This window comes from Streptomyces sp. NPDC052052 (assembly GCF_040680455.1).
In the GTDB taxonomy this organism is placed as follows: Bacteria; Actinomycetota; Actinomycetes; order Streptomycetales; family Streptomycetaceae; genus Streptomyces.
Window position 1 is genome coordinate 1 of record NZ_JBFAWU010000031.1, and the last position, 57,671, is coordinate 57,671.

At 69.7% G+C, this 57,671-nt stretch carries 45 protein-coding genes, 1 tRNA gene and 1 pseudogene; 16 read left to right on the forward strand and 31 right to left on the reverse strand.

Going from position 1 to position 57,671, the window contains the following annotated elements; translation table 11 throughout:
* Positions 1-139: 139 nt before the first annotated feature.
* On the reverse strand, positions 140-883 hold the full coding sequence (locus AB0L71_RS29415; RefSeq protein WP_365248581.1) for an RDD family protein: 744 nt from the start codon (positions 881-883) through the stop codon (positions 140-142).
* Positions 884-1,019: 136 nt separating this feature from the next.
* Positions 1,020-2,567, reverse strand: coding sequence for an RDD family protein (locus AB0L71_RS29420; RefSeq protein WP_365248583.1), 1,548 nt, complete (start codon positions 2,565-2,567; stop codon positions 1,020-1,022).
* Positions 2,568-2,790: 223 nt separating this feature from the next.
* On the opposite strand from AB0L71_RS29420, the gene AB0L71_RS29425 reads away from it, so the two are divergent.
* Positions 2,791-3,264, forward strand: a complete 474-nt coding sequence (locus AB0L71_RS29425) for an SsgA family sporulation/cell division regulator (RefSeq protein ID WP_365248585.1) — start codon at positions 2,791-2,793, stop codon at positions 3,262-3,264.
* 122 nt (positions 3,265-3,386) lie between these two features.
* Here AB0L71_RS29425 and AB0L71_RS29430 read toward each other — a convergent pair whose 3' ends face one another.
* Entirely contained in the window at positions 3,387-4,769 is a 1,383-nt protein-coding gene (locus tag AB0L71_RS29430) for an FAD-linked oxidase C-terminal domain-containing protein (RefSeq protein ID WP_365248587.1), read from the reverse strand.
* 97 nt (positions 4,770-4,866) lie between these two features.
* On the opposite strand from AB0L71_RS29430, the gene AB0L71_RS29435 reads away from it, so the two are divergent.
* Entirely contained in the window at positions 4,867-6,360 is a 1,494-nt protein-coding gene (locus tag AB0L71_RS29435) for a tetratricopeptide repeat protein (protein WP_365248589.1), read from the forward strand.
* A gap of 213 nt (positions 6,361-6,573) precedes the next feature.
* Here AB0L71_RS29435 and AB0L71_RS29440 read toward each other — a convergent pair whose 3' ends face one another.
* The 3 genes from AB0L71_RS29440 to hppD form a co-directional block, all read right to left on the reverse strand.
* Complete coding sequence (locus AB0L71_RS29440) at positions 6,574-8,781, reverse strand: serine/threonine-protein kinase (protein ID WP_365248591.1); 2,208 nt, start codon at positions 8,779-8,781, stop codon at positions 6,574-6,576.
* A complete protein-coding gene (locus tag AB0L71_RS29445; RefSeq protein ID WP_365248593.1) occupies positions 8,778-11,237 on the reverse strand; it encodes a protein kinase in 2,460 nt (819 codons plus the stop codon). Before AB0L71_RS29445 ends, AB0L71_RS29440 begins: the two co-directional genes overlap by 4 nt.
* Positions 11,238-11,464: 227 nt before the next feature.
* Positions 11,465-12,610: a 4-hydroxyphenylpyruvate dioxygenase gene (hppD, locus tag AB0L71_RS29450; protein WP_365248720.1), complete on the reverse strand. Its 1,146-nt coding sequence runs from the start codon at positions 12,608-12,610 to the stop codon at positions 11,465-11,467.
* 141 nt (positions 12,611-12,751) lie between these two features.
* Between hppD and AB0L71_RS29455 the strand changes: the two genes are divergently transcribed.
* The 8 genes from AB0L71_RS29455 to AB0L71_RS29490 all read left to right on the forward strand — a co-directional run bounded on the left by AB0L71_RS29455 (position 12,752) and on the right by AB0L71_RS29490 (position 19,400).
* Positions 12,752-13,225, forward strand: a complete 474-nt coding sequence (locus AB0L71_RS29455; protein WP_365248595.1) for an Lrp/AsnC family transcriptional regulator — start codon at positions 12,752-12,754, stop codon at positions 13,223-13,225.
* Between the two features lie 15 nt (positions 13,226-13,240).
* On the forward strand, positions 13,241-13,888 hold the full coding sequence (locus AB0L71_RS29460; protein WP_365248597.1) for an ABC transporter permease: 648 nt from the start codon (positions 13,241-13,243) through the stop codon (positions 13,886-13,888).
* A 73-nt stretch (positions 13,889-13,961) separates the two neighbouring features.
* Complete coding sequence (locus tag AB0L71_RS29465) at positions 13,962-15,161, forward strand: betaine/proline/choline family ABC transporter ATP-binding protein (protein WP_365248723.1); 1,200 nt, start codon at positions 13,962-13,964, stop codon at positions 15,159-15,161.
* Positions 15,158-16,033 (forward strand): ABC transporter permease, encoded by an 876-nt coding sequence (locus AB0L71_RS29470; RefSeq protein ID WP_365248599.1) that lies wholly within the window; start codon positions 15,158-15,160, stop codon positions 16,031-16,033. Before AB0L71_RS29465 ends, AB0L71_RS29470 begins: the two co-directional genes overlap by 4 nt.
* Positions 16,034-16,068: 35 nt before the next feature.
* Complete coding sequence (locus tag AB0L71_RS29475) at positions 16,069-17,031, forward strand: glycine betaine ABC transporter substrate-binding protein (protein ID WP_365248726.1); 963 nt, start codon at positions 16,069-16,071, stop codon at positions 17,029-17,031.
* Between the two features lie 89 nt (positions 17,032-17,120).
* On the forward strand, positions 17,121-17,729 hold the full coding sequence (locus AB0L71_RS29480; protein WP_365248601.1) for a helix-turn-helix domain-containing protein: 609 nt from the start codon (positions 17,121-17,123) through the stop codon (positions 17,727-17,729).
* A 19-nt stretch (positions 17,730-17,748) separates the two neighbouring features.
* Positions 17,749-17,946, forward strand: a complete 198-nt coding sequence (locus AB0L71_RS29485; protein WP_365248603.1) for a hypothetical protein — start codon at positions 17,749-17,751, stop codon at positions 17,944-17,946.
* Between the two features lie 116 nt (positions 17,947-18,062).
* A complete protein-coding gene (locus AB0L71_RS29490) occupies positions 18,063-19,400 on the forward strand; it encodes an MFS transporter (RefSeq protein ID WP_365248729.1) in 1,338 nt (445 codons plus the stop codon).
* Here the strand turns inward: AB0L71_RS29490 and AB0L71_RS29495 are convergent.
* The 4 genes from AB0L71_RS29495 to AB0L71_RS29510 all read right to left on the reverse strand — a co-directional run bounded on the left by AB0L71_RS29495 (position 19,330) and on the right by AB0L71_RS29510 (position 24,950).
* Positions 19,330-20,118, reverse strand: a complete 789-nt coding sequence (locus AB0L71_RS29495) for a S16 family serine protease (RefSeq protein WP_365248605.1) — start codon at positions 20,116-20,118, stop codon at positions 19,330-19,332. The genes AB0L71_RS29490 and AB0L71_RS29495 overlap by 71 nt on opposite strands.
* A gap of 89 nt (positions 20,119-20,207) precedes the next feature.
* On the reverse strand, positions 20,208-20,849 hold the full coding sequence (locus AB0L71_RS29500) for a helix-turn-helix domain-containing protein (RefSeq protein WP_365248607.1): 642 nt from the start codon (positions 20,847-20,849) through the stop codon (positions 20,208-20,210).
* Positions 20,850-21,186: 337 nt separating this feature from the next.
* Entirely contained in the window at positions 21,187-23,157 is a 1,971-nt protein-coding gene (locus tag AB0L71_RS29505; protein ID WP_365248609.1) for a hypothetical protein, read from the reverse strand.
* A 245-nt stretch (positions 23,158-23,402) separates the two neighbouring features.
* Positions 23,403-24,950, reverse strand: coding sequence for a hypothetical protein (locus AB0L71_RS29510; protein WP_365248611.1), 1,548 nt, complete (start codon positions 24,948-24,950; stop codon positions 23,403-23,405).
* Between the two features lie 384 nt (positions 24,951-25,334).
* On the opposite strand from AB0L71_RS29510, the gene AB0L71_RS29515 reads away from it, so the two are divergent.
* Both AB0L71_RS29515 and AB0L71_RS29520 read left to right on the forward strand, forming a co-directional pair.
* Complete coding sequence (locus tag AB0L71_RS29515) at positions 25,335-25,895, forward strand: hypothetical protein (RefSeq protein WP_365248613.1); 561 nt, start codon at positions 25,335-25,337, stop codon at positions 25,893-25,895.
* Between the two features lie 709 nt (positions 25,896-26,604).
* Positions 26,605-27,711, forward strand: coding sequence for a glycoside hydrolase family 43 protein (locus AB0L71_RS29520; protein ID WP_365248615.1), 1,107 nt, complete (start codon positions 26,605-26,607; stop codon positions 27,709-27,711).
* Between the two features lie 111 nt (positions 27,712-27,822).
* Here the strand turns inward: AB0L71_RS29520 and AB0L71_RS29525 are convergent, their stop codons facing one another.
* The 3 genes and pseudogenes from AB0L71_RS29525 to AB0L71_RS29535 all read right to left on the reverse strand — a co-directional run bounded on the left by AB0L71_RS29525 (position 27,823) and on the right by AB0L71_RS29535 (position 31,848).
* Positions 27,823-29,604, reverse strand: a complete 1,782-nt coding sequence (locus AB0L71_RS29525; protein WP_365248617.1) for a DEAD/DEAH box helicase — start codon at positions 29,602-29,604, stop codon at positions 27,823-27,825.
* A gap of 164 nt (positions 29,605-29,768) precedes the next feature.
* Positions 29,769-30,139, reverse strand: a pseudogene (locus AB0L71_RS29530) (Fic family protein).
* Between the two features lie 224 nt (positions 30,140-30,363).
* Positions 30,364-31,848 carry an MFS transporter gene (locus AB0L71_RS29535; protein ID WP_365248619.1) on the reverse strand — a complete coding sequence of 495 codons (1,485 nt, stop codon included), beginning with the start codon at positions 31,846-31,848 and terminating at the stop codon, positions 30,364-30,366.
* A 209-nt stretch (positions 31,849-32,057) separates the two neighbouring features.
* Here AB0L71_RS29535 and AB0L71_RS29540 point away from each other — a divergent pair.
* A tRNA-Cys gene (locus tag AB0L71_RS29540) sits at positions 32,058-32,132 on the forward strand.
* Positions 32,133-32,297: 165 nt separating this feature from the next.
* Here AB0L71_RS29540 and AB0L71_RS29545 read toward each other — a convergent pair.
* The 5 genes from AB0L71_RS29545 to AB0L71_RS29565 all read right to left on the reverse strand — a co-directional run bounded on the left by AB0L71_RS29545 (position 32,298) and on the right by AB0L71_RS29565 (position 38,621).
* The gene (locus AB0L71_RS29545) at positions 32,298-32,924 is read right to left on the reverse strand and encodes a hypothetical protein (RefSeq protein WP_365248621.1); all 627 of its coding nucleotides are present in this window, start codon (positions 32,922-32,924) and stop codon (positions 32,298-32,300) included.
* 73 nt (positions 32,925-32,997) lie between these two features.
* Positions 32,998-35,349 (reverse strand): DUF6571 family protein, encoded by a 2,352-nt coding sequence (locus AB0L71_RS29550; protein ID WP_365248623.1) that lies wholly within the window; start codon positions 35,347-35,349, stop codon positions 32,998-33,000.
* 20 nt (positions 35,350-35,369) lie between these two features.
* Entirely contained in the window at positions 35,370-35,804 is a 435-nt protein-coding gene (locus AB0L71_RS29555; RefSeq protein WP_365248625.1) for a hypothetical protein, read from the reverse strand.
* A gap of 247 nt (positions 35,805-36,051) precedes the next feature.
* Positions 36,052-36,687, reverse strand: a complete 636-nt coding sequence (locus tag AB0L71_RS29560) for a hypothetical protein (protein WP_365248628.1) — start codon at positions 36,685-36,687, stop codon at positions 36,052-36,054.
* Between the two features lie 476 nt (positions 36,688-37,163).
* The gene (locus tag AB0L71_RS29565) at positions 37,164-38,621 is read right to left on the reverse strand and encodes an MFS transporter (protein WP_365248631.1); all 1,458 of its coding nucleotides are present in this window, start codon (positions 38,619-38,621) and stop codon (positions 37,164-37,166) included.
* An 84-nt stretch (positions 38,622-38,705) separates the two neighbouring features.
* Between AB0L71_RS29565 and AB0L71_RS29570 the strand changes: the two genes are divergently transcribed.
* On the forward strand, positions 38,706-39,173 hold the full coding sequence (locus AB0L71_RS29570; protein WP_365248634.1) for a MerR family transcriptional regulator: 468 nt from the start codon (positions 38,706-38,708) through the stop codon (positions 39,171-39,173).
* 180 nt (positions 39,174-39,353) lie between these two features.
* Here AB0L71_RS29570 and AB0L71_RS29575 read toward each other — a convergent pair whose 3' ends face one another.
* The gene (locus AB0L71_RS29575; RefSeq protein WP_365248637.1) at positions 39,354-39,602 is read right to left on the reverse strand and encodes a DUF397 domain-containing protein; all 249 of its coding nucleotides are present in this window, start codon (positions 39,600-39,602) and stop codon (positions 39,354-39,356) included.
* Positions 39,599-40,375: a helix-turn-helix transcriptional regulator gene (locus AB0L71_RS29580; RefSeq protein ID WP_365248640.1), complete on the reverse strand. Its 777-nt coding sequence runs from the start codon at positions 40,373-40,375 to the stop codon at positions 39,599-39,601. The genes AB0L71_RS29575 and AB0L71_RS29580 overlap by 4 nt, the downstream gene beginning before the upstream one ends.
* 122 nt (positions 40,376-40,497) lie before the next feature.
* Here AB0L71_RS29580 and AB0L71_RS29585 point away from each other — a divergent pair, with 122 nt between their 5' ends.
* Complete coding sequence (locus tag AB0L71_RS29585; RefSeq protein ID WP_365248643.1) at positions 40,498-40,905, forward strand: hypothetical protein; 408 nt, start codon at positions 40,498-40,500, stop codon at positions 40,903-40,905.
* A gap of 148 nt (positions 40,906-41,053) precedes the next feature.
* Here AB0L71_RS29585 and mycP read toward each other — a convergent pair whose 3' ends face one another.
* The 9 genes from mycP to AB0L71_RS29630 form a co-directional block, all read right to left on the reverse strand.
* Positions 41,054-42,451, reverse strand: coding sequence for a type VII secretion-associated serine protease mycosin (gene mycP, locus AB0L71_RS29590; protein ID WP_365248646.1), 1,398 nt, complete (start codon positions 42,449-42,451; stop codon positions 41,054-41,056).
* A gap of 29 nt (positions 42,452-42,480) precedes the next feature.
* Entirely contained in the window at positions 42,481-43,929 is a 1,449-nt protein-coding gene (locus tag AB0L71_RS29595) for a hypothetical protein (protein ID WP_365248649.1), read from the reverse strand.
* 63 nt (positions 43,930-43,992) lie between these two features.
* On the reverse strand, positions 43,993-44,535 hold the full coding sequence (locus tag AB0L71_RS29600) for a hypothetical protein (protein ID WP_365248652.1): 543 nt from the start codon (positions 44,533-44,535) through the stop codon (positions 43,993-43,995).
* A 133-nt stretch (positions 44,536-44,668) separates the two neighbouring features.
* Complete coding sequence (locus AB0L71_RS29605) at positions 44,669-47,005, reverse strand: molybdopterin cofactor-binding domain-containing protein (RefSeq protein WP_365248655.1); 2,337 nt, start codon at positions 47,003-47,005, stop codon at positions 44,669-44,671.
* Entirely contained in the window at positions 47,002-49,071 is a 2,070-nt protein-coding gene (locus AB0L71_RS29610; RefSeq protein WP_365248658.1) for a 2Fe-2S iron-sulfur cluster-binding protein, read from the reverse strand. Before AB0L71_RS29610 ends, AB0L71_RS29605 begins: the two co-directional genes overlap by 4 nt.
* The gene (locus AB0L71_RS29615) at positions 49,068-49,964 is read right to left on the reverse strand and encodes an FAD binding domain-containing protein (RefSeq protein WP_365248661.1); all 897 of its coding nucleotides are present in this window, start codon (positions 49,962-49,964) and stop codon (positions 49,068-49,070) included. Before AB0L71_RS29615 ends, AB0L71_RS29610 begins: the two co-directional genes overlap by 4 nt.
* A gap of 435 nt (positions 49,965-50,399) precedes the next feature.
* Positions 50,400-52,043: a beta-N-acetylhexosaminidase gene (locus tag AB0L71_RS29620; RefSeq protein ID WP_365248664.1), complete on the reverse strand. Its 1,644-nt coding sequence runs from the start codon at positions 52,041-52,043 to the stop codon at positions 50,400-50,402.
* A gap of 478 nt (positions 52,044-52,521) precedes the next feature.
* The gene (locus tag AB0L71_RS29625) at positions 52,522-52,809 is read right to left on the reverse strand and encodes a DUF3039 domain-containing protein (protein WP_365248666.1); all 288 of its coding nucleotides are present in this window, start codon (positions 52,807-52,809) and stop codon (positions 52,522-52,524) included.
* 30 nt (positions 52,810-52,839) lie between these two features.
* Positions 52,840-53,439, reverse strand: coding sequence for a YqgE/AlgH family protein (locus tag AB0L71_RS29630; protein ID WP_365248669.1), 600 nt, complete (start codon positions 53,437-53,439; stop codon positions 52,840-52,842).
* 276 nt (positions 53,440-53,715) lie between these two features.
* On the opposite strand from AB0L71_RS29630, the gene murA reads away from it, so the two are divergent.
* A complete protein-coding gene (gene murA / locus AB0L71_RS29635) occupies positions 53,716-55,056 on the forward strand; it encodes a UDP-N-acetylglucosamine 1-carboxyvinyltransferase (RefSeq protein ID WP_365248672.1) in 1,341 nt (446 codons plus the stop codon).
* A gap of 205 nt (positions 55,057-55,261) precedes the next feature.
* Here murA and AB0L71_RS29640 read toward each other — a convergent pair whose 3' ends face one another.
* Positions 55,262-55,543, reverse strand: coding sequence for an HU family DNA-binding protein (locus AB0L71_RS29640; protein WP_003968811.1), 282 nt, complete (start codon positions 55,541-55,543; stop codon positions 55,262-55,264).
* Positions 55,544-55,855: 312 nt separating this feature from the next.
* A complete protein-coding gene (locus AB0L71_RS29645) occupies positions 55,856-57,289 on the reverse strand; it encodes an NAD-dependent malic enzyme (protein WP_365248675.1) in 1,434 nt (477 codons plus the stop codon).
* Positions 57,290-57,671: the final 382 nt, after the last annotated feature.

The window sequence follows — 57,671 nt, forward strand, 5'->3', positions numbered from 1 at the left end:
GATCGTGCCCGAGGCGAGGATCGCGACCGCGCACGGCCAGATGTCCGAACAGGCCCTGGAACAGGTGGTGGTGGACTTCTGGGAGAAGAAGTTCGCGGACCGGGGCCGCACGGCGTGGGAGGGGGAACAGCCCCCTGTGTCAGTTCGTCTGGACGACCACCGTCTTCGCCGCCTTGTCCTGGAGGGCCTGTCGGTACGGCTTGTCCGTGAACATGAGCACGATGTTGATCAGCCACCACAGGCAGGGGCAGCACAGCAGGGCCGGCAGCCACAGCACCACGGCCCGCAGGAACGACGTACCCGTGTCCGGCACCCGGCCGTCGTTGAGCATCGCGACCCGAAGCTTCATCAGTCGCTTGCCGAGCGTCCGGCCGTCCTTGTGCGTGAAGTACGTGTCGTATCCGACGTAGAGCACCAGAGCGATCAGCGACCAGAGCAACTGGTGTCCGCTGTAGGTCTGACTGACGACATTGCTGTCGTTGCCGTTCATCTCGACCGCCCCGCCCCAGGGCAACGAGATCAGATACAGCGGAATCGAGATGATCAGGAAGTCGATCAGCCGGGCCAGGATCCGCTTGCCCGGTTCGCCCAGCGGCGGCATGCCGGCCAGGGGATCCGCGCCCCCGTACGGACCTCCGCCACCGTAGGGGCCGGGCTCGTACGGGGGCGGAGGCGGCGCACTGTCGTAGGGCGAACCCGAGGGCTGCCCCTGCGGTGTTTCCTGCCCCCCGGGCCCCTGCGGCTGCTGAGGCCCCTGCGGCTGCTCAGGCCCCTGAGACCCTTGAGCCCCTTGAGCGCCCTGTGTTCCTCCCGGCTCCTGCGGCCTCTTGAGGAACGGGTCGTCCTCGGGCGGCTGACCGGACGTCGGCTGATCGTTACTCATGGGGGCAGTGCACCCCGGTTCGCGGTAACCCGCAACGGCTGAGGTGCGTTCGGGGGAACGGCCTGTGTCTCCGGGCCCCTCCCCCCGATGAGTCGTCAGCCGGTGGAGTGGGTGCCCTCGAGCCCTCGCACGACGGTCAGTCCGCCACGAAGGTGTGCGCCGCCTTGTCGTGCCAGCACTGGCGCCACGGCCGGTCGAACACGCACCAGAGCACATCGACCACCCCGATCAGGAGGATGCCCAGGACGCCGTGGACCAACCAGCGACGGAGCGCGGCACCGAAGGGCGGGAACTCATGGGATTCGATGTCCCGTACGTGGAGTCCGCAGAGCTTCTTGCCGAGCGTGCGGCCCCATGTGACGGTCGGCAGCGTCTCCAGCAGGACCCCGAGCACGAGGAACGCGCCGAGTACCCCGCCGAGGAGCCCGGCCGTGGTGGAGTCGATCAGCCAGACGGTCACCGTCTCGCCGGACAGCTTCGCCGCACTGATCTTCTCGTCGATGTGGTCCACCGCCCGCGAGACGAGCGGAAAACTGATCGCGCCGACGAGCGCGCCCAGCACCACCGTGTCGACCAGCCGCGCCACCAGCCGCTTGCCGAGTCCGGCGGGCCGGGCCGATGCCTGGGCCTGCGCGAGCTGCTGAAAGGGATCGTTGACCGGAGGCTTCCAGGGCACGACGGGCTGGTCCGGCTGTCCGCCCTGCACGCCGAGCTGTGCGTGCTGTGCGTGGGGCTGCTGCTGCCCCTGGAACGGGAGAGAGGGCTGGGGCTGCGGCTGCTGCTGCTGCGCAAGGACCGCCTGATCGGGCTGCGTGAGCGGGTGGGCCTGCTGTGCCCAGGGCGCGGTACCGCTGCCGGGGGTGGGCGGACCGTTGAACGCGGCAGGGGCCGGGGCGGAAGGCCGGCTGCGGTTGTCCCGGCCCACGGCCCGGATCGTGACCGTGCCCTCGGTGGACGGTCCGGCGGCTTCGCCCCCGCGGCCCGGACGGTCCGCCCGGAGCGCGACGGTGTTCTCGGGAACCTGGCCGCCCCGGTCGCCCGCACCCGGCAGCCCACGGCCCGTCAGGTCCGCGGAGGCGGGCCGACGCGGGTCCACGGGCGCACGGTCGGCAGGTTCGCGGACGGCGGGCACACGGTCCACGAGCGCGCGGTCGGCGGGTTCGCGGACGGACGGCACGCGGTCGGCCGGAACCCGGTCGGCCGGAACTCCGGGCTGGGGCCCGTCCGCGGGCGTGCGCGGATCACCGACAGAACCCGTTCCGGTACCGGCCCCCGGTCCGGGTCCCTGTTCCGACGATTGGTCAGGCCCGCCCGGTCCGTCGGCCTCCCCGGTCCCACCCCAGGAGACCCGTCGGTCGAGGTCGCCGCCGAAGCCGGTCTGACGGGAGGCATCGGCCTGCCAGGCGGTGGCCGGTTCGGGGCGGTCGTCCGCGCTCGGCCGCCCGTCGAGGAAGACCGGACCGGTCTCCTCCACCGGATCCGGCACTGACGGCTGCGGCTGCGATTCGGCCGTCGCCCCGGATGGCGTCGCGGGCATCGCATCGTCCTGCTGAGGGGCGGGCCGACTGGTGCCGGGCACCCACGAGGCGCCGTTCCAGTACCGGACGTATCCGGGGATGGACGGGTCGGGGTAGTACCCCTCGCGGGGGCTTTCGTCACCGGGTGCCGGGGTTGGGGCGCTCATCACCGTGGTCCCGTATCTCTTCGAGGCCTCAATACATCGGATACAACGGGTCCACATCTATCAGACACCCACGTATCCCCGGGCCGCTCCAAGGGTTTGGGCCACTTTCCGGGCACGCAGAAATTTTTTTTTCAGAAGTCGCGTCATAGTCGGCGGCCAGTGCGCTCTCTCCCTGTGCAGGCCGGTCGAGGGACCGGTCCACCGGCACCGAAAGGACGCACTCATGGACACCGTCGTGGAACGCGAGCTGGAGCTCAAGCTGGTCCTGTCCCCCGAGCGCAGCATCCCCGTCCCCGCCCGGCTGAGCTACCTCGTGGACGACCCGTACGCCGTGCACATCACCTTCCACATCGGCTCCGAGCACCCCGTGCACTGGATGTTCGCCCGCGATCTGCTGATCGAGGGTGTGTTCCGGGCGTGCGGGCAGGGGGACGTGCGGATCTGGCCGTCCCGGGCCGAGGGGCAGAGCGTCATCTTCGTGGCGCTGACGTCGCCCGACGGCAACGCCCTTCTGCAGGTGCCGTCCGCCGCGGTGGCCACCTGGGTGGAGCGGACTCTGCGACTGGTCCCGCCGGGGACGGAGGCCGAGCGGCTCGGCATCGACGAAGCCCTCGACGAGCTGCTCACGCCGCTGCCGACCGACGACGTGCTGCTGAGCGACCCGTGGGCGCCGGACGATTCGGACGGTGCCGCGTGAGCGCACGCGGCACCGTCCGGGCGCCGGACCTCACCCGGGCACGGGGCCGCGGACCGAAGCCGCGTCCCGGACCGAGGCCGCGCCCCGCCCTGACCCCACGTCCCGGTCGGATACCCGGGCCGTCAGAACACCTTGCCCGGATTGAGCAGCCCCAGCGGGTCGAAGACCGCCTTGATACCCCGGTGCAGTTCGACGCTCACCTCACCGAGTTCGCGCGCGAGCCACTCCTTCTTCAGGACGCCGACCCCGTGCTCACCGGTGATCGTGCCGCCGAGTTCCAGGCCGAGCGCCATGATCTCGTCGAAGGATTCCCGGGCCCGCCGGGACTCGTCGGCGTCGGTGTGGTCGAAGCAGACGACGGGGTGGGTGTTGCCGTCGCCCGCGTGCGCGCAGACGCCGATGGTGAGGTCGTACTTCTCGGCGATGGCGGCCGTGCCCGCGAGCATCGCGCCGAGCCGCGACCGCGGTACGCAGACGTCGTCGATCATCGTGGCGGACTTGACCGCCTCCAGCGCGGTGAGCGACATCCGCCGGGCCTGGAGCAGCAGGTCGGACTCCGCGGCGTCCGCGGCGGGCACCACCTCGGCGGCACCGGCCTCGGTGCACAGCTCGGCCACGGCGGCGAGGTCGGCCGACGGGTCCGGGGTGTCGAAGGCCGCGAGCAGGAGCGCCTCCGTCGTGTCGGGGAGACCCATCCGGGCCATCCTGTTGACGGCATGGATCGTTGTACGGTCCATCAGTTCGAGGAGTGACGGGGTGTGACCACGCTCCATGATCCGGCAGATCGCCTCGCAGGCGGCGTCCGCGCTCGGGAACTCGGCGGCCAGGACGCGTTGTCGCGGCGGCCGGGGCTTCAGTGCCAGCACGGCCTTGACGACGACGCCGAGACTGCCCTCCGAGCCGACGAAGAGCCGGGTGAGGTCGTAACCGGCGACGCCCTTTGCGGTGCGGCGGCCGGTGGTGAGCAGTCGCCCGTCGGCGAGGACGACGTCCAGTCCGCGTACGTATTCGGCGGTGACCCCGTACTTCACGCAGCACAGACCGCCGGACGCGGTGCCGATGTTGCCGCCGATGGTGCACATCTCCCAGCTGGACGGGTCCGGCGGGTAGCAGAGGCCGTACTCGTCGACCGCGCGGGACAGCACCGCGTTGATGACGCCGGGCTCGACGACGGCGATCCGGTCGACCGGGTCGATCTCCAGGATCCGGTCCATCTTCACCAGGGACAGCACGATGCAGCCGTCCGAGGCGTTGGCCGCGCCCGAGAGACCGGTGCGGGCCCCCTGCGGGACGACCGGGACGCGCAGGGCCGTGGCGGTGCGCATGATGTGCTGGACCTGCTCGGCCGTACGCGGGAGCACGACGACGGCCGGCGTTCCCGCCTCGCAGAAACTCGCCATGTCGTGGGTGTAGGAGGTGGTGATGTCCGGATCGGTGATGAGGGCCTCGGCGGGCAGACCCGCACGCAGTTGTTCCAGAAGACGGTGTTCCAGAAGACCGGTCATGATCCAAGCGTGGCAGCCGGATCCATTGGTGTGAACCCGTCTGCCGCACCCTCCACAAGGCGCGGTGTGCTCTTCATACTGACGCAGAGTGATCGGCATGGATGTCACGCCGCAGCAGCCCCCAGAGCCCCCCGCACCGCCGCAGCCTCCCCTGGATCCCTCGGGCGCCGAACTCGCGCCGCCGGCTCAGGCTCCGCTTCCGCTGGACCTTCCACCCGTCTCGCTGCGTACGACGCTGCGCCGGGCGGCCATGGGGGTGGTGGCCGGTGCGGTGCTGGTGACAGGCGCGGTGGTCGCGGTGCCGGACGACGAGGAGAAGCCCGTGCCGCCGCCCGCGCCGGGACCCGTCTCACGGGCCCTGGAGGCGAGGGCCCTGGGTTCACCCGCGTCGCTCTCCGATCTGACGGCGCTGATCGGGGACCGGCAGGAGTGGGTGGGTACGCATCCGTCCGACGCGCGCTCGTGGGCGTTACTCGGTTCGGCCTTCGTCGAGTGGGGACAGCGTTCCGCGGACGCGTCGTACTACGGCCGGGCCGAACAGGCGTTGAAACGCTCGCTGGAGGTCGAACCGGGCGAGCGCGGGAACACGGCGGCCTGGGTGGGACTCGCGGTACTCGCCAATGCCCGGCACGACTTCGGCACGGCGAAGAAGTGGGGCGAGCGGGTACGGGCGCGGCAGCCCGGGCAGTGGGACGTGTATCCGGCGCTGATCGACGCGTACGACGGCCTCGGTGACCGCCGGTCGGCGAACGCGGCGGTGGAGAGGCTCGCCGCGCTGCACTCCGGCGCCCCGGCGCTCGTCCGGTCGGCGCTGCGGTACCGGGACGGCGGTCGGCAGCAGGAGGCACTGGCCGATGCGCACAAAGCGCTGGACCGGGCGACCACCCCGACGCAAGCGACGGAGTGCCGGTACCTGCTGGGCGAGCTGGCGTGGGACCGGGGCGAGCCCGAAGAGGCGGTGACCCAGTACGACCTGGCGCTGCGGGACGACCCCGCGCACCATCCGTCGCTCGCGGGCCGGGCCAGGGCGCTGGTCGCGCTCGGCCGCACGGACGAGGCGCAGCGCGACTACAAGGCGGCGCTGGCCGGTCTTCCGCGCCCGGTGTACATGCTGGAGCTGGGCGAGTGGTACGAGTCGCTGGGCCGGGAGGCGGACGCGCGGAGCCAGTACGCGCAGTTCCGCGAGGCGCTGGGGCGTGAGGCCGCCCAGGGTGTGGACGACGCGGCGTTGCGCGGCCGCTTCGAGGCCGATCACGGCGACCCGGCCACCGCGGTGGAGCTGCTGAAGGTCGAGTGGTCCCGGTCGCACCGCAGCGCGGCGGTGGCGGACGCGCTGGGCTGGGCACTGCACCGCGCGGGCGACTCGGCCTCCGCGGTGGCCTATGCGAAGCAGGCGGTCTCGGTGGATGGGCACAACGCCTGGTACACGGCTCACCTGGGCGCGATCCAGCAGGCGTTGGCGGACTACGGTCCGGCGCGCCGGAACCTGCAGGAGGCCCTGCGCGTCAATCCGCACTTCTCGCCGCTGGAGGGCCCGGCAGCGCAGCGGGCCCTCCGGGCGTTGGGCGGCCCGGCGGAGGACGACGGGTAGGGCTGTCCCGTCATCCCCGGTGGATGAGCGCGCGGCGTCAGATGCGGTGCATCGCAAGGCGGAGGGTCGTCCTCATACCGGGTCGTATGCGGACGAGTCCGACAACGCTGCGAGGTGCCGTAGCTGTCGTCGGGCGCCCGCCGGGGATTACGGGACAGCCCTTGGGCGCGCCGGGCCCGGCCGGATCCTCCGTAGCGGACTGGACCATGCGGGTCAGCCCGCCGTGAACCCCATGACTTCGCTCTCGCTCGCCACCCACAGCCGGCTTCCCGACGTCACCGCACTGAACGGCTGCGCCACCGTGTCCACCGTGTAGGGGAGCTTCCAGACCCGCTTGCCGCCGTCGAGTGCGTAACCGTGCACGCCCGAGGCGGAGCCGCCGTTGAGTCCGAGGAGGACCAGTCCCGCGAAGGTGCCCAGGACGGCGTACAGGCCCTTGCCCAGGTCGGGGGTGTGCCAGTGGCGGGTGCCGGAGACGAGGTCGTAGGAGGTGAGTGGGCCGTGGGCCGCGGTGGTGTCGATGCCGACCGAGGGCTCGGGGACGGTGAAGAGGGTCGCGCCCAGGGGCGTGAGTTGCTGCCGGGCCTCGGGGCTCTGTTTCCATCGGGTGCTGCCGTCGGAGGTGTCGAGGGCGGCGAAGGCGCCGCTCGCGAGGCTGCGTGGGAAGAGCGCGGTGCGTCCGTCGGGGCTGAGTTGTGCGGTCGCGGTGAGCGAGACGTTCTGGATGGCCTCGCCCGGGTCCAGGCCGGTGGGGGCCGTCCACAGCGCCCGGCCGTCGGACAGGCGCAGGCCGACCAGCCGGGCCGTGTCCGCGCGCAGGGTGAGCGCCAGTCGGGTGCCGGGGTTCGGGCCGAGGCCGTAGACGGCGGGGGCGTAGGTCCACGCCTGGTCACCGGTGCGGGCGTCCAGCGCACGAATCGTACGGGTGTTGTCCGTGCCCCCCGCCTCCCGTGCCACGCACAGCAGGATGTCGCCCCGTGGATGGACGACGGTGCGCACTGCCGCGTCCTGCCAGCGGACCGTGCCCGAGGAGTCCAGGGCGTACAGCCGGCCGGTCTGCTCGGAGGTGACGTACACCCAGCCACGCGAGCCGGGGTAGGCGGTCAGATCGCCGGCGTCGGGCTGGGGGTCATCGGGTGGGGCGAAGTGCCAGCGTTCCTTGCCGGTCGTCAACTCGCGTGCGTGCAGTGCCCCGTCGATCTCGATGACGTACAGGGTGTCACCGGATGTCGCGGTGCCCGCGTCACCGTACGGCGCGCTCTGCCAGACCGTCCTGCCGGAGTCCGGGTCGAGCAGGGCCGCCCCCGCGCCGTTCTTGCCGGTGGCGAGCAGCCGTCCCCCGGCCACCTTCCGCACCTGGGTGAATCCGTCGGGGAGCGCCCTGCTCCACAGGTGGCGGGGTGCCGGAGGTGTGGCGTCCGGGCCCTGGCGCACCAGGTACCAGCCGCCGCCGGCCAGGGCCGCCGCCAGCGTGCCGCCCGCCGCGGCGAGAACCCGGCGCCGCCCCCACGGGGCGGTCACGCCGTGGGCGGCCAGGTCCGTTCGCACGTTCTCCTCGCGGCGGCGCACCTCCCGTTCCACGTCCTGCGGTAGCCAGCCCGCACCGGGCAGGTGCGGGGCCCCGAACAGCCTGTCCAGGTCCGCCACCTGGGGCCGCTGCCGCGGGTCCTTCGCGAGACAGGCGGCGAGCGCGGGGCGCAGTCCCGCGGGAACGGCGGACAGGTCGGGTTCCTCGTGGACGGTTCGGTACAGGAGGATGTGCAGCCCGCTCGCTCCGAAGGCTCCCCGGCCGCAGGCGGCGAAGACCAGGGTGGCGCCGAGCGCGAAGATGTCGCCCGCCGCCGTGGCACCACGACCGGCGATCTGCTCGGGCGGCACATAACCCGCGGTGCCCAGGACCTGACCGGTCTGGGTGAGCCGCTCGCCGTCCACCGCGCGAGCGATCCCGAAGTCGATCACCCGTGGGCCGTCCTCGGTGAGCAGGATGTTCGACGGCTTCAGGTCGCGGTGCACCAGCCCGGCCGCGTGGATGGCGGCCAGTGCCTCCGCGAGCCCGGCGGCGAGCCTGCGGACCGTCTCCTCCGGCATCGGCCCATGGGTGCTCACCGCCTCGGTCAGGGACGGTGCGGGCAGATACGCGGTCGCCAGCCAGGGCTGGGGCCCGTCCGGGTCGGCGGCCAGCACCGGCGCGGTGAACGCGCCGCTGACCTTCAGCGCCGCCTCGGCCTCGGCCCTGAACCGCTCGCGGAAGCGCGGATCCTGGACGTAGCTGTCCCGTACGACCTTGACGGCCACCGGCCGTCCGGCCCGGGTCGTCGCGAGGTACACCTTTCCCATGCCGCCCGAGCCGAGCAGCCGCACCACGCTGAACGGGCCCACCGTCGAGGGGAGTCCGGTATCGCCCTCGGGCGGTGCGGTCACGTTCCCGCCGCCGCCCGGTAGACCCGGACCCGCTCGCCGCCGGCGAGGAACACCAGGTCGTCCTGGACCGCGACGGCCCAGATGTCGGTCCCCCTGGCCGCCGGGCTGCCGATTCCGGAGGAGGCTGACGGGGAGGGGGCCGCGGAGGCGGCGGCGGAGGCGGAGGCGGAGCCGGCCTTCTCCCGCAGCGCCCACAGCTGTGTGCCGTCCGAGGTGCGCAGGACCAGCGCCCCGGCCGGGCCGTCCGTGCTCGCGCCGCGCGTCGCGGTGTACGAGAGGGGCGTGAACAGCACCGCGGTGACGTCCTTGGAGGCGGCCAGCGTGGGACCGGACCCCATCCCCGGTGACAGCGTCACCGGACTGGTGATGCTCCAGCGCACTTTCCCGGTACGGAGTTCGACGGCGTGGACCTGGGTGAGGTCGTTGGTGAGCACCAGGTCCCCGACGACGGACGGCTTCGTGGCCGCGGTCATCGGAACGGACCAGCGCCGGGTCCCGGTCTTCGCGTCGTACGCCGCGAGCCCGCCCTTGACGTTCACCGTGAGAAGCAGGTCACCGGCGGCGGCGAGCGAGGAGGTGAGTTGTCCGCCCGCGGACTGCATGTACGCCGGCAGGTTGCTGTCCGGGTCGGCGGGCACCTTCATGGACCAACGGGACTTCCCGCTCGCCGCGTTCAGCGCGTGGATGGTCAGGCCGGCGTCCGTGTCCTCGGTGTAGTAGAAGCCGTAGCCGTCGGCGGCGTAGCGAATGCCGTACAGCGAGGAGGAGGTGACGGGCCGCCGCCAGAGGATGCGTCCGCTTTTCACGTCCACGGCGATGACGTACTGCGCGGAGCTGTAGCCCGGGGTTGCGCTCGGCGAGGCCGGGTTGAAGCCGCCCGACAGGGTCCGGGACAGGCAGTAGGCGCTGCTCCCGTGCGTCGCGAGCAGGGAGACCAGGGATTCCGAGGCCCCCAGGGCGGCCTTCGATTTCACCCGCGCGGTGGCCGGGTCGACGATCGAGAGGAAGTACCGTCCGGCGGAGCCGAGGGCGGTACTCATGCTCGAGACCAGGATGCCGCCCTCGACCGGGCCGAGGACCCATCCGCCAACCCCGATGGGATCCTTCCCCGGGGCGGACCCGCCCTGTGACGGGAGCGAGCCATGCTGCCAGCGGACCGTGCCGTCGGCGGTGGCGAGTGCGGCGGCGGCGTAACCGCCTTCGTGCAACAGCAGGGTCTGCCCGTAGCTGTACAGCAGGGGCATGGTGATCGTGAGCGGCGGCGCTTTTGACCACAGCGGCCTCGGCGGGTCGGTCAGCTTGACGGTGCGGACGTCGCTGCCCAGCGGCTTCCCGTCCCCCTTGGCCTTCGGGGTGCCGTCGGAGCCGCCCGTGAGGTACGCCGCCAGTCCCGAGCCCGCCGCCACGACGCCCAACGCGGCGAGCGAACCGATGAGCAGCTTGCGGCGGCCCGGGTTCGCGACGACCGTGTCGCCGGGCGGCCTCGCGGGCGGCGGCGGTGCCACCGCGAGTAACTCGGCCTCCTGGGACCTGCGCGCCCACTCCGCGCGCAGTGCCGGAACGTGCAGGTGGGCCGGGTCGGCCGGCGCGAGCCCGGCCAGGATCTCGGCCAGTCCCGGCCGCCGCGAAGGCGACTTGTCCAGGCAGCGCGTCAGCAGCCCGTGCAGGGCGCCCGGGACCCCGTGCAGATCGGGCTCGGCGGTCATGATCCGGTGCAGTGAGCTCTCGCCACCCGGTCCGAACGGCCCCTCCCCGCAGGCCGCGTAGACCAGCACACCGGCGAGCGCGAAGACGTCCGCCGCCGGCCCCGTGTCATGGGAGGAGACGATCTGCTCGGGCGCCATGAAGGCGGGGGAACCGATCGCGGTTCCGGTGCCGGTCACCCGGGTCTCGCCCGACTCCAGTGCCCGGCTGATCCCGAAGTCGATCACCAGGGGGCCGTCCGGGGCGAGCAGCACGTTGCCCGGTTTGACGTCGCGGTGCACCACGCCCGCGGCATGGATGACCTGGAGCGCCTCCGCGAGCGCGGTGCCCAGTGCCCGCAGCGCCGGCTCCTGGAAGCTCCCGCACAGCCGGACGGCCTGGTCGAGGGTGGGAGCGGGCATGTACGAGGTCGCGATCCAGGGCCGCGGCCCTTCGGTGTCGGCGTCCACCACCGGAACCGTGTACACCCCGCTCACCCGCCGGGCCGCGGCCACCTCCCGCCGGAACCGGCTGCGGAAGGCCGGATCGTCCGCGTACTCCTCGCGCACCTGCTTGACCGCGACCAGTCGGCCCGATGTCGTCCGGCACAGCGACACCACCCCCATGCCGCCACCACCGAGCTCCCGCATCACCACGTACGGGCCGATGGTGGCCGGCAGGACAGCTGTCGGGTCTGTCCCGCCCGACAGCGGGACGGTCGCGTCCTCCGCACCCGGCACCCCCGCACCGCCACCTGGCTGCTGCGCTGTCATCCTCGACTCCCCCGTGGATCTCATGGCCGCACTACGGACCCGGACGCCCAGCCTTCCGCACCCGGTTCCGGACGCAACGGTCTCCCCCGGACCGGCCGAAATCCTTTACAAGCCGCACCCAGGGGGTTCGACGAGGGCCCCGTTCCCACGCGTGACAGCGGGACCCCGGGCTGCTGCCGGGGTCCCGCTGTCACGTGTGGCCGGGCGGGCGAGCGCCCGCTGGGTTCTCAGAGGTTGCCGCGCTTGGCCTGCTCGCGCTCGATCGCCTCGAACAGGGCCTTGAAGTTGCCCTTGCCGAAGCCCATGGAGCCATGGCGCTCGATCATCTCGAAGAAGACCGTGGGACGGTCCTGGACCGGCTTGGTGAAGATCTGCAGGAGGTAGCCGTCCTCGTCGCGGTCGACGAGGATCTTCAGCTCGCGCAGGGTCTCCACGGGTACGCGGGTCTCGCCCGCCCACTCGCCGAGGGTGTCGTAGTACGAGTCGGGGGTGTCCAGGAACTGGACGCCGGCCGCCCGCATCGCGCGCACCGAGGCGACGATGTCGTTCGTCGCGAGGGCGATGTGCTGGACGCCCGCGCCGCCGTAGAACTCCAGGTACTCGTCGATCTGGGACTTCTTCTTGGCGACGGCCGGCTCGTTGATCGGGAACTTGACCTTGAGCGTGCCGTCGGCGACGACCTTCGACATGAGGGCGGAGTACTCGGTGGCGATGTCGTCGCCCACGAACTCCTTCATGTTGGTGAAGCCCATGACCTTGTTGTAAAAGGCGACCCATTCGTCCATCCGGCCCAGTTCCACGTTGCCGACGCAGTGGTCGACGGCCTGGAAGAACCGCTTGGCGGGCGGCTCGACGATCGGGGAGGCGGCCACGAAGCCGGGCAGGTACGGGCCGTCGTAACCGGTGCGCTCCACCAGGGTGTGGCGGGTCTTGCCGTAGGTGGCGATGGCGGCCAGGACGACCGTGCCGTGTTCGTCCTTGACCTCGTGCGGCTCGGTGAGGCCGAGGGCGCCGTGCTCGACCGCGTACGCATAGGCCGCTCGGGCGTCCGGGACCTCGATGGCCAGGTCGACGACACCGTCGCCGTGCTCGGCGACATGGTCGGCGAGGAAGCGTCCGTGGTCGGTGGACGCCTTGATGACGGAGGTGAAGACGAAACGGGCGGAGCCGTTGGTCAGGACGTAACTCGCCGTTTCACGGCTGCCGTTCTCCGGTCCGGAGTAGGCGACCAGCTTCATGCCGAAGGCCGTCGAGTAGTAGTGCGCGGCCTGCTTGGCATTGCCGACGGCGAAGACGACCGCGTCCATTCCCTTGACCGGGAAGGGGTCGGCCTGCCGGGCTGTGTCGGGGGTGGTGTGCAGAGTCTCCAGGATCTCAGTCATGCTCGAAGACTCTCGCCGCTCCGCAAGGTGCGCAATAGTTTGTTGTTTCGCTGGGCAATCTGCCCAGTCGACGGCCATGATGACCGGGCTATCTGTACATGATGACCATCACAGTGATCCACGGAGGCACTCATGGCGATCGACCGTCTGGACGGGCGGCTCATCGTGCTGCTGGCCCAGGAACCGCGTATCGGTGTCCTGGAGGCGTCACGCCGGCTCGGTGTGGCACGCGGAACGGTGCAAGCGCGACTGGACCGGCTTCAGTCGAATGGAGTCATTCGCGACTTCGGCCCCACCGTCGATCCGGCGGCCCTCGGCTACCCCGTCACCGCGTTCGCGACGCTGGAGATCAAACAGGGTCAAGGCGCCGACGTACGGGCCCACTTGGCCGGTGTCCCGGAGGTGCTGGAGCTGCACACCACCACCGGCCACGGTGACATGCTCTGCCGCCTCGTCGCACGTTCCAATGCTGACCTCCAACGGGTGATCGACCGAGTTGTCGGGTTTGATGGCATTGTCCGGGCCTCCACGGCGATCGTCATGGAGAACCCGGTTCCGCTGCGCGTCATCCCGCTCGTCGAGCAGGCCGCGGGGGACAACGACTGAGCCGAGGAGTGACGTGTGAGCTTCTGGGAGTACCTGGACAACCGGCACCAACAGCTGCTCACCGACGCGTACCAGCACGTCAGTGCCGTGTTCCAGTGCATGGTCATCGCCACTGTGCTGGGCGTTCTCATCGGGGTCGTCACCTATCGCAGCGGATGGGCGGGATCGCTGGCCATCACATCGACGGCGACGATCCTCACCATCCCTTCGCTCGCCGCGATCGGTCTCCTCATCCCGTTGGTCGGTCTGGGGGTGGCACCCACGGTGATCACCCTGACGCTGTACGGGCTGCTGCCCGTGGTCCGCAACTCCATCGTGGGGCTGCGCGGCGTCGATCCGGCGCTGGTCGACGCGGCCAAGGGCATCGGGATGTCGCGGCTGGCCCGGCTGTTCCGGGTGGAACTGCCGCTCGCCTGGCCACCGATCCTCACCGGCATCAGGGTGTCCACCCAGATGCTGATGGGCATCGCCGCCATCGCCGCGTACGCCTCGGGCCCCGGCCTGGGCAACGAGATCTTCCGCGGCATCGCCTCGCTGGGCAGCGCCAACGCAATCAATCAGGTACTCGCCGGCACGCTCGGCATCGTCATTCTCGCCCTGTTGTTCGACGCCGCGTACGTCCTGCTCGGGCGGCTCACCATTCCGAGGGGGATCCGTGTCTGAGACCGCCGACTCCAAGGCAGCCGACTCCGCCGCCGACCACGGCGCTGCGACGAGAACGGCTTCCGGGGCCACCATTCACCTGGACGAACTGACCAAGCACTATCCGGGCAGTGCGAGCCCCGCGGTGGACAGCGTCACGATGGACATCAAGGCCGGTGAGACGGTGATCTTCGTCGGTCCGTCCGGCTGTGGGAAGTCCACCACCCTGAAGATGATCAACCGGCTGATCGAGCCGTCGTCCGGCCGGATCCTGATCGACGACGAGGACGTCACCAACATCGACCCGGTGAAGCTGCGCCGCAAGATCGGTTACGCGATCCAGTCGTCCGGGCTCTTCCCGCACATGACGGTCGCCGAGAACATCGCCCTCGTGCCGAAGATGGTCGGCTGGTCGAAGTCGAGGGTGAAGGACCGGGTCGAGGAGATGCTCGACCTCGTCGGTCTGGACCCCCGGGAGTTCCACGGCCGCTACCCGCGTGCGCTCTCCGGTGGTCAGCAGCAGCGCGTGGGCGTGGCGCGGGCCCTGGCGGCCGATCCGCCGGTGCTCCTGATGGACGAGCCGTTCGGCGCGGTCGACCCGATCACCCGCGACCACCTCCAGGACGAGCTGATCCGGCTCCAGCACGAGCTGCACAAAACGATCGTCTTCGTCACCCACGACTTCGACGAGGCGATCAAACTGGGTGACCGAATAGCCGTGCTGCGGGAGCGTTCGCACATCGCGCAGTTCGACACCCCCGAGGCGATCCTCACCAACCCGACGGACGACTTCGTCTCGGGTTTCGTCGGCGCCGGGGCCGCACTGAAACGCCTCAACCTCACCCGGGTCCGGGATGTGGAGGTGGCGCAGTTCCCGACGGTGACGGTCGACGACCCGCTCCAGTCGATCTTCAACATGCTGCGCAGCGGCCCGCACAACGAGCTGCTGATGCTGGACCGCCGCAGACGCCCCTACAAGTGGCTGCGGCGCGGCGACCTGATGCGGGCCCGGGGTTCGCTGGCGCGTGCCGGGCAGCTGGTCCAGGACACGGTGACCCGGGACGCGACGCTGCACGACGCCCTGGAGGCGGTGCTGACCGACAGCGGCGGACGGGCCGCGGTGACCGGGCGGCGCGGCGAGTTCGTCGGCGTCGTCAACATGCACACGCTGATGAACTCCGTCCATGAACTGCTGGAGGCGGACCGGCTCGCCGCCATCGAGCACCAGCACGACCTGGAGGAGATGCGCGCCCACCAGACCGAGCAGGAGCTGGAGGGCGGTGCGGGCTCATGAACCCCGACTCCCGACGGACCCGCTCCCCGCTCCCGGCGCCCGGGTCCGAGAACGACCTGCCGCTCGGCGAGCACGACGTCACCGGCCATGCCTTCTTCGACGAGGAGGAGGAACCCGCACCGCCTCCGGCCGGACCGCGGCGCCGGATCACCTGGCGCAAGCTGGTGATCCTGCCGGCCGTGCTGGTGGCCGTCCTGGTGGTCACCTATCTGTGGATCACCCACGTCCACCTCGACTCGATCGCCAGGAACGCGCTCGCCGGCGGCAATGTGCAGCTGCGCTGGTGGCAGCATGTGCGGCTGACCGCGATCTCGACGTTCTGGGTGCTGATCATCGCCATTCCGCTGGGCATCGCACTGACCCGGCGCGGGCTGCGCAAGGGGGCCCCGGTGGTCACCGCGATCGCCAACATCGGGCAGGCGACCCCGGCGATCGGCCTGCTGGCCCTGCTGGTCATCTGGCTGGGCATCGGGCCGTCGACCGCGATCACCGGCATGGTGATCTATGCGGTGCTGCCGGTCTTCTCCAACACGGTGGCCGGTCTCAAGGCGATCGAACCGAGCCTGGTCGAGGCCTCGCGCGGCATCGGCATGTCGGCGATGGGGACGCTCACCAAGGTCGAACTGCCGCTCGCCGTACCGCTGATCCTGGCCGGTGTGCGGACGGCGCTGGTACTCAACGTCGGTACGGCGACCCTGGCCACCTTCGTCGGTGGCGGCGGTCTCGGGGACCTGATCACCTCGGGCATCCAGACCCAGCGGATGCCGGTGCTGGTTCTCGGCTCCGTGCTGACGGTGGTGCTGGCCCTGCTGGTGGACTGGCTGGCCTCACTGGTCGAGCTGGCGTTGACGCCGCGCGGACTGGAGGCGTGATGCGGACGAACCCGCGGAAGGTGCGTACCGCGCTCATGGGGGCGGTGTCCATGACGACGGTGCTGGCGCTGACGCTCTCCGGGTGCGGCCTGAAGAGCGGCTCGCCGATGGCGGACAACGTGCAGCCGGGCTCCGTCGGCCGGGGGAAGCCGCTGGACGGTGCCTCGCTGACGGTCGCCTCGAAGAACTTCAGCGAGAACATCATCCTCGGCCAGATGATCGGCCTGATCTTCAAGGCGGCGGGCGCGGAGGTCCTGGACCGGACGAACCTGCCCGGTTCGATCAGTGCGCGCGAGGCGATCGTCAAGGGCGACGCGGACGCGATGTACGAGTACACGGGCACCGGCTGGATCACCTATCTCGGCCGTACGAAGCCGATCGCCGACCCGATGGAGCAGTGGAAGGCGGTCCGCGACGCGGACCGGAAGAACGGGGTGACCTGGCTGATGCAGTCCACCCTCAACAACACCTACGCGCTCGCCGTCAGCAGGAAGAACAACGCGAAGTACCACCTGAAGACGCTCTCCGACGTCGCGGCACTGGCGAAGAAGAACCCGTCGGCGGTGACGGTCTGTGTGGAGAACGAGTTCGCCTCCCGCGACGACGGGCTGCCGGGCATGGAGAAGACGTACGGGATGCGTCTCCCGGCCGCCAACATCAAGAAGATGGATGCCGGGATCATCTACACCCAGGTCTCGAAGTCCGACTCGTGTCTGCTGGGCGAGGTGTACACCACGGACGGCCGGATCAAGGCCATGGATCTCGAAGTCCTAGAGGACGACAAGCACTTCTTCCCCAACTACAACGCGGCGCCCGTCATCCACACCAAGACCTTCGAGAAGTACCCGGTGATCGCGGAACTCCTCGACCCGCTCAGCAAGAGGCTGACGACGCAGGTCGCCCAGGATCTCAACGCGAAGGTGGATGTCGACGGGCAGGACCCGCACGACGTGGCGAAGAAGTGGCTGATCCAGGAGGGGTTCATCAAGGAGGGCTGAGGGGGCGGCGGCCCATCTTCCCCGACTTACAAAGAAGTTGATGCAAAAAAGGTGTTGCAAAGCAATCTTTGCATCTCTATCGTCGAGGCATGGACGCGAACGAAACCGTCGGCGGCGACCAGGCCGCCGACGAACCGAATGTGCTCAACGTCGATGCCCGCAAGCTGCGCGGTCTCGCCCACCCCCTGCGCATCCGACTGCTCAACACGCTCAGGGAGTTCGGACCCGCCACCGCTTCCGGACTCGCCGACCGGCTCGGCGAGTCCAGCGGCGCCACCAGCTACCACCTGCGCCAGCTGGCCTCCTACGGCTTCGTGGAGGAGGACCCCGCGCTCGGCAAGGGCCGCGAGCGGTGGTGGCGGGCACTGCACTCCGGCACCTCCTTCGACCCGGAGATCATCCGGGACGCCGGACCCGAGGTCCGCGGCGCGATGAATGTCGTACTCCATGAGATCGCCACGGTCCACGCCCAGGAACTCAACACCTGGCTCGGCACGATGCACGAATGGCCCCGGGAATGGACCGAGAGCTGGAACCTCAGCGACTTCAAGATCCGGCTCACCCCGGAGCTCTCCGCGGAACTGTCCGAGAAACTCCATGAGTTGGTCAACAGCTACCGCGGGCGCGTCCCCGACGACGCCGAGGGCTCGGCCGTGGTCCGCACGCACCTGCACCTCTTCCCCCGCCCGCACGCCTGAACCGACCGGAGGCCTTCCCATGCACGCCGAGATCCACCTGCTGCTGCACGATGTCCGCGCCACCGAACTGCGCCACCAGGCCGAGGAGTTCAACAGGATCCCGCGCACCCCGCGCGCCGGTCTGCGGCACCGGCTCGGCTGGACCCTGGTCGAGCTGGGCCTGCACCTGATACCGAACCGGCCCGCCCTGCCGTCTCGTTCGCCCCGCACCGCCTAGCCGCCGTGGACGGGGAAAAGCACACACACGACAGCGCGGACGGCCACGGCACCGGCGCGGACGTACCCGGCTCCCCGCGCGCCGGCCATCGGGACCGCAAGCCGCTCGCGGCCGTCATGGCGGCCAACTCGATCTCCACCATCGGGAGTTCCCTCACCCTCATCGGCGTCCCGTGGTTCGTACTGGAGACCACCGGGAGCGCGGGACGGGCCGGTGTCGTTGCCTTCTGTGCGACCCTGCCGATCGTCGTCTCCGCACTGATCGGCGGGCCCGTCATCGACCGGATCGGACGACGCCGGGTCTCCGTCGCCTCCGACGTGGTCTGCGGCGCCACCGTCGCCGCGATCCCGCTCCTGCACTACGCCGACGCGCTCGACTTCTGGATGCTGTGCGCGCTGATGGCGCTCGGCGGACTCCTTCACACGCCGGGAAACACGGCGCGCTACGTCCTCGTACCGGACCTCGCCGAGTACGCCGGCACCACCCTCGCCCGCGCCGCCAGCCTCTTCGACGCCGTCTCGCGCGGCGCCCGGATGGTCGGAGCGGCGCTGGCGGGCGTACTGATCGCACTGGTCGGCGCCGAGACCGTACTGCTGCTGGACGCGGCGACGTTCCTGTCGTCCGCGCTGTTGATCGCGGCCGGGGTGCGCGGGGTGCGCGCGGCCGAGCCGCGCACGGCTGCGGCACCCGTATCGCTGCGGGCCTACCGCACCGAACTGCGCGAGGGATACACCTACTTGCTCGGCAACCGGCTGCTGCTGGCGGTCGTGGTGATGGTCCTCTTCATGAACGGCACCGACCAGGGCTGGAACGCGGTCCTGCTGCCGGTGCATGCCTCGGCCGAACTGGGCGGGGCGAGGGACATCGGGCTGCTCACCGCGCTGTTCGGAGCGGGCGGCCTGGCCGGGGCCCTGCTGTACGGGGCGGTCGGGCACCGGTTCTCGCCCCGGGCCGTGTTCACGGTGTGCGTGGTGCTGTGCGGCGCGCCCAGGTACGTCGTCGCGGCACTGACCGGGACGACGCTGCCGCTCGCCGTGACCATGGCACTGAGCGGTATCGCGGGCGGGGTACTGAACCCGATCCTGACGACGATGATCTACGGAAGTGTGCCCGACGAGCTGCGCAGCCGGGTCTCCGGCGTCCTCACGGCGGGCTGCGAACTGGCCATGCCGGTGGGAGGTCTCACGGCCGGCCTGCTCGTGGAGAGCGCGGGGGCCAGGGGTGCGCTGCTGGCGATGGGTGGGGTGTACCTGCTGGCGACGCTGAGCCCGGTGGTCTTCCCGGCCTGGCGCACGATGGACGCGGTGGCCGAGCACACGGCACCGGGAGCCGGGGCCGAAGGCGCGGCGGAGCGGGCCGCCGTGCCGGCGCCGGCCGCAGAGGTCAGCAGCTCGGGACCTTGTGCCCCTGCTCCAGCGCCCGGAGCGAGGACACCGCGCTCTTCAGCGTCGTGACCGGGATCAACCGGAGCCCCTTGGGCAGTTCGGCGCCCGCCTCCCGGCACTCGGCCTTCGGCACGAGGAAGACCGTCGCACCGTCGCGGTGCGCGGCCTGGGTCTTCAGGGACACGCCACCGACCGCGCCGACGTCGCCGTTCGCCTCGATCGTGCCGGTCCCCGCAATGGTGCGCCCACCGGTGAGATCGCCGCCGGAGCCGTTGCCTTCCAGCTTGTCGACGATGCCCAGCGCGAAGAACAGGCCCGCACTGGGCCCTCCCACGTCGGCCAGGTGCAGGGTGATGTCGACCGAGCCCTTGGGCTTGCCCAGATAGTTCAGCGCGGCGTCGACAGCGGAGCTCTGCGACTTCCGCATGTCTTCGAGATTGTGCTTCTCGATCTCCTTCTCGGAGCCGCCGGTCGGGTAGACGGAATCACGCGGCAGGACCGCCCGGTCCGTACGGAACCAGCTGTCGACCACGTCCCCGATGCCGACATCGGCGGTGGGCCCGGTCGCGACGATCGTCGTCATCCGCAGCTGACCCTTGGTGGAGCGGGTGGGCGCGCCCTTGATGCTGATCACGGGGGTGCCGTGATCGCTCCCGAGCACGTTCGCGGTGAGACCGGGCTGGGCCAGCGTGAACGGCAGAGGCACGAAGGCGGCCACGCCGAACAGGGCGAGGACGGGCAGGGCGCACAGGGCGAGGGTGCGGCGACGCGAGAGACGAGTGAGCACCTGCCCAATCTAACCGCCGGGCGGACCGTACGGGCCGGGGGCGGGTGCGGCCGCCCCCGGCCCCACCCTCCCCCGGGGCGTCCTCGGCCCTATCTCAGCGCGTCCGCCACCTCGCGGGCCGCGTCCACGACACGGGGACCGACGCGCTCGGGTACGGACTCCGCGAGCATCACCACGCCCACGCTGCCCTCGACCCCCGTCACCCCCACCAGCGCGGCCGCGGCCCCGCTCGCCCCGGTCTCCAGTTCGCCGTGGGTGAGGGTGAAGGCGGTCTCCCCCACCCGGTTCTGGCGGGCGGCGAGGATCGCCCGGCCCGCGGCACCCCGGTCCAGCGGGTGGCGGTAGCCGGCCCTGTAGGCCACGTGGTAGTCCGTCCAGGTCGGCTCGACGACCGCGACCGCCAGCGCGTCACTGCCGTCGACCAGCGTGAGGTGGGCGGTGGCCCCGATGTCGTCCGCGAGGGATCGCAGCGCCGGCAGCGCGGCTTCCCGCACCAGCGGATGCACCTGGCGGCCCAGGCGCAGCACGCCGAGCCCGACCCTGGCCCGGCCGCCCATGTCGCGGCGTACCAGGGCATGTTGTTCCAAGGTGGCAAGCAGACGGTAGACGACGGTCCGGTTGACCCCGAGTTTGTTGGACAACTCGGTGACGGTCAGGCCGTGATCGGTGTCGGCAAGCAGTTTGAGGACTCGTAGTCCCCGGTCGAGCGTCTGGGAGGTCTCCGCGGTCACGACGCCCTCTCCTCCGTGGTGAGCGGCGGCGGCTGGTCCCCGGGAAAAGTGTGTCGCCGGTCCCAGCGGCGACGCACGGAGAAGCCGCCGGCCTGGCCAAGGCAACCGGCTGCGCTCCGCGGCGGCACTGCCACGGGGCGTGCATTTTTTGGGACAGTAGCGAGCCAGTTCGCTCAGCGGAAGACCTCGTCCAGAATCCGGGCGCGGCCGGAAGCGGAGTCAAGGCGAGGAAGCATAACCGCCGGTCAGCGCGGCGCCGGCCGGAACCTGGACGTCTACGCGCGTCCAGGTCGGCCGACGCCGCGGTGACGCTCCGCTCACCTGATGCGAACGAGCGTTAACTCACCGTGAATGCCTGCTGCACAATTTTTCCGTTCACGAGCACCTCGCAGGCTCTGATCGCTCTCGTCGCCGGGTCCCGGACGGTGAAGTTGAGGGCGAACGTGCCATCGAGTCCGATGACCCGGGTGACGAACGAGTCCGAGGTCTGCGCCCCGTCCGCGGTGCGGCCGGTCACCGCGACCGTCGCGACGGGGGCAAAGCCCCGGCCGGCCACCTGGACCGTCGTGCCGGTGGGTCCCTCGGAGGGAGAGAGGGTGAAGGACGGTCCGGCGGGCACCACCCCGTCCTGGACGGTGAACGCCGCCGTCTCGACACGCGGGTTGGCGAGGACCTCCTTGACCCGGATCGCGACGGTCGCCGTGTCGTTGACCGTGAACGTCTGCGAGAACGCCCCGTCCAGCCCGACCACCTTGGTCTTCAACGAGTCGGAGGTCTGCGATCCGTCGGCCTTCAGTCCGACGATCGACACGGTGGCGACCTTCGCGAACCCCTGCCCGAGGACGGTGACAGCGGTGCCCTTCGGCCCTGCCGACGGGGTGAGGACGACGAAGGTCGGAGCGACGGTCAGCGGGGTGAGTGCCTGGGCGCTCCCCGCGGTGACCTGGAGCAGGTACTCGGCGCGCGAGGTGGAGCCGGACACGGTGACCGTACCGGCGAGCGTCCCGTCGGCGTCGATCCGGAGGGTGGAGCCGGTGATCGCCGCACTGTCGCAGGCGCTGCCGTCGGCGGCGCAGAGCGCGGCGGTGGGCGTGCTCCCGACCGGCCAGTCACCCCCGGAGAGGGTGATCGTTCCGCCGGGCTTGACCTTCGCGGCGCCTGCGGACAGGGTCGCGTCGGCATCGGTCACGGTGAACGGGGTGGTCAGTACGGTGGCCGGATCGTTGCCCTCGTCGACCTGGATCGCGGCGATGGCCGGGTCGGAGACGGTGAAGTCGACGCTGAACGTGCCCTCGGGGGTGCTCCTCACGTACACGGCGGTGTCGTCGAGCGTCGCCCCGTTCGCGTCCAGGCCGATGGTGTTGATCCACCGGTCCTGGAGGTAGTTGCTGCCGGTCACCTGGATGACGCTGCCGAGCGGCGCACCCGCGCGGGAGAGCGCGATGGTCCGTGGCCCGGTGGGGACGAACGCCTTGACGGTCAGGGACGCGGTCGCCTCCTTCGTCCCGTCGCTGACCTTCACCAGGTACGAGCCGTCGGCCACGGTGCCCGCACGGGCGAGCACCGCGCTTCCGGTCAGCTCGCCCGAACTGCTGATCGCGAGGGTGTTGGAGACGAACTTGGCGGTGTCGCAGCTGCCGCCGTCGGCGGCGCACAGCGAGGGCACCGGAGTGGCGCCAACGGTCCACAGGCTGCCGGACAGGGCGACACCGGTGGAGGGCCGGACCTCGGTCGTGGGCGCGGTCAGGGTGGCGGGCAGGCCCGCGGTGCCCTCGGCGTCGACGGTGCCGATGGAGCCGCCGCCGCTGACCACGTCGCACGGGGTCTCATAGGTGGAGCCGAGCACCTTGGTCCGGGTGAGATTGCGGGTCGGGGTGAAGGAGATCGGTCCGCTCGCGTCGGTGGGGATGATGAAGTCCCCTTCGTACGGCGGGATCTCGATCGGCTGACCGGACGGCACGTCGAGGGTGATCTCGGGGCCGGTGACGGTGACCGTGCCGGTCGCACCGCCCGACATGGCGAGGTCGATGCTGGGGGTGGTGGGCACATCGCTCAGGCTGAGCCCGCTGGTGGCCGGGGACGGGCCGAGCGTGACCTTCGCATGGACCTTGCCACCCGGGTCGACGATGGCCGGTGAGAGCTCGACGCTCATCTCCTGAGGCCCGGTGGCCTCGCCCTGACTGGCCGGCAGGGTGCAGTGGACGGTCGGCGTGACCGTGCCGGCGTGGGCGACAGGGGCGAGGGCGACGGTTCCACCGGTCCAGGCGAGCACGGCCCCGGCGGTGAGGGCGACGGCACGGCGCAGCACCGCACCCGGTCGTTCCGGTCTTCTCGATCCTTCCGATCTTCTCGAACTGGGCCGTAAGGACATGCGATTCCTCCGTGACTACGGACGTTCCCTGAAGGTGAAAAGGGGACGCCCGCCTGCTCCCGTGCGCTATCGGATCAGGCGGGCGTCTTCGGTACTTTTCTTTCCTGACGGCTACGCTCCCGGAGGTCTCGAAGGTCCCGCAGACCCCGAAGATCCCGGAGACCTCGAAGACCTCGAAGACCTCAGAGAAGCGTGAGTGTCAGGGTGGCGCTGTAATCCCCGGGCTGGGTGTATCCGGGAACCGTCAAGGTGAGATCGGCGTCGGCATCGAACCGGCCGCCGGTGAGCGGAAGCGACCCGTCCGGATTCATCCGGCAGAGGCTCGCCGCCTCGCTCCCGAGTGTGGCGGGCGAACCGGCGACCGGCACCCCCGCACTCCCGCTCTGCGCTGTGCACTTGGGCGTCCACCGGACGGCGTCCGCCGGGATGGTGCCCCCGCCGGCACTGGTGAAGCCGGTGAGGGTGGCGGTCAGGGACCAGCCGCTGTTGACGCCACGGGCGTCCTCCACCTCGACCCGATTGAGCCGGGCACGCTGCACACCGCTGCCCGTACCCAGGACGGTCGTCCCGAAGTCGACGGTGTCACCGTCCTGGACCATGGACAGCGTCCCGGCCCGGACCGAGGTGGTCAGCGTCTGATCGGCGTCGATGCCACCCCCTCCCCCGCCCGTGGTGACGGTGAACGAGGCCGTCCGTATGGTCGCCGGGTCGTTGCCCTCGTCGACCTGGACGGTGGCGACGGCATCGGAGATCACGGTGAACTCGACGGAGAAGGCGCCGTCCGAGCCGCTCTTGACGTAGACCGCGCTGTCGTCGAGCGTGGCGCCCGTCGCATCGAGGCCGATGACATTGATCCAGCGGTCCGGGTTGTAGTTCTGGCCGCTGACCGTGATCACACTGCCGACCGGCCCGCTGCTCTGGGACAGCGAGATCTCACGGTTGCCGGCCACGACGGCCTTGACGGTGAGGGGAGCGGTGGCTTCCTTCGTACCGTCGTTGACCTTCACCGCATAGGTACCGTCCGGCACCGCTCCGGCCTGCGCGAGGGTGGCCGTGCCCTGCAGCGTCCCGTCACTACTGATGGAGAGCGTGTTGCTCTTGAACTTCCCCGGATCGCAGCCGCCGCCACCTGCCGCGCACAGCGAGGGAACCGGCGTGCCGCCGGGTGTCCAGTCCGAACCGCCCAGTGCCACAGCGGTGTTGGGCCGTACTGCTTCGGTGGGGGCGGTCAGGGTGGCGGGCGTGGTTCCGGTGCCCTCCACGGTGACGGTGCCGATGCTGCTGCCGCCGTCGACCACGTCGCAGGGCGTCTCGAAGACCGAGCCCAGCACCTTGGTCTGCGTCAGGTTGCGGACGGGGGCGAACGAGATGGCACCGGAGGCGTTCGTCGGGACCAGGAAGTCGCCTTCGAACGGCGGTAGTTCGATCGGCTTCCCGGCCGGGACGTCCATCGTGAACTCGGTGCCCCTCACGGTGACGGTCCCGGTGGCCCCGCCGGACATGGCGAGGTCAAGGCTGGGAGTGGTCGGCACATTCGTCAGCGCGATCGCGCTCGTGGCGGGCGATGCGCCGAGCGTGACCTTCGCATGCACCGTGCCGCCCGGAGCGACGACCGCGGGCGACAACTCGACCGTCATCTCCTGCGGCCCCGTCGCCTCACCCTGACCGGCCGGAAGGGTGCAGTGGACGGTCGGCGTGATCGTGCCGGCGGCGGTCTGCTGCCCGGTCACTGATGCAGCCTGGGCGGTGACCCCGAGACAGCTCAGTGACAGTACGGCAGCAAGCAGCCCGGTTACGCCGGGTCTTCGTCGTCGAATCACCAGACACCCCTCCATGGTCCATTGACTGCGCATATTGAGGGGGTCGGGTGCAGAGAAGTCAAGAGAGGATTGATTGATCCTTCTCGGAAATACCCGAAAAGCATTACACAGGCACTTTTCACGCACCTGTTGACATCTATTGACATCTCCGAAGGCTGCCGTTTCACTGCACCGACGTGCCAGGCCCGGCACACATATCCCAGAAAGACCCACGCGAAGATCGCGCGCACGACGCTTTCAGCATTCCGCGTGGACATGTGGATATGCGCATCCAACCGGAAGGAGTTCCCCCTCATGTCCAACACCTCACCACGGCCGCCGGACCGAAGACGCCTCCGCGTCCTGCTGGTGCCGGCTGCGGCCTGTACCGCGACCGCCGTACTGTGCCTCGCCCCGACGGCCCAGGCGGTGACCCCGACCTCCGCGACGGCGACGTACGACTGCGGAAGCTGGGGCAGTGGCCTCGCGACCCTGACCCCCGGCACCTCGGGCACCACCAAGACCATCAAGTTCACCACGTCCGCCAGCAGCATCCAGATCCCGGCCGGGTACAGCGCCGACCCGAACAGCATCACGACGACGGTCAAGTTCACCAAGACCTCGGGCACCACCACCAGCACGGTTCAGTTCTCCGGGACGGTCAACCCGGGCATGGTAGGCCCCGTCCCTGTCACCCTGGGTGCGCTGCCGCTCACCTCCGGAACCCTGGCGACGGGTGACAAGACCGATTCCTACCAACTGTCCCCCCCGGCAAGTTCCACCAACTGGTCGCTGCAGCTCACGACATCGTCCCCGACCTCGGCCACGGTTCAGTGCGTGGCCACGAGCCTCCAGTCCGCCCCGTTCGTCTGGTAGCCACCCGCCCGACGACCGTTCACCCGGCGACCGCGCCCGCCCCGCATGAAAACCACCGGCCCGGAACGGAGATCGCCGTCCCCGTTCCGGGCCGGCCCGTCGCACACCCGGCACTACCTCGCGGAAACACACCGCTGCCGCTTGATCATTTCAGTTCCTGGTCGACTCTTACGTCAACTCCCTTCCTCATCGATAAAGTGACGCCCCGCAACCTCGCACCCACAGGAGCGACCGACAGAAAGAAAGATTTTCCACTTCTCGACATCACCTTCCAGGCACGGAAAAGCAGACCTGAGCCGAGAGGAAAAAACGAGCGGCTCGGGAGAAATACTCTTTCCGAACCCCACCGCCCAGGACCGGCTGATCAAGCCAGGCACCCTCACCTTCACCATCGCTGTGACCATCGCCGTGATCAGCCGCGCGATCGTCGACGACGCCAAGCAGACCCCCACGCGAGGGAGCTGGCCGACACCACCCGGGGTGCACGGACGCACACCAACACCGCCGATCCGAGGACGAAACAAGATCCGCGAGAACACACCCCTCGATGTCCCAGGTCCGTCACAGAGGCACCGATTTCCTTCGCCACGCATAACCCCTTGCCCGACTCTGGACGGCGGCAAGTAGGGGCACTGCTGCCCACATTGACGGCCATTCACCGCACGGACATGCTCCGCGAGATCTCTGCGCGGACATGATGAGGAGGCACATGTTTTCCCCTGCTCAATGGCTCATCGGTCTCGTTCCACTCGGACTCGTCGGGGCACTCCTTGCCGGGCACACCGCGACTCCCGCGGTCGCTCAGGCGGGTGTCGCGACGGCGGACCAGCAAGTGTCCGCCAGCGGCCGCACCAGCCTCGGCGGCGCCGACCCGAGCGTCATCAAGGTCGGCAAGCTGTACGTCTCCGCCAAGTCCGGGGGCGGCGGCATCACGGTGCGTTCGGCCACCACGCTGAAAGGCCTCGCCACCGCGCCCAAGCACCAGGTGTGGCGGGACAAGAGCGGCCGCGGCGAGGTCTGGGCCCCGGAGATCGTGCACGACAAAGGTCGCTACCGCATCTACTTCTCCGCCGGCCGCGGCACAGCCCACCGCATGTACCACATCAGCTCCACCAAAGCGGCCTCCGGCTATTCCGCCGCCACACAAGTGAGTCTGCCCGGCAACAAGTGGGCCATCGACGGCGTGCCGTTCACCTTCCGCGGACAGCGCTGGTTCGTGTGGTCCGGCTGGGCCGGTAACAGCAACATCGAGCAGAACCTGTACATCGCGCGCATGAGCAGTCCCACGAAGGCCACCGGAAGCCGTTACGTCATCTCTCAGCCGCGCGAGAAGTGGGAACGCGTCGTCGGTCATCCGTACATCAACGAAGCGCCGCAGCCGATCGTCGATCCCAGCGGACGGCTGCACATCGCCTACTCCGCGAACGGGAGTTGGAGCAACAAGTACTGCATCGCCGACCTTCGGCTGCGGGCCGGCGGCAACCCGACGTACGTATGGGACTGGTACAAGAGCAACGGCTGCCTGTTCGGCTCCTACGCACCATCGATGATGTCCGGGTGGAGCACCACGAAGAAGGTCGACGGCCCCGGCCACCACACCTTCGTGCTGGCGAACGGCGACGCCACCGCCGGCCCTCCGTCGGGCAAGCGCTTCCCGATCATGTTCCACGCGGTCGCCAAGGGCACGCCGTACTCCTGGTCCCACCGTTACTGGTACACCGGCACGGCCGTCTGGTGGGGCAAGACCACATACCGCCGGGCCAACGTTCCCGGAGCGACCAAGGACGTCGGATACAGCCTGAAGTACTTCGAGTGAGAGAGCCCGCCGGGCTCTCGCCGGGCGACAGGCACGACTGGTGCCGGCCCGTCCGGCCCCCGATGCGCGGGCGGAGCGATCCTCCCGCGCACCGGGGCCGTAGGCACCGGATCAACGCATCCGGGTGGCCCACTCCTGGACCTTCTTGATCCGCTGCTGGATCTGCCCGGCCGTGGCCTCCGCGCTCGGCGGCCCGCCGCACACCCGCCGCAGCTCGGTATGGATCACCCCGTGCGGCTTGCCGCTCTGGTGCGTGTACGCGGACACCATCGTGTTGAGCTGCTTGCGCAGCCCCAGCAACTGCTTGTGCGTGACCACCGGGCGCGCCTCGGCCGGCTTCTCCAGCAGATCGGCCTCCGCGGCCGGCTTCTGGCGGCTGTGCGCGATCTGCCTGCTCTGCCGCTTCTGGAGCAGCAGCTGCACCTGGTCGGGTTCGAGGAGTCCGGGAATCCCCAGGTAGTCCTGCTCCTCCTCGCTCCCCGGGTGCGCCTGCATACCGAATTCGGCACCGTCGTACAGCACCCGGTCGAAGACCGCGTCGGATTCGAGTGCCTCGAAGGGCAGCTGCTCCTCGGTCTCCTCGTCCTCCAGCTTCTCGGCGTCGGCGAGGAGCTTGTCCTCCTCCGAGAAGGGGTTCTCCTCGTCGCTGCCCTTCTTGGGCTTGTCGAGGACGTGGTCCCGTTCGACCTCCATCTCGTTGGCGAAGTCGAGCAGCATCGGAATGGTCGGGACGAAGACGGAAGCGGTCTCGCCGCGCCTGCGCGAACGCACGAAGCGCCCGACCGCCTGCGCGAAGAACAGCGGCGTGGAGATGGTGGTGGCGTACACGCCCACAGCGAGACGCGGCACGTCGACGCCCTCCGACACCATGCGGACCGCGACCATCCAGCGCGAGTCGTCCTCGCTGAACTTGTCGATCTTCTTCGACGCGGCCTTCTCGTCGGAGAGGACCACGGTGGCCTTCTCGCCCGTGACCTCCTTCAGGATCTTGGCGTAGGCGCGCGCCGAGTCCTGGTCGGTGGCGATGACGAGCCCGCCGGCGTCCGGGATGCCCTTGCGCACCTCGGTCAGCCGCTTGTCGGCGGCGCTCAGCACATTGGGGATCCACTCCCCCGTGGGTGACAGGGCGGTGCGCCAGGCCTGCCCGATGGCGTCCTTGGTCATCGGCTCGCCGAGCCGGGCGGCGATCTCGTCACCGGCCTTGGTGCGCCAGCGCATGTTGCCGCTGTAGCTGAGGAAGATCACGGGGCGCACCACACCGTCGGCGAGCGCGTTGCCGTAGCCGTAGGTGTAGTCGGCCGAGGAGCGCCGGATGCCGTCGTTGCCCTCCTCGTACACGACGAAGGGGATCGGGTTGGTGTCGGACCTGAAGGGCGTGCCGGTGAGCGCGAGCCGGCGGGTCGCCGGGTCGAACGCCTCCAGGCACGCCTCGCCCCAGGACTTCGAGTCACCGGCGTGGTGGATCTCGTCGAGGATCACCAGGGTCTTGCGCTGCTCGCACCGGTTGCGGTGCAGCATCGGACGGACGCCGACACCCGCGTAGGTCACCGCGACGCCGTGGTACTCCTTGCTCAGCGGTCCCGCGCTGTAGTCGGGGTCGAGCTTGATCCCGACCCGGGCCGCGGCCTCGGCCCACTGCTTCTTCAGGTGCTCGGTCGGTGCGACCACGGTGACCTGCTGCACAACGTGGTGGTGCAGCAGCCATGACGCGAGGGTCAGCGCGAAGGTGGTCTTCCCCGCGCCGGGGGTGGCGACCGCGAGAAAGTCTCGTGGCTGCTCCTGGATGTACTTCTCCATGGCGCCCTGCTGCCAGGCTCGCAGCTTGCCGGCCGTGCCCCAGGGGGCGCGGCCGGGGAAGGCGGGTGAGAGCTGGTGGGAGGCGGTAGTAGTCACGGTCTCCGGTTCGGGTCTCTCGGGTACGTGGGGTGCTGTCCGTACCGGCCGGGACGCACCCGTACGCGATACGACAACCGGGCCACCTTACCGGGGGGCCGGGTGGAAACCCGTAGGGACGAGCGGTGGTTCGGCCTCGCTGAGACTCTCTTCACAGAACGCCGTCACGCGGCAAAATCGGGGAGCCGTTCCGCGATCCTGGGCATGTCGAGGACCCCCTGGCACACGTCCAGCACGAACTTCTCGGCCTTGTCGACATCGAAGTCCGCGCTCAAGCGATGCCCGTTGACATGCAGGAAGACCCAGGTCGCATACCAGGCGATGCGTTTGTTGCCATCGACGAGAGCGTGGTTGCGCGCCAGGGACTCCATGAGCGCCGCTGCCTTCTGCCAGACGTCCGGATAGGCGTCCTGGCCGAACACGCTCGCCTGCGGGCGGGCGAGCGCCGAATCGAGCAGCCCGTAGGCGCGTGCGCCTCCACTGCCCCGAGGCGCTCGGCAAGGTTGAGCAGCTCGGGGAGAGTCGAGTACATCATCAGGCGAGCCTCCGGTTGAGCTCCTCACTCACCTTCAGCACGTGGTCCGCCGCCTCGTCGAGAAGGCGCGAGTGTTCGTTTATGGCAGTGATCACCGCATCGTGGGCGAACGACTGCATGCTCCGCCCCTCCGACTCGGCACGCGCGCAGTGCGTCCAGTTCTTCCGCGGTGAACCGCAGGTTCAGACCAGCCACCCACGGATGGTACTGCGCAGTGCCGCGCGCTAAGGCCTCACCCGCACCCGCCCCGCCACCCACGCCCCCACCAGGGCCACCCCCGCCATCGGCAGGAACACCACCGCGAACGCCCCCGGGTGGGACCCGGCCGACCCCGCCTGGGCCGCCTCGTGCACGGCCCCCGCCGCGCCGCCGCCGAGCGCCGCGAAGGCCGCCCCGCCCGCCGCCAGCAACAGCACGTTCGACAGGCCGTCCGAGATCTGCAGGGCGGCCGAGTTCGCCCCGGCCTCCTGGGGCGCCGACAGCTTCAGGAGCAGCACACTCGTCGAGGCGATCACCATGCCCATGCCGAAGCATCCGAAGGCCCAGGCCACGGCCACGGTCCAGACCGGCACCGCGTCGATCAGCACCGACGGCGCGGCCGCGATCGCCGCGGCGACCAGCACCATGCCGCCCACCATCAGGCGCTCCCGGTACGCCTCCAGGCGCGGCCGGGACTGCACGTACGAACCGAGCGCCCAGGTCCCGCCCCCGGCCGCCAGCGAGAGTCCGGCCAGGGTCGGGCTCAGCCCGCGCTCGGTCACCAGCATCAGCGGCACGAACGACTCGGCGGCAATGAACGACCCGGCCGCCACCCCGCGCAGCAGCACCACCGAGGGCAGCCCGCGCGCCGCCCGGCCGGTCCCCGGCGGCAGCAGCCCCCGCACCGCGGGGACGAGCAGCGCCACACCGGCGACGGCCGGCAGCAACGCGAACCAGTTCCGCTCCTGCCCCGCGTACTGGAGCAGCCCCGCACCCAGCGACATACCGAGCGCGAGCAGGATGCGGCGCCGGTCGTACGGTTCCACGGGCGCCGCCGGGTCGGCGGGCCCGGACGCCCGCCGCCGGATCGTGGGCAGCGCGAGCGCCAGCGGGAACACCACGAGCACCGGGATGCCGACGAAGACCCACCGCCACCCCAGGTGCTCGGTCACGCTCCCGGAGGCGAGCGGTCCGACGACGGACGGGATCACCCAGCTCGCAGCGAACGCGGCCATGATCGACGGCCGCAGACGCTCCGGATAGGCCCGGCTGATCACCACGTACAGGGCCACGATCACCAGCCCGCCGCCGAGCCCCTGGACGGCCCGCCCGGCGATGAAGGTCCACATGTTGCCCGCCGTACCCGACAGCAGCAGCCCCGCCGCGAACGCGCTGATCCCGGTGGCGAGCGGCCCGAGCGGCCCGCGCCGGTCCGCCCACTGCCCGGACAGCACCATGGCGAACAGGCTGGTGGTGAAGTACGCGGAGAACGCGAAGGCGTAGTGCGCGATGCCGTGCAGCTCCCGCGCGGCGACCGGCATCGCGGTCCCCACGGCGGTCGCCTCGAAGGCGATCAGGAACACGACGGAGACGATGCCGACGCTGAGCGCACGGTAGGTGCGCCCGAGCACGCCCTCGGGGGCGGTGGGCGGGGCCGGTATCGCTGCTGCGTCGACGGCGGTGCCGGTCTCGGTACCGGTGCCGCCGTCTCGTGGTTCCAGGGCACTCATGCGCCCAAGAGTAAGGGGCAAGATCCGATATGAACCCTGTCGCGAGACGGACCGGCGCTCATCCGTCGGTCGTAGGACCACGGCGTTCCGCACGCGCGGCTGCAGGTCCCGGTCGTGAACGCGGTATGGCAGTCGCATTGCAGCCCGCCCCGCACCCTTGAGCGGCCGGGGCGCCCGCCCCTCCGGTCGAACCACAGCAAGAAACGCACGGCCGTGTGCCCGAGTGGTTCAGGGGCTCGACTGCAACTCGAGTTACACCGGTTCGAATCCGGTCACGGCCTCCAGCGGGAGGGACGGCCGCCCCCAGGGTACGGGGGCGGCCGTTCCGCTGTGCTCCGGATTTACGCCGGGTCCAGCGACGTCGGGGCCTCGATCCCTCCGTCGTCCTCGCAGCCCGTCACGTCGCCCGAACCGGGCGGACAGCGGGTCGTTGCTGCCGGCGGAACCCGCTACTTCGGCGTGAGCACCGGGGTCTTCGGCAGACCACCGTTGTTCTCACACCCGAGCTCTTTCGCCAGAGCAAGGGATGCCGCGTGGACGACCGTGAGGTTGACTTCCCTGGGATCAGACGCGTTCTGCCCGCGATCCTTGGGTCGGCCGAAATTCCCGAGTATGCGCATCGGGCGTTCCTTGGACCCCTTGAACCGGGTGCTTACGCACTCGAAGTAGAGAGCAGCGGAGGTGGGAGTCGCCTCAGATTGTTTCCCCATGGTGTAAAGCCGCCCGTCAGTCGGAACACGCAGATCTCCCACGTCCTGGGGCGCATACATGGAAAAGGCGATTCCTGCCCGGTCCGCCCTCACCCCACCCTCGGGCGAGAGAGTGCACAGCGTGCCACCGCCGGACCAGCGATGGCCGGACTCGTACCCCGCCTCCAGCGCATCGACGACGCGGTCCATACGATCCGGGTTGGTCCAGGCGAACGAAGTAGCTCCCGTGACGGACTCGATCGTCTTCGCCAAAGGGCCTTCGAACAGCCCGTCACACACCTCTTCCGCACCGACGTAGTCCGGCGTCTTCTCGTCGCCGCCGCACCCGACCGCACCGACACCGACAGCCATCACCAAGCCGATCACGCACAGTGCGCGTCTCAGCTGTCCCGCTCCCATACGACTCGTCTTCCGGCGCCCGTTCCGCACCATTCCTGGTTCAGTCCCCAGTCTCGGGATCATTGCCCTGCTGGTCCTCGCGGGAGTTGCCGGTCGAGTAGCCGACCCTCATCGCTTCCTTGAGGTTCTGGCCGAAATTGCTGTTGATGTCGACGTCGTGCTGGGCCATGAACCGCTCCATGGGCGCCTCGGCCATGGACTCACCGGCGGAGTACACCTTGGTCTTCTCCCCTCTGGTGAGCTCGTCGATTTTTTCCTTGTGCTCATCGATGGAGTTGTCGGAAACGTCTCCGATGACCTGGCCGATGACCTGCTCCACGGCCCCGCTGGCTGTGTCTGTCGCCAGGGGAATGAGAACCGCGGCGGCACCCACGGCCGCGGTGGCGGGCAGGAAGGCCACACCTGCGGCCAGCGCCGACGTGGCACCGAATTCCACCCAGCCGGACCGCGCGGCCACAGCCTTCTCGTAGTCCTCGTGCGTTTTCAGGTTCGTCGCCTCGACCTGGTCTGCGCGGGACTGGTCGAGCATGCCCTGAACCTCCGCACCGACATGCACTGTCGACCGCGCGGCCCCAGTATCGATCTCCCCGTCCGGGCCGACCTGGGCCTCCAGCACACTGGTCGAGTACACCTGCTCCGCCTTGGACACGGTGGCGTACGCGTCCGGATGCTGGCCCAGGGAACTGAGGAATCCACGCACGGCGCTCCGGCCGTTTTTATCCGGAGAGTCGGAGAAGTCGAGATGCCCGTCCGGGTTCTTGCCCGGCGCGAAGACACTGTCCGGATTGTTCTTGTCCAGCGACCAGTTGATGTCGTCGATGTACCCGGCACCCATGGTGCCCAGGCTGTCGGACAGCGCCTCCTGCTGCTTGAGCAGCCCGGCGTCGCTGCCGTACTTCTCGATCACCTGTCGCATGACCGTCGCGTTGTCCGCATCCCGCACCACTGCCGCGTCCGGGCTGTCGTACGGGTAGCCGAGCGTCGCCGACTCCAGTGCGTGCCCCAGGGCGTCCGGCATGTAGTTGAGCGACCTCTTGAGTTCGCCCTGGTCCAGCGAGTCGACGTCCCCGTAGGACTCCCACTTCTCGTTGCCGAAGAAGTCGAGGTAGTTGTCGATGCCCTGGCCGTCCTCACCCTTGCCCAGGTTCGCTGTCGCGCCGGTGTTGACCGTGCCGTCCTCGTTGTACGCGGTCGGCGGGTCGGCAAAAAAGTGCTTCGCCGCGTCCGGGCTGTGTCCGAGCGCCTCCAGCATCGAGACGGTCGGGTCGTAGCCGGAGCCGTTCACGCCGGAGGGGTTGAACGGGTTCTTGAACGGACTGTTCACCACCTTGTTGTCGGCGAACATGTACGGGTCCTTCTGGTGAAGCTGTGCCACATGTTCGGCGATCGGGTTGAGGAACTTGGCGTCGTAGTTCCCATACCGCATGATGCCGCCGAGCAGCTGGTAGCCGAACGGCCCGCCGTTGTCGTACTTGGCCAGCGGAATGCGCTCCGTGCCGAGCTTGCGCAGCTCCGGGCCCCACTCCGCGGTGAAGTTCTTGTCCTTGGAGGCGGTGGCCAGGTTGAGCCCCAGGTTCTTCTGGAGGTCCTGGACGTCCTTCAGCCGCTCCTTGTCGACCTTTCCGTACTCATACGTATCGGTCGAGAGCTGACCGAAGAAGGCAAGTGACTTCTCCGGGCCGAGCTTCTCGTAGAAGTTCTTCGCGAACTCGGTCGACTTTCCATTGTCGTGGAGCAGTTCGTTGAGCTGCTGGAGTTCGGTGTGCGTGATGTCGCGGCCCTTGGCCGCGAGCGCGGCGGCGCGGGCGGCCTCCTCCTGGTCCAGGTTCGCGTACTTCGGCGCGCTGAAGTCCCGGCCCTCGGTGACGTTGGCCTCCAGGGCGTTCTTGAAGGCGACATCGGTGTCGTTGCAGTTGTCGACGATGAGGTCGATCTTCTTCTGCCACGCCTCGATGTTCTTTCTCTGCTGACGCAGCAGTTCGGGGTAGTCGGGATCATGGCGTGCCGCGATGCCGGCTTCCTCGATCGGGTGCCGGGCAGTCACCTTGCCCTTGACATCGACATGGATACCGGCCGCCGGCCCCTCGTCGTCCCGGATACCGATCAGGTCGTCCTTGGCCTTCTTGATGGCCGCGTGGGCGTCCGCGAGGATCTGCTGGACGCCCTTGGCCTCGGCAGCGGCGTCCTTGAACTCCTTGGCCGTCTTACCGATGAAGGCTTTGGTGACGCCCGCGTTGACGCCCTCCCACTCGGCCTTGTCGGCCTTGGCCTTCATGCCGCCCTCGGCGTCCTCCGCGAGTCGGTTCAGGTCGGTGACCATGTGCGCCCAGTCGTCGGCAGCGGTCTTCAGCTTGCCCACGGGCGCGTCGACTATGTCCTCGAACTTCAGCATGTCCCTGTTCCCCCCACGTACTACTTCAGATACTCGTCGAGCTTGGACACGGAAATCAGATCGCCACCGATCTGCACGTCGTCCTTGGCATGGGCGGACTTGGTGTAGTTCAGGTGGTTCGATATCTGCGCGCAGGCGTCAAGGAGCGTCTTCAGGTGCGTGTTCCACCGGTCATTGACCTTCAGCAGCGCGGACCCGCTGTCGAAGTTGCCGTTGGTGAGCGCAATCGCCGCGTCGAAGGTGGTGGGACGGGCGCGGTCCGCATCCCTGGAAAGCCGGTCACGCAATTCGTATGCGTCATGCCCAATGGCCCCCAGGTTGTCCTGATTGACCGCCAGGTCGGCATTGGCAGGACCGGCCTGACCGCCGGCACCTCCCTCGACCCCGTTGAGGCGCATATCGACCCGCCGCGTCGCATCAGCGCGAAGAGCCGCCCACTCCGCATCAAAAGCCATGAACTCCCCCGAACCCAGTTGTGGTTATCACCGAAGCCGCCACTTCCGACTTCACCGACACCCACGCTAGCCGTTCCGCTTCGGCCCACCAACGCCGGAGGCGCTCGCCCCTTCAGCCGATCCGAACAAACGGGACTCAAGAGACAACCGGCACCCCGGCATACGATGTTCGCAACTCCTTCATCTGCTCTTCGAGCCTCATTCGGGCTTCCTCGGAGTCGTCTCCGACCGCTCGTCCCGCGCCGCGCTACTCGGGCTTCAGCGCAGGACGCTCCTCCAGCCCACCATCGTCGGCACAGCCCGACTCCCGGGCCATGGAAAGGGAAACCGAGTGGACCAGCGCCGCCTGGGCACTTCTCAGCTCTTCGGTGTCTCCCTCCGGAGCCTTCCTCTGGCTGATCAGGACTTCCACGTGGGCCGGCGACTCGCTCGACCCAGTGAGCTTGTCGCTTGTACACGCGAACTGCAGGAACGAACGGTCCGATCCGGCCGAAGCCTTCTCCCCCATGCGGAACGCGCGCAGCCCCGAGGCAAGGTCCCCGCCGGTCTCTGCCAACTTCCCGTAGACCAGGTGGAACTGGATTCGGATCTCTTCGTGATTCGACTCATCGCCCGGGTAGATCCGACACAGGTCCTCCGGCACCATGCTCGGCTTCTCACTCAACGGGGAGAAATTGTCGATCAGCTTCTGGACTGCGTTCACCGTCGTCGAGTCCTTCCCGGTCGGCTCGAACTTCTCCGCCCCCGAGATCAACTGCAACGCCTTCGCGGCATCCGCGGACACTGCACCGCCGCAGAGCCCTGCGGCCGCCACGGTCTTCTCCTTCGTGACCGACTCGGGTTCCCCGCTACAACCGACAAGTCCGGCCAGCCCCAGCGACATGAGGGCCACTCCGCACACGGAAGAACGCCCCGAACCTGCAACGCGCCGAGAGCGGGTCCGCACGCCGCCTATCCCACTGGTCCTCATCAGTCCTCCTGGGCCACATGTGTGTTCATCAACCATTCGACAGCTACCCGCGTATACATCGGAATCAGGCACGGGACTCCTGCCCGGAGAGACTCCGTGGAGCAGTCACCGCCGAAATCTCATACAGGCGGAGCCTAGTCCGGATGGCCCAACTTCCTTTCCCCGCCCGCGGCGGCATGCGCATGGTGCAGCTACGCCCGGCTGCCGACTGCGAGGTTCGCAGTGACCGGAATGTGCCCCTCTTGCTCGGAATCTGCTCAAACAGATGGCTGTACTGCGGACCGCTGCTGCGGGATGGACGCCATGGACCGCATCGACGTGGCCACTGTCCCTACCTGGATCAGCGCTGCCGTCTCCACCCTCGTCCTTGCGCCGTGCCGTTCTGCCGTTCACCGGCGGCCGATGGAAGCGGTTGGAAGATCCCCGCCACCGTCCACCTTCTCGAACAAGGCTGCCGCTCTGGCAGCGGTGTTCAAGGCCCACCGCCCCGTGCTCAGCAGGCCTAGGCCCACGATGCCCAGGCCCAGCCCCAGAACCATCCACCACACGCCGCGCTCCGCGCCGGTGAACGCCGTCCCGCCGCCGGGCAGGACCGGTCCCACGATCGTTCCGGAGATCGCAACGCCCAGGGTGGTGCCGGTCTGCCGGCCTGCGGAGGCCAGCGAGGCGGCCACCCCGGCCATCGAGCGGGGCATGCCGGAAACCGCTGTGTTGGTGATCGGCGGGTTCACCGTGCTCAGGAAGATGCCGAACAACAGGTAGGTCGCGAACACGGCCGGCAGTGGGGTTTTCGGTCCGAGCCAGAGCGACGCACCGCCGCCCAGCGTCAGCGCGCCCCCGGCAACCAGCAACGGAAGCCTGGGACCGCGCGCACCGACCAGCCGGCCGGTGACCGGGGAGAGCACGACGACCAGTGCCCCGACCGGGAGCAGGCACAGTCCCGTCGCCAGCGCCGACTGACCGCGTACATCCTGCAGGTACTGGGTGGTCACGAACAGGAATGCGCCGAACCCGCACAGCGCGAAGAGCGCCATCAGGATTGCGGAGCTGAACGGCACGCTGCGAAACAGACGCAGTTCCAACAGCGGGTCGATGCGGCGTGGTTCGTAGCCGACGAGGCCCAGCACTCCGACCGCTGCCACGCCGAGCAGGCCCAGGATGACCGGCGAGGTCCAGCCCAGCAGCCTGGACTCGGTGATCGCGAAAACGACGCTGCCCAGTACCAGGATCACCAGCACCTGGCCCACGGGGTCGAACCGGCGGGCCCGCGGTGCGCGTGACTCGGGCACGAACAGCGCGGTGCACACGATCACGGCGGCCGTGATCGGCACGTTGATCCAGAAGACGGAGTGCCAGCCGAAGCCGTCGACCAGCGCGCCGCCAAGGACCGGGCCCAGCGCCAGCGACAGGCCGGTCATCGAGCCGAACACGCCGATGGCCCTGGCCCGCTCAGCCGGGTCGGAGAATGTGGTCGCGACGATGGCCATCGCCACCGGGTTGAGCATGGTGCCGCCGACGGCCTGCAGCGCCCGCGCCCCGATCAACCAGGGGAGGGTCGGAGCCAGGCCGCACAACAGCGAGCCCAATCCGAAGACGGCAAGGCCGACTTGGAAGATGCGCCGACGGCCGACCCGGTCGGCGGTGGATCCGGCCAGCACCAGGAAGCCGGCCAGCACCAGGGTGTACGCATCGATCGTCCATTGCAGGCCGGACATCGAGGCATGCAGATCGCGGCGCATTGCCGGCAGCGCGACGTTGACGATGGAGATGTCCATCACCACGACGATCACGCCGGCACAGCAGATCGCGAGCACCAGGAGTCGGCGGCGCCGACTGAGTTCAGGCATGCGGGCTTCTCCCGTCGAGAGGGATTACTGACGGTCGGCAGTAAGGGGTCAGCGGCAACTGACCCCGAAGCTAGGATTTAGAGCGTGGTCGAGGTCAATCCGCAGCCTGAATCACGGCGCCCTCAAGCCCCTTCGCAGGCGGGTCTGAGCATCGGCGAAGCCGCCCGCCGCACCGGAGTCAGCGTGCATACCCTGCGTTACTACGAACGTGTCGGCTTGGTCGTCACCCCCGTCGACCGCACCCACGGCGGTCGACGCCGCTACCACCCACTCGACCTTGAGTGGATCACCATCTGCACCAGACTGCGGGCGACCGGCATGCCCATCCGGGGCATCCGTCACTACGCCGAACTCGTCGCGGCAGGCCGCGGCAACGAAGAAGAGCGATTGGACCTGCTCGAGTCGCATCGCGCCGACGTGCTGGCCGGCATTGCCGAACTCCAGGAGAACTTGAAACTCATCGACCACAAGATCGACGTCTACCGAGGCCGACTCGCCGCTGGTGACGCCGACCAGCTATGGGCGCCCAACCGCTCACCGGGTGCTGACTGAGCAATCTCTCCGCTCCTCACCCATGCGGAACGCGCGCAGCCCGAAGAGCAAGCCCCCACCGGTCTCTGCCGACTTCTCGTGAGACGGTCACCCGCTCATCCGTCGGTCGTAGGACACGGCCTTCCGTCTGGCCGCGGGTCCCGGTCGTACCGGGACCCGCAACTCGCCGCACACGCGCGGTCAGTCCGCGACGACACCGCCCAGGAAGCTGGCCCAGGCGGCGGGGGCGACGGCGAAGGTGGGACCGTCGGTGACCTTGGAGTCCCGGACGTGGACGGTGTGGGGGCAGGCGGACACCTCGACGCAGGCCTCGCCCTCGTTGTTGCTGTAGCTGGACTTGCGCCAGTCGTAGGCGACTTCGACGCAGGCGCCGCCCTCGTTGCCGCTGTAGCTGGACGTGAACCAGGAGAGCTCGGGGCCAGTGGTCACAGTTGCCTCGCCTTCGCTTCGATGATCTCCGCCGACTTCCAGGGGTTGAGCGCCTGGGCCCGCAGGATGCCGAAGAGGTCGAACATGTCACCCACCTGCTCCGGCCTGGCGATCAACCTATCGCCACCCTGCGCCTCCACGTACACCAGATTGCGGCCTTCCGCCGTACACATCAACTGCATCGGCCCCATCAATCCCGCGTGCGTGTGCTGATCGGAGGGCATCACCTGCACGGTGAGGTGGTTCATCCGCCGCATGCAGTCCAGCAGATGCAGCAACTGCTCCTTCAACACCTCGGGGCCACCGAGCGTCCGGCTCAGGACCGACTCCTCGATGACGAACCCGACGTACGGCGGCGGCGTGCGCATCAGCACCGCCTGCCGTTCCAGTCGCGCCTCGACATGCCGGACGATCTCGTCCTCGGTGTACGCGGGTTTGCGCGCCCGGTACAGGGCGTACGCGTACGCCTCCGTCTGGAGCAGCCCCGGGACGAGCATCGTCTCGTACGCGCTGATGACCCGCGCCAGCCGTTCCAGCCGCGCCCAGTCCAGGAACTTCGCGGGGTACTTCTCCTCGTCGATCAGCTCGATGCACGCCTTCAGCGCACCACCCGCGAGGAAGACCCGGTCCGCGTCGGCCAGGAGTTCCAACGCCGGAATGCGCTCCGCCCGCTCGACCGCCCCCATCAGCGACTCCGAGATCAGCAGCTGGTCCGCCGCACCCTTCTGCGTGAGCCCCGCCCGCACCCGGTGGATACGGAGGAGGTCCCCCACCAGCCTCCGTACCTGCGACGGCTCCTCACTCGTCCCCACAGTCACCACCACCTCACCACAGTCTGCCGATGTGAACCGCGTCCTCCTGGTGACGCTACGCATCCATCGGAATGCTTGAAGTCATGACGAGCAAGAAACTCCCCGAATGGGTGCCCACGGCCGGTCTCCAACTCCACCTGACCGGCATCTACTTCGACGCCATCCGGCTCCGCGGCGTACGGGGTGAGGCGGTCCTGCACCACCTCAAGACCCTCACCGAAGGCGAACCGGGCCCGGTCGTACGGGAGATCGCGGGCGGCCGGTGGATGTACTTCCTGGTCCCGCCCGGTTCGAGCAAGGAGTACGACTGGCCCCCGGGCGCCCGGTGCTTCGGGCTGGCTGCCCGGGACCAGTACGTGGGCATCCCCGCCCCCGACGGCAACACGTACCCGCTGAGCTGGCGGTACGGGGCGCCGCGGGAAGGGGAGTTCGTGGACGTGGAGCTGTTGTACGGGCTGGTGATGGCGCAGTTGGTGCCGGAGGAGGGGTGAGAGCCGGCGCCTCAGCGCGTTGTCGGCATCACGTCCGCCTGGTCGCTGTCGTCATCGGAGCGTTGTTGCGGGCCAGGTGAACGGCCGAACGAATGCAGTGGGGCGCGAAAGTCACCGGGCGACGCGCACGCGGAATCGAGCGCGCGCTTCAGTTCGGCTTCTCTTCGTAGGGAGCCTGGCCGTAGGGCGCGTTGGGCCCGGGGGGAGCGGTCGGCGGGGGTGCGTAGGCCGAGTGCATGGGCTGGGGCTGCTGGTACGGGTTGGGGTGCGGGAGCTGGTACGCGCCCTCGGGTGGGCCGGCTGCGGCGGCCTTACGGCGACGGGAGCGGGTGGCCAGGGCGGCGGCCACTGCGCCGACGAGCACGACCACACCGATCCCGATACCGACCCAGAGACCCGTGTTACTGCTGCCGTCGTCGGAGACGGCAGCTCCTGCGACCGACTTGTCGTCCTTCGAACCCTCCCTCGCCTTGGAGGGCTCGGCGGAGGCGGAAGGACTGGGACTCTCGGCCGCCGCCAGGTCGGGCAGCGGGTACACATCGGCCGGACCGGGATCGCCCGGCGTCGTCAGGGCGATACGGGGGCGGACAGAGCCGTAGCCCACGTAGTCATTGCGCTTGACGCCGCTGGTCGGGCCCCCTGCCGTGTTCAGCATGACGCGGAGGACCTGGTTGTTGGTCCAGTCGGGGTGCTTGGACCAGATCAGGGCGGCGGAGGCGGAGGCGATGGCGGTGGCGTCGCTGGTTCCATGAGACCTGCAGAGGCCTCCCTTGCCTCCGCATGCATGGACCATGTCCTCTCCCGGAGCCGAGAGGTCTACTTGAGCGCCGTACTGAGATTCTTCAGTCTTCTTGCCATCTTTACCGAGCGCGCCAACCCCAACAACACCAGGAGTAGCAGCTGGATACTCCGACTCGTTTTGCGCATTGCCAGAATTTCCAACCGCAGCGAAAATAAGAGCCCCCTTTTCAAGGGCATATTTCACCGCATCTTCCAGATCCTGCGAGCCAGTCGAGTCCCCCTGGGAAATGTTAATCACTTTGGCGCCGTTGTCCACCGCAAAGCGGATTCCCGCAGAAACATCCTCACTGAAATTCACACTACCCGTAGCACCGTTAACTTTTCCGGTATCGTCCCTCAATCGGACAGGTAGGATCTTGGCTCCAGGAGCGAGCCCGAAGGCGCCGTCCCCTCCTCCCGACTTGCCGGTACCCGCGATCAGGCCAGCCATCGCCGTTCCGTGAGTGTCGTAGTCGACTTGCTCATCACCAGGGGATTCAGGCGCCAGGTCCAGCCCTTTGAGCACCTGTCCGACGAGATCGGGATTTGAGGCATTCACTCCGGTGTCGATGACTGCAACTGTCACGTTCTCACCAGTGCTCACCTTCCACATCTGTTCAGCCTTCATAGCGTCCAGATGCCACTGATCCGATCGGACAGAATCCGCAGTCGCAGGAATTGCTCCAACCAGCAGCAGCCCCAGCGCGGTGGACACCACAGTTGCGCAGCGAGTGGCCCCCGCCAGACGGGTGCTCCTGGTATGCATTCAGATACCTTTCAGTGAGTTCTTACCGTTCAGTCGATGACTGGGGGCACCACAGATCGCCCGTTCTGCCAGGTTTCCTCATCTTCTATGAGGTAATTCGGCCTCTCTTCGCTCTCATCGCGTCGGCCATCGCGCTGACGCTGCAGGGCATTGCCCGACCGCCCTGCCAGACCGCCGGCACCCGTGCCCTCAGCCGCACGCACCAGACCGGTACCGCCCGGGGTGAAGACCCTGGCACTCGTACGTCCAGGCTGGTTGGGGCGGCCGCCGACAACTCCGCCTGTCTCACCTGCCAGACGCCGACCACCGGCGATGCCGTTCCGGGCGCCACCGATGCCGCCCGTACCCGTGCCATGCGCCATTGATCCACGACCGGACTGGGTTCCCTCACCACCGATGACGGTGCCACGGGGAAGGCCACCCGTCGGCCGACCGGAGACCTGCGGAGCAGGGCGGCCACCAACGATGCCGCTTCCGCCTGAGGGCCGACTTGTCGGCCCAGTGGTCGGACTCACCCGGCCCGGAGAGTTTGCCGGCGGCCGTACTCCCATCGGGGTCTTACCGGTGCTGGTCGTCACAGGCGCTGAGACGGTGCTGACGACGGGCGGAAAACCGCTGGGGAGGGAAGAAGTGCCACGGTCGACCGTTCCTCCAGTAGGCAGACCTGGGGAAGTCACCGACGGTGCCGCTGGAGTCTCTGGCAGCACAGCAACGCTGTCTATGTCCATGCCCACGGGGCGCTGCACCGTGTGAGCCGCCGATGGCGGCGCGCTCGTCGTCCCGGCATGGACGGTCTGAACGGCCTTTGTGCCTCCCGCCTCAGGACCGCGTACAAACGTGGTGGTATCGCTCGCGTTGCCTCCTGTGGTGCTGGAGGTCTCGGCCTGTCGGCGGTATTCCGCGCTTCCGCCCGCCTTGCTTCCGTCGTCCTCCGGCGCGATGACCTCCGGCACAGCCGGAAACACCGGCTTCTCCAGACCCTCGATCTGCGTCGACGAGAAGCTGTACGTCTGAGCCAGCTTCTGCATCTGCGCAGCCGCCTCTTCGCGGTTCCTCTCGCTCGTCGCGAGCAGCGTCTCCGCGGACTTCTTCGCCACCGCCGACGCGTCAGGATCGTTTCGCGCGGCAAGCGCCGCGTCCAGATTCGCCTGTGCGCCCGCCTCCGTACGAGGGATCGACACCTGCGCCGCGGCAACCGCGTTCGACGCCTCGCCCAGCCACTTCGAGGCGCCCTCGCTGTAATCACCCAGCCGCAGCGTCGCGTTGGCCAGATCCGCACTCCAGGTACGGAAGGCGTCGGCTCCTTCACCCTTCCATTCCACCCACTGCGGGCGGACCTTGAGTTCCTCAGCGATCTTGCGGATCTCCGACGCGGCGCTCTTCAGGCGATCAGCGGCCCCTTGGATCTCACCGCTGTTGGCCTGGTCCAGCCACGCCAGCATCTCCTCGTGGGTCTTCTTGTCGAAATCCGTGCCCATGACGCCGCCTCTCTCCCCGTCCTCGTCCCAGTCCTTCGCATGCGGAGAACAACTCCACCGGCATCAATAGGCACTGGTACCGGACGTGTCCCCCGAACCCTCCGGTGTCGCCGGAGGCTTGTGCTCGTTCTTCGCCACAGCGTCCGCCTCGGCCTGGTCGGCCCGGTGGTGGGTCTCCGTGCTGTGCTTGATCGCGAGCATGCGCTGACGGACGTCCAAGTCGACGGACTCGTAACCCTTGTGGGACCCGAGGACCGCGATACTCATGCCCTCGATGGAGTCCGAGAGCAGCTGGGACAGCCCCTCCAACTCCTTGATGACGGTGGAGTACGACGTGTACAGGCCGTCCGCCTCCGACCACTCCCCCTTGCCGCCGCCGAACCGCTCGCGTCCCATGGTGTCCTGGCCGACCTTTCTCGGGCCGGCCGGCGACGCCTTGAGGTCCCGCAGGATCTCCTCGACGCGTTCGCGGAACTTGGTGAACGACGACAGTTCGGTGACCAGTTCGCCCACCGCGTGCTGGGCCACCGCGCCGATGGCGCCCAGCCCGCCCAGGACAGCCAGTGGATACGCCGAGGACTCCGCCCCCGGATCTTCCTGCCCCACAGCAACCTCCCCCGTTCAGCGACAGCCGACTGATGCTTCGGCTCCAGCTTCGGGGTTCACCTTAGCCAGCAGCGGTGGCCGTGCGCACCTCCGGGTCGCGGCCGCAATCCGGAGCACACCGTCCCTACAGGGCTCAGGACTTGGGCACCGCCACCGCTGTCTGGGGACGGATGGGGAGGCGGTTGACCGGGCGGCCGGTGGCTGCTCGTACTGCGGCGGCCACCGCCGCCGGGGAGGTCACCACCGGGACCGCCGAGACGGGTTTGGCTCCGAAGGGGGCCACCACGTCGCGTTCTTCGATGAGTTCGACGATGCGGATGTCCGGCGCGTCCAGGGCGGTCGGGAGCGCGTAGCCGGCGAAGTCGGGGTGGCGGATCAGGCCTCGGGCGGTGCGGAGGTTCTCGGTGAGGGCGGCGCCGATGCCCTGGGTGACGCCCGCCTCGATACGTGCCGCCAGCTGGGCGGGGTTGAGGACCCTGCCGACGTCCTGGGCGACCGCCATCTCCACGACCCGTACGGAGCCGAGTTCGATGTCGACGTCCACCACCGCGCGGACCGCGCAGAAGGCGAGGCCGACGAAGGCGTCGCCCTGGCCGTACTCGTCCAGGGGTTCGGTCGGGTGGGGGCGGCACTGGGCGGTGGCCCAGAGTTCCTTGCCGTCCATCGCTTCCGTGACCGTCGTGGACAGCACCCCGTCGTACGAGGTGATCTTCCCGTCGGCGATCTGCAGCAGCTCCGTGGACATGCCGAACTGGTGGGCCAGGGGCTGGAGAAGCTGGGTGCGGACCATCTTGGCGGCGCGTTCCACCGCTCCCGCCGAGACCCAGGTGTGACGGCCGTGCGTGGCCGGGCCCGCCGGGGGCTGGTCGGTGTCGACGGAGGCCACGTGGACCTCCTCGACGCCCAGGGTCTCCTGGACCACCTGGCGGGCCAGGGTCGAGAAGCCCTGGCCGGTCTCGACCGCGGCACAGATGACCGTGGCGACGCCGTCGTGGACCCGGACCGTGGCCGTGGAGACCTCGTCGGTCCCCTCCGCCCCGAGCATGTGGACCATGCCCAGGGCGTAGCCGACGCCCCGGCGCACCGCGCCCGGTTCGCCCGCACCCTCCGGGCCGCCCGGGAGCAGCCAGTCGTCCTCCGGGGTGTCCTTGGGGAGAACGGGGAGGGGGAAGTCCCGCACCGCCTGCAGGAGTTCGGCCACCGGTGCCGGGCAGGTCACCGTCTGGCCGGTGGGGAGGATGTCCCCGGTGGACAGGGCGTTGCGCAGGCGCAGTTCGGCCGGGTCGATGCCCAACTTGGCGGCCAGTTTGTCCATCTGGCCCTCGTACGCCGCACAGACCTGCATCGCGCCCTCGCCGCGCACATGGCCCGACGGCGGGTTGTTCGTGCGGACCGCCCAGCCCTCGATGAAGGCGTGCGGGACGACATAGGGGCCGCAGGCGAAGGCGACCGCGGCGGCCAGGGATTCGGACGAGGCGTCGGCGTACGCGCCCGCGTCGAGCAGGATCTGTGCCTCGACCTTCACCAGCCGGCCCTCGGCGTCCGCGTGGTGGCGGTAGCGCAGCAGCGTCGGGTGACGGTGGGCGTGGCCGAGGAAGGACTCCTCGCGGGTGGCGGTCAGCTTGACCGGGCAGCCGGTGCGCAACGCCAGCAGCCCCAGGGGGAGTTGGAAGCCGGGGTCCTCGCGGTCACCGGTCGCGCCGGGGACACCGGTGACAACGATCTTCACCCGATCCGGTTCGAGGCCGAAGCAGGCGGCGGCGAGGTCGCGGTCGGTGTGCGGGTCGGTGGAGGCGGTGTAGATCTCCACGCCGCCGTCGGGGCGGGGCACGGCGAGTCCGGCCTCGGCGCCGATCGGGGCCGGGTCCTGACGGCCGATGCGATAGAGGCCGTCGACGACGATCTCGCCGGTGACGTCCGGGTCGCCGTAGCGCAGCGGGATGTGGCGGATCAGATTGCCGTCGGGGTGCAGCGGTTCGGCGGCGAAGGCCTTCTCCGGGTCGGTGACCGGTTCGAGGACCTCGTACTCGACGGCGATGGCCGCGGCGGCGAGCCGGGCCGTGTCGGGGTGGTCGGCGGCGACCGCGGCGATCGGCTCGCCGTGGTGGCGTACCAGGCCGGAGGCGAAGACCGGGCGGTCGACGATCCTGCGCCCGTACGCGTTCTCGCCCGGGACGTCCTCGTGCGTGACGACGGCCCGTACGCCCGGCATCTCGAAGGCGCCCGAGGTGTCGATCGACAGGATGCGGGCGTGCGGGTGCGGGGAGCGGAGGACGGCGGCCCACAGCAGGCCTTCGGCCCAGAGGTCGGCGGCGTACGGGAAGGTGCCCTCGGTCTTGGCGCGGGTGTCGGCGGCCGGGAGGGAGACGCCGAGGCCGAGTACGCGCGGCTCGGTGCCGGGCCCGTCGACCGGTGGGGCGGTGATCCGTGTGCTGGTCGCGTTGGCAGCGGTGGCTGCGTCGTTGCTCACGCCATGCCTCCGTCCTGCGGATACGGCTGAACGCTACCGGCGCCGGGTGCCGCCTGGCGCGGGATGCGGGCCTCGTCGGGCTCCGGGGACGGGGAGCCCGACGAAGTGGGATCGGTGAGTGTCTCGCGGCCTGCGATGACCTCGCTCACGGCGTCGAGGACGCCCCGGTATCCGGAGCAGCGGCAGAGGTTGCCGCAGAGCGCCTGACGGGTCTCCAGTTCGCTGGGGGCGTGGTTGCCCTCCAGCAGGTCGTGGATGGTCATCGCCATACCGGGGATGCAGAAGCCGCACTGGACGGCTCCGCAGTCGGAGAGTGCGCGCTGGACGTCGGACGGCTCGCCGTCCACGGCCAGACCCTCGACGGTACGGACCTCGCTGCCGGCCGCGGTCGCCGCCGGGACCATGCAGGAGGCCACCAGACGGCCGTCCACCTGGACGTTGCAGGCACCGCACTCGCCCTGCGAGCAGCCGTCCTTGGCCCCGGCAAGGCCAAGGCGCTCGCGGAGCACGTAGAGGAGCGACTCACCGATCCAGGCGTCGGCGACCGGCCGGTCCACGCCGTTCACCCGCAGGACGTAGGAGGCGGCGGGGTGTTCGCTCGGGACGGCGAGGGACGGGGGTGCGAGCGGGGTGTCCGGGGCCGGGGCGGTCTCGGGGGCCGGGGCCGGCGTGGGGTCCGGGGCCGGCGTGGGGTCCGCCTCGGGGACAAGGGAGTCCGGGGCCGGGTCGGCATCCGGGACCGGGTCGGCCGCCGGGGCTGCCGGCTCGGGCTCGGGCTCGGGCTCTGCCGGATGTTCGGCCGCCGGGGCGGTCTCGGGGGCCGGGGCGGTCTCGGGGGCCGGGGCCGGCGTGAGGTCCGCCTCGGGAACGTCGGGAACGAGGGCCTCCGTCACGACGGATACAGGGCCGGCCTCGGCGACCGGCTCCGGTGCCGTCTCGGGGGCGTGGGACCGCAGGGTGTCCTCGTAGGGCGCGGCAGGGACCGCGGAGGGCGCCGGAGGGTCCGTCACGAGGGGCGTCGGCACGTCCGTTGCGGAAGAACGCGCGGACGCCGCCTCGGGGGCCGTGTCGACGTACGGGTCGGAGGGCGCCCCGGAGGCCTCGCCCACGGGTGGGGCCTCGGCTCCTGACGCGTGCTCGGGCTCTATGTCCCTACCGGGTGCCGGCTGCTCCACCGGGGGTTCGGTCCCGCCGTCCGCGACCGGCTGGGCCGCCCACGGAGCGGGCGCACCACCAGGCAGCGTGGCCGGAGGGTTCTGGTCCACGTACCACGGGGAGGCGAGAGCCGACGCCGCGAACTCTCCGGACTCCTCCGGCAGATCACCGTCGGCGACCGGAATCGTCCACTGTCCGGTGGGGGCGCCATGGCCACCCTCGTCGAAGCGCCCGCCCTCGTCGGCCTGCCCGCCCTCGTCGACGTGACCGCTCGGGCCGGTCGGCGCGATGTGGTCGAAGTGGCCGCTCTGGTCGGCCGGAGGCACGTGGGAGGACCGACCGTCGAGGCCGACCGGAGCGCCGTGGTCCACCGGAGCACCGTGGTCCACCGGAGCACCGTGGTCCACCGAAGCGCCGTGGTCCACCGGAGCACCGTGGTCCACCGGAGCGTCGAGATCGACCGGAGCGCCGTGGTCGGCGTGGCTGCTGAACTCGGTGGACTCCGTGAAGTTCCACTGGCCGGTCGCGGCCGACGTCTCCCGGTACGGCTGCTGGTAGTCGTACGCGTAGGGCGACTGCGGCTGCTGCTGGTTCGGGTCCGGCCAGTGCACCGCTTCGGGCGTCGGCCGGTCCGCTCCCGCGTCCTGCTCCTGACGGCCCTGCGTCCCCATGGCCCAGCCGCCCGAGGCCGACGGTTCGAACCCGGCCACGGGGGTCAGCGGCACGATCATCGGCGGCACGTAGCCCTGGCCGGGCGCGGCCAGGGGGATGTTCGCCAGGTCCTCCGGCGGCAGGTGGACGAAGGCCGTCGCGTCGACGTCGTACTCGCCGCCGTGCGGGGTCGGCTGCCAGCTCCCGTGCTGCGGCTGCTCCCGCTGCCCGTGCTGATCGTTGTGTTCCTCGTTGCTCACGCCAGTGCCCTCCCCAGCGCGCGTCGGGCCAGCGCGGCGACGGTCCGCCGCAGATGCAGAACCGCGGGGGGCAGCGGTGGTGCCTGGCCCCCGTCGGCGAGCGGTGCCTCGTCCGGGATGCAGGCCGCGGCGACGTACTCGCCGAAGGCCGCCAGCGCGTCGGGGGCCAGGCCCCGTTCGCCGTCCCAGTCGATCAGTGAGGCGATCCAGCGTTCGGCTTCCAGCGGCCGCAGCGGCATCGGGGCGATGGCGCCGACCGCGCAGCGCACCCCGCGCCGGACCGGGTCGAGGACGATCGCCACGGACGCGGTGGCACGGCCGGGGCCGGTGCGGCCGGTGGCCTTCAGGAAGACCTGGGGGGCGTGCAGCAGCGGTACCCGGACGAAGCCGATCAGTTCGGCGGGGCCGAGCATGTCGCGGCCGGCCAGCAGGTGGGAGACCGGGATCTCACGGCGGGCGCCGCCCGGGCCCGCGATGACGAGCTCCGCCTCCAGGGCGGCCAGCACCGGCAGGGTGTCACCGGTCGGGGCGGCGGTGGCGATGTTGCCGCCGAGCGTTCCGGCGTTACGGATCTGGGGCGGGCCCGCGGCGCGCGCGGACGCGGCCAGCGCGGGGATGAGGGCGGAGAAGTCGGGCCGCCCCATGCGTGCGTGGGTGAGCCCGGTGCCGAGGAGGGCGTGGCCGTCCTGGTAGTGCCAGCCGCGGAGCTCGCCGATCCGGCCGAGGCCGACCAGCCCCGAGGGGCGCAGCAGCCCCCTGTTGACGGCCGACATCAGGTCCGTGCCCCCGGCCACAGGAACGGCGGCGGGCATGGCTCCCAGAGCCGCCGCGGCCTCGTCTAGCGAGGCCGGCAGCATCACGGACTGCGTCGCCTGCGGTGCGTGCGTGGTCAACCCAGCTGCCCCTTCCCGGTGTCCCGGCTGTCCGGCTTGTATCGCCGTACGGTACGTGCTCAAAGCCTGGACGTAGCAACTCTGGCACATCTTCCGACCAGTCCGACGCGAGGGTCCGTGAAGGGCATATACGTCCCTGACCAGGGGGATGATCCTGGTTCACCCCGCTTGGGCGCAGAGGGCGAATTGCCGCTCTTGGGCGAGTCCTGGATGACTTATCCGTTCCCGTGGTCCGGTTCCAAGTCCCCGTTCCGGTCGTCGGGTTCCGGTCGTCAGGGTTCGCGGTTCTCCGTTCCGGCCGTCCGGCTCACGTCGTCCGGTTCCGGCGGGAACCCGTTGCGGCTTCGCCGTCTCCCGCGAGGCGCGTGCCGCAGGGGCGGCCGCCGGCCGCCGTCTCCCGCCGGAGTGGCGACCGGCCTCGGAATGCGGCCGGGATCACACGTTCGGGGGCGGTCCTTCGAGCGGGAACCCCGGGACGCCGGGGCGCCGCTGCCAGGGCAACGGGCCGGTCGGCGGACGGTAGTCGACACCGAGCGCGTCAAGTCGGGCGTAGTGCGTGGCCATGCGCCGTTCGAAGTCGGCGAAGTCCCGTTCGGCGGAGGCGGGCAGGGGGGACCAGGCGACCTCCGCGAACGCCGCGAGGCGCGGAAAGACCTGGTAGTCGAGGCGGGCCCGGTTCTGTATGACCTCGGTCCAGACATTGGCCTGGGTGCCGAGGATGTGACGGGCCGCCTCCTCGGTCAGGCCCGGAGGCACGGGCTCGAAGCGGTAGACGTCCTCCAGCGTGCGGACGTAACCGATCGGCATCGGTTCGTCGGGGCCGCCGTCCTGACGGTAGTCCAGGTACACCTGCTGGCTCGGGCACATCACCACGTCGTGGCCGGCCTCGGCGGCGGCGACGCCTCCCTCGTACCCGCGCCAGGACGACACCGCCGCGCCCTCCGCGAGGCCGCCTTCGAGGATTTCGTCCCAGCCGATGAGCCGGCGTCCGCGCGCGCTGAGCCAGGCGTCGAAGTGCCGGATGATCCAGGACTGCAGGGCGTCCTCGTCGGCCAGGCCGGATGCGGTGATGCGGGCCTGGGCCGCGGGCGACTGTCGCCACTGGTCCTTGCGGGCCTCGTCGCCGCCGATGTGGATGAACGGCGAGGTGGCGACGGGGAAGAGGGCGAGGACCTCTTCGAGAACGCCCTCGAAGAAGCGCAGGGTGTTGTCGGTGGGAGCGAGTACGTTCGGGTTGATGCCCCAGGTGTCCCAGACGGAGAGGGCGGCGGTGTCGACGACGTCGGTGTTGCCCAGTTCGGGGTAGGCGGCGATGGCGGCCTGCGAGTGGCCCGGGATGTCGATCTCGGGGACGACACGGATGTGCCGCGCTGCCGCGTAGGCGACGATCTCGCGGATGTCGTCCTGCGTGTAGTAGCCGCCGTGCGGGGTCTCGTCCCACAGTTCGGAGGCCCGGTGGCCGTGCTTGGTACGGGTCCGCCAGGAGCCGACCTCGGTCAGCCGCGGGTAGCGCTCGATCTCGATGCGCCAGCCCTGATCGTCGGTGAGGTGGAAGTGGAAGACGTTCAGCTTGTGCGCGGCGAGGAGGTCGAGGTAGCGCAGGACGTCGTCCTTGGGCAGGAAGTGCCGGGCCACGTCGAGCATCATGCCCCGCCAGGGGAAACGGGGACGGTCCTCGATGTGTGTGCCGGGAAGGACGGGCGGCCCGTCGGAGCCTACGGGTGCGCGGCGGAAGGCCTCGGGACCCAGCAGTTGACGGAAGGTCTGGGCGCCCCAGAAGACGCCTGCGGCACTTCCGCCGGTGATCTCGACGCTCCGGCCCGCTCCGGTGCTCAGCCGGTATCCCTCGGGCTCCAGAGCGGGGTCGATGCGCAGCCGGATGGTGTTCCCGGCGTCCTCGGGTCCCGGTGCGAGCGGCACGCCGAAGGCGGCGGCGAGCGTGGAGCGCAGCCAGCGCTCGGTGTTCTCGGTGCCGGGGGCCGCGGCCAGGGTGGTGGACGGATCCAGCCGGAAGCCGTCGCGCCCGCTGTCACCGGGGTCACCGACATGTACGGGTGCCGGAATCAGTTCCGTGTCCATGGAGCCAGTCCTTTGCCGCTCCACCGGGTCCCACGACCGGGCGGCGCTGTACGGGTACGGGGAAGACCGGCACGAGGACGGTCGTCGCGGTCGAGACTGCCATGTGCCCTCCCCGGTCGGCCGCAGGGGTCCGCGTGGAGGTCGGCCGGGCCCGGGACTTGACGGCTTCTCTCCCCAAGTGCGCGGAGCTGCCGGTGCGGTGGAGCCGCGCGCTCCGGCGAGGAGCGGCACCGGGGGGCTGACGCCCGGCCGACGCCCCCGGCCTGGGTTCCGGACCGCGAACTCCGCGTCCGCGCCGACGAGCCCGCTGCCCGTGACATGTCCGGCGTTCCCACCGCTCCGCGCCCCGGCAGAGCAGCGACCCGTGCACCGAGAAGGGCCCCGCGCACGGCAGAGGCCCTGGGGGATGCAGAAGGCCCCTGGGACGCGCATCCGCGCGCCCCGGGGCCTGGAGCATGGGTGGCCGAACGGCCCCGGACTACTTCTTGTCCTTGCCGCCCTTGTCCTTGCCGCCACCGGCGCCCATGGACTCGTAGATCTCCTTGCACATGGGGCAGACCGGGTACTTCTTCGGGTCGCGGCCCGGTACCCAGACCTTCCCGCACAGTGCGACCACGGGGGTGCCTTCCAGGGCACTCGCCATGATCTTGTCCTTCTGGACGTAATGGGCGAAGCGCTCGTGGTCGCCGTCGCCGTTCGACACCTGCGGCGTCGGTTCTACGAGGGTCCCCGTACCTGCCCCGCGCTCGGGCTCAAGAGTGCTCATAACAGCCAAGGGTACTGAAAGCCCGGAGCTTCAGTTCAGGGAAGGGTCGTCCGGATAGGTGGCGACCATCGCCAGTTCGCTGCGCTGGCGGCGCAGGACCGCTCGCCAGAGATTTTCGGGGCGCGGCGAGGAGACGTCCCCGGGCTCGGACTCGACGACGTACCAGGCCCCCTCCTTGAGTTCGGCCTCCAGTTGCCCCGGGCCCCAGCCCGCGTACCCCGCGAAGATCCGCAGCGAGCCGAGTGCCGCGGCCAGGAGTTCCGGCGGGGCCTCCAGGTCCACCAGGCCGATCGCTCCGTGCACCCGGCGGAAGCCGACCGGGTCACTCCGGTGCGAGCGGGGCCGGGAGCTCGGGGAAGGGTCCTCGTCGCCGGGGATGACGCCCACCCCGAGCGCCGAGTCGAGCGAGACCGGCCCACCTTGGAACACGACGTCGGGTTCGCCGGTCAGATCGGCCCAGGACGTGAGGACGTCGCCGACGCCGACCGGCGTCGGACGGTTGAGCACCACGCCCAGTGAGCCCTCCTCGTCGTGGTCGAGGAGCAGCACCACCGCCCGGTCGAAATTCGGGTCCGCGAGCGCGGGTGTGGCCACGAGCAGTCGCCCTGTGAGCGAGGACACCTCGGTCATGGCAGAAATGATCCCGCATCTTCGCTCCCCGCGGGGGCCGAGTGGGCCGCCCGGGCCCCGGGAAGGCCCGGAGTGCAGCTCAGGGCGCACGGACGCACAGGGAGCGCACATCCCGGAGGCTCTTGCGGACGGTAACCCTCCGCAAGAGCCGGGGAGCAGAGCGTGTTGTGACGGATTCATGACGTTCGCACACCCCCTGCTCTCTTACGGAACGGGGGTCAGGGGCTATTACCCTTTCGGTTGGCCCCTGACCGACCACTGCGGAACGCGAGATTCATGACCGGCACAGACGATGTCCTGCTTGTCCACGGCGGAACCCCGCTGGAGGGCGAGATCCGCGTCAGAGGCGCCAAGAACCTGGTGCCGAAGGCGATGGTCGCCGCGCTGCTCGGCAGCGGACCCAGCCGGCTGCGCAATGTGCCCGACATCCGGGACGTGCGGGTGGTGCGAGGGCTGCTGCAGTTGCACGGTGTGACGGTCCGCCCCGGTGACGAACCGGGCGAGCTGGTCCTGGACCCGACCCATGTCGAGAGTGCCAACGTCGCCGACATCGATGCCCACGCGGGTTCGTCGCGCATCCCGATCCTCTTCTGCGGACCGCTGCTGCACCGACTGGGCCATGCGTTCATCCCGGGACTCGGCGGCTGCGACATCGGCGGACGGCCCATCGACTTCCATTTCGACGTGCTCAGGCGGTTCGGCGCGACCATCGAGAAGCGTGCGGACGGCCAGTACCTGGAGGCCCCGCAGCGTCTGCGCGGCACGAAGATCCGGCTGCCGTACCCGTCGGTGGGCTCCACCGAGCAGGTGCTGCTGACGGCCGTGCTCGCGGAGGGCGTCACCGAGCTGTCCAACGCGGCCGTGGAGCCGGAGATCGAGGACCTCATCTGCGTCCTGCAGAAGATGGGCGCGATCATCTCGATGGACACCGACCGGACGATCCGGATCACCGGTGTCGACCGGCTGGACGGTTACACGCACCGGGCGATCCCGGACCGCCTCGAGGCGGCCTCCTGGGCGTCCGCGGCACTGGCCACCGAGGGCAACATCTACGTACGGGGCGCACAGCAGCGTTCCATGATGACGTTCCTGAACACCTTCCGCCGGGTCGGCGGCGCGTTCGAGGTCGACGACAAGGGCATCCGCTTCTGGCACCCGGGCGGCCCGCTGGACGCCATCGCCCTGGAGACCGACGTGCACCCCGGCTTCCAGACCGACTGGCAGCAGCCGCTGGTCGTGGCCCTGACGCAGGCCTCGGGCCTCTCCATCGTCCACGAGACGGTGTACGAGTCCCGGCTCGGCTTCACCTCCGCGCTCAATCAGATGGGCGCGCACATCCAGCTCTACCGGGAGTGCCTGGGCGGCTCCGACTGCCGCTTCGGGCAGCGCAACTTCCTGCACTCCGCGGTCGTGTCCGGACCGACGAAGCTCCAGGGCGCGGATCTGGTCATCCCGGACCTGCGCGGCGGGTTCTCGTACCTGATCGCCGCACTGGCGGCGCAGGGCACCTCCCGGGTGCACGGCATCGGTCTGATCAACCGCGGCTACGAGAACTTCATGGACAAGCTGGAGAAGCTCGGCGCGAAGGTGGAACTGCCGGGCGGGGCGCTGATCTGACACGGGCGGCCGACGGTCGCTGACGGGGGTCCGGGGCACTGCCCGGGGCCCCCGTTCGTGTTCTCCCCGGTCAAACCCCGAGGGGGCCGGGTTCACGCTGCCGCCCGGTGACACCGTCAGAGGCCCGGAACGGGCCCTTGAGGGCCTGAACAGCAAAGGGCGGTCACCCTGTACGGGTGATCCGCCCTTCGTCGCGCTTGGGGGCTTACTTGCCCTTGGCGGCTTCCTTGAGCTTGGAGCCCGCGGAGACCTTCACGCTGTAACCGGCCGGGATGTTGATGGGGTCGCCGGTCTGCGGGTTACGAGCGGTGCGAGCGGCACGGTGGGTGCGCTCGAAAGTCAGGAAGCCGGGGATGGTGACCTTCTCGTCGCCCTTGGCGACGATCTCACCGACGGTCTCGGCGAGCGCGGCCAGCACGGCGTCGGCGTCCTTGCGAGTCACCTCGGCGCGGTCGGCCAGGGCGGCCACCAGCTCACTGCGGTTCATTTTGTTACTCCCGTGTTCTTCTTGCCTGTGAGGCGTGAGATCGAAGCCGATGCTGCCAGGGCCCTCGGACAGTCCCCGGACCCGGGTCTGCCTTCAGACCCTCGCGCCCGATTACGCATCCTGCCCCCACCTGCGGCGGGAAAGCCAATCCGGCATCCTCCGGGGTCACACGAAAAGTACCCCTGCCTCGTCGTGGTGACCTTACGTCGACTGCCCGAAAGCGGTCCGCAGCGCATGCGGGGCTCCATGGACGCGCCGCCCGCCCACCCTAAAGGGGCGTTTGGGGTGCCGCGACACGCGACGCGCCGTAGCTCAGACCGACGTGGGGCCCGTCACAGCGCCTCCGGCGGCCTTCGCGGCATCCCGGACGGCGCCGGCGACCGCACCCGCGACCCGGTCGTTGAAGACCGACGGGATGATGTAGTTCGCGTTCACCTCGTCCTCGGCGACGACATCGGCGAGGGCGCGGGCGGCGGCGAGCATCATCTCCGTGTTGACCGTGCGGGACTGGGCGTCCAGCAGGCCGCGGAAGACGCCCGGGAAGACCAGCACGTTGTTGATCTGGTTCGGGAAGTCGGAACGGCCGGTGGCGACAACTGCCGCCGTCTGGCGAGCGATTGCCGGGTCGACCTCGGGGTCCGGGTTCGCAAGCGCGAACACGATCGCGTCGTCGGCCATGGCGGCGACATCGCTGCCGTCCAGCACGTTCGGAGCGGAGACGCCGATGAAGACGTCAGCGCCCACGACGGCCTGCTTGAGCGTGCCGGTGATGGACTCGGGGTTGGTGTTGTCGGCGATCCAGCGCAGCGGCGAGTCGGCCTCGGCGGAGACCAGGTCCTCACGGCCGGCGTGCACCACGCCGTGGATGTCGGCGACGACGGCGTGCTTGACGCCTGCGGCGATGAGGAGCTTCAGGATCGCTGTACCGGCCGCGCCGGCTCCGGACATGACGACCCGTACGTCCCCAATTCCCTTGCCCACCACGCGCAGTGCGTTGGTCAGTGCGGCCAGCACGACGATCGCGGTGCCGTGCTGGTCGTCGTGGAAGACGGGGATGTCGAGGGCCTCGCGCAGCCGTGCCTCGATCTCGAAGCAGCGGGGTGCGGAGATGTCCTCCAGGTTGATGCCCGCGAAGCCGGGGGCGATGGCCTTGACGATCTCGACGATGGCGTCGGAGTCCTGGGTGTCCAGGCAGATCGGCCAGGCGTCGATGCCGGCGAACCGCTTGAAGAGGGCCGCCTTGCCCTCCATCACCGGGAGGGCGGCCTTCGGGCCGATGTTGCCGAGACCGAGCACCGCGGACCCGTCCGTCACAACTGCGACGGAGTTGCGCTTGATCGTGAGGCGGCGGGCGTCCTCGGGGTTCTCGGCGATCGCCATGCAGACCCGGGCCACACCCGGGGTGTAGATCATCGAGAGGTCGTCACGGTTGCGGATGGGGTGCTTGGACGCCATCTCGATCTTGCCGCCGAGGTGCATCAGGAACGTACGGTCGGAGACCTTGCCGAGCACCACGCCCTCGATGCCGCGCAGCCCCTCGACGATCTCGTCGGCGTGCGCGGTGGAGGTGGCGGCGATGGTGACGTCGATCCGCAGCTTTTCGTGGCCGGAGGCCGTCACGTCGAGGCCGGTGACCGAACCGCCGGAGGACTCCACGGCCGTGGTCAGCTGGGAGACCGCGGTGCCGCTCGCGGGCACCTCCAGCCTGACCGTCATCGAGTACGAGACGCTGGGCGCCGTTGCCATGGCCGAGTCCTTCGCTTTCCCTAGCTTCGTTGCTACGTGGCCGCGGCATTCACCTCGGACACGCCCCCCGATCGTCGCACCTACTGGCTGGTATCCGGTAATGGGCGCCGCTTTTCGGAAGATATTTTCCACCACGCGAGACCCGGTTGCCCCAGTGGACCCGACCACGCCTCGCCGGCCAGGAAAAGAAGAAACAGGGGCGCGTCCGAGGAGGCGGGAAGCGGACATCCCCTGAACACGAACAGACCCGCGCCACCGGAAGGTGACGCGGGTCTGTCCTGTCGTCTGAACGGCACCGGCCCGCCATGCTCGCCTCGCGGCAAGTGGTCGCTCGAAGCGACGAAGGTTGGGCCCGGGGGCTTGGATCGAGCCGGTGCCGACA

Bases quoted from the DNA above. Each gene is read 5' to 3' on its own strand.
- AB0L71_RS29415 (WP_365248581.1), bottom strand. From the start codon at position 883: ATGAGTAACGATCAGCCGACGTCCGGTCAGCCGCCCGAGGACGACCCG.
- AB0L71_RS29420 (WP_365248583.1), bottom strand. From the start codon at position 2,567: ATGAGCGCCCCAACCCCGGCACCCGGTGACGAAAGCCCCCGCGAGGGG.
- AB0L71_RS29425 (WP_365248585.1), top strand. From the start codon at position 2,791: ATGGACACCGTCGTGGAACGCGAGCTGGAGCTCAAGCTGGTCCTGTCC.
- AB0L71_RS29430 (WP_365248587.1), bottom strand. From the start codon at position 4,769: ATGACCGGTCTTCTGGAACACCGTCTTCTGGAACAACTGCGTGCGGGT.
- AB0L71_RS29435 (WP_365248589.1), top strand. From the start codon at position 4,867: ATGGATGTCACGCCGCAGCAGCCCCCAGAGCCCCCCGCACCGCCGCAG.
- AB0L71_RS29445 (WP_365248593.1), bottom strand. From the start codon at position 11,237: ATGACAGCGCAGCAGCCAGGTGGCGGTGCGGGGGTGCCGGGTGCGGAG.
- AB0L71_RS29455 (WP_365248595.1), top strand. From the start codon at position 12,752: ATGGCGATCGACCGTCTGGACGGGCGGCTCATCGTGCTGCTGGCCCAG.
- AB0L71_RS29470 (WP_365248599.1), top strand. From the start codon at position 15,158: ATGAACCCCGACTCCCGACGGACCCGCTCCCCGCTCCCGGCGCCCGGG.
- AB0L71_RS29475 (WP_365248726.1), top strand. From the start codon at position 16,069: ATGGGGGCGGTGTCCATGACGACGGTGCTGGCGCTGACGCTCTCCGGG.
- AB0L71_RS29480 (WP_365248601.1), top strand. From the start codon at position 17,121: ATGGACGCGAACGAAACCGTCGGCGGCGACCAGGCCGCCGACGAACCG.
- AB0L71_RS29485 (WP_365248603.1), top strand. From the start codon at position 17,749: ATGCACGCCGAGATCCACCTGCTGCTGCACGATGTCCGCGCCACCGAA.
- AB0L71_RS29490 (WP_365248729.1), top strand. From the start codon at position 18,063: ATGGCGGCCAACTCGATCTCCACCATCGGGAGTTCCCTCACCCTCATC.
- AB0L71_RS29515 (WP_365248613.1), top strand. From the start codon at position 25,335: ATGTCCAACACCTCACCACGGCCGCCGGACCGAAGACGCCTCCGCGTC.
- AB0L71_RS29520 (WP_365248615.1), top strand. From the start codon at position 26,605: ATGTTTTCCCCTGCTCAATGGCTCATCGGTCTCGTTCCACTCGGACTC.
- AB0L71_RS29535 (WP_365248619.1), bottom strand. From the start codon at position 31,848: ATGAGTGCCCTGGAACCACGAGACGGCGGCACCGGTACCGAGACCGGC.
- AB0L71_RS29550 (WP_365248623.1), bottom strand. From the start codon at position 35,349: ATGCTGAAGTTCGAGGACATAGTCGACGCGCCCGTGGGCAAGCTGAAG.
- AB0L71_RS29555 (WP_365248625.1), bottom strand. From the start codon at position 35,804: ATGGCTTTTGATGCGGAGTGGGCGGCTCTTCGCGCTGATGCGACGCGG.
- AB0L71_RS29560 (WP_365248628.1), bottom strand. From the start codon at position 36,687: ATGTCGCTGGGGCTGGCCGGACTTGTCGGTTGTAGCGGGGAACCCGAG.
- AB0L71_RS29565 (WP_365248631.1), bottom strand. From the start codon at position 38,621: ATGCCTGAACTCAGTCGGCGCCGCCGACTCCTGGTGCTCGCGATCTGC.
- AB0L71_RS29585 (WP_365248643.1), top strand. From the start codon at position 40,498: ATGACGAGCAAGAAACTCCCCGAATGGGTGCCCACGGCCGGTCTCCAA.
- mycP (WP_365248646.1), bottom strand. From the start codon at position 42,451: ATGCATACCAGGAGCACCCGTCTGGCGGGGGCCACTCGCTGCGCAACT.
- AB0L71_RS29595 (WP_365248649.1), bottom strand. From the start codon at position 43,929: ATGGGCACGGATTTCGACAAGAAGACCCACGAGGAGATGCTGGCGTGG.
- AB0L71_RS29620 (WP_365248664.1), bottom strand. From the start codon at position 52,043: ATGGACACGGAACTGATTCCGGCACCCGTACATGTCGGTGACCCCGGT.
- AB0L71_RS29625 (WP_365248666.1), bottom strand. From the start codon at position 52,809: ATGAGCACTCTTGAGCCCGAGCGCGGGGCAGGTACGGGGACCCTCGTA.
- AB0L71_RS29630 (WP_365248669.1), bottom strand. From the start codon at position 53,439: ATGACCGAGGTGTCCTCGCTCACAGGGCGACTGCTCGTGGCCACACCC.
- murA (WP_365248672.1), top strand. From the start codon at position 53,716: ATGACCGGCACAGACGATGTCCTGCTTGTCCACGGCGGAACCCCGCTG.
- AB0L71_RS29640 (WP_003968811.1), bottom strand. From the start codon at position 55,543: ATGAACCGCAGTGAGCTGGTGGCCGCCCTGGCCGACCGCGCCGAGGTG.
- AB0L71_RS29645 (WP_365248675.1), bottom strand. From the start codon at position 57,289: ATGGCAACGGCGCCCAGCGTCTCGTACTCGATGACGGTCAGGCTGGAG.